The sequence below is a fragment of the Phenylobacterium sp. SCN 70-31 genome (assembly GCF_001724605.1).
Lineage (GTDB): Bacteria > Pseudomonadota > Alphaproteobacteria > Caulobacterales > Caulobacteraceae > Phenylobacterium.
The window spans coordinates 1-50674 of the sequence record NZ_MEEX01000032.1 but is presented as its reverse complement, the minus strand read 5'-3'; the positions used below and the strand labels follow the sequence as shown (position 1 = coordinate 50674).

Genomic DNA, 50674 nt, shown 5'->3' with positions numbered 1-50674 from the left:
TGTCTCCGCGCGCCGGCCTCTTGCAACCCCCGCCGAGCACGGCTCAGATCAACCCAGGACTCTCGTTACGACTGGATGAGAAACGGGGGTCACGTCACCACCGACAGCCGGCGGGTGGCTTTCCAGCCGATCGAGACCTCGGATTCGAACAGCACGCGTAGGCCGAAGTCCGGCCAGGTCTGAGAACCCTGGAGGCGCTTCAGGCGCTCGTCCGGGGCGAGGCCCGGTTCATCAAGGGCCGGCAGGTTCACGCGAAGGTCGTGGTCGCAGGACCCAGCCCCGGCTGAACATCCAGCCGTTCGCTCGGCTGGAAGCGCCAGGACAGGCCCTCTGTAGCACGGTTCGGCCCGCCCGATGTGTCGAACCTGGCGAGCACGTGCGCCCGGCAACGTCCCGGGAATTTGAGTTCGTCCAGCGCCGTTGTGTAGGTTCCGAGGACGGTCTTTGCGCCATCCTCGAAATTGCGCCACGAGATGTCGTCGTCGATGTCGTCCGCTTAGACGCCCGCGAAGACTGCGCCGGTCGCGGCGAGAGTCGAGGCGGACCGCGCGCATCGAAAGCGCCGTCGAGGTTGAAACCGGTCGTCCGCCGCTTCCGATTTCATCCGTGAGGCTTAGCGCACCGCTCCGCTGTCGCCCAGCAGGCATGGCGCGGTCCGCAGGATGATCGAGAGGTCCAGCCAGAACGAGCGGCGCTCCACGTACTCCAGGTCCAGCGCGACGCGGCGGCGTACGTCGGCGGCGGTGTCGACAGGGCCGCGGGACCCGTTGACTGCGGCCCAGCCGGTAAGGCCCGGCTTGATGCGATGGCGGTGGGCGTAGGTCTCCACAAGCTTGCTGGCTTCGGCGCCCCCGCTCAACATTCCGATGGCGTGCGGGCGGGGACCGACGACCGACATTTCGCCGGTGACGATGTTGAAGAGTTGCGGGAGCTCGTCGAGGCTGGTCCTGCGGATGAAGCGGCCCACGCGGGTGACACGGTCGTCGTCAGCCGTCACCTGTCGCGCGGCGCGATGGTCGCTGGCCTCCGTGCGCATGGAGCGGAACTTCCAGACCGTGATCTCTTCGTTCATGAGTCCATGGCGCTTCTGTCTGAAGAAGACCGGCCCCGGGCTGTCCAGCTTGATGGCGAAGGCCACGGCCGCCATCACGGGGGCGAGGGCCACGAGCGCGCCCAGGCTGAGCGCGAGGTCCAGGATCCGCTTCGCGAGCAGATAGCCCGAGCGTTCGGTGGCGCCGGAGACGTGCATCAGGTCGAAGTCGGCGATGCGGCCCATGGCGCGCGACTGCGCGTCTTCGTCGTCCTCGTCGAGAAGCAGGGAGATGGGATTGGGGACCGGCGCCAGGCGCTCCAGCAACTGGGCGATCCGGGGCCCCGCCCGCGGCGGCACGGTGATCACGATTCGGTCTACGAAGGGCAGGATGCGGTGATCGATGAGGTCGGCGGTCTTCCCCAATACGGGAACGCCATGGACATCGGGCCCGACCCGGTCGCGGCGGTCGTCGAAGACACCCAGGATATTGACGTCGCGGGTGCGCAGCGCGCGCCGGATCAGCCGCTGCGCCGCCGGCGTGCCGCCGACTACGACGAGGTTGGGGGTCAGCAGACCCCGGGCCCGCAGCCGGCCAAGTACAGCGCCCCACGCCATGTGCGTGAACATCAGTGCGGCGGCGGCGGCCGCCGCCCAGGTCGCGCAGGCGATGGCTGGAAAGGTGGGGTCGAGCAGTCCGCAGACGGCCCCGGCGCCCCCGCCCGCGGCGCCTGCGGCGATAAGGAGGCGGCCGAAGCGGCGGCGTAGCCGCTCCCGCATGTTCATCGAGTAAGCCCCGGTGGCGACCAGCAGGACCAGAGCCAGCATCGGCGCGCCCAGCCACATCACGGGCGGCAGCGACATGGCGGCGCCGGCGATCCACGAGGCCAGGATCAGCGCCAGAGCGTCTCCCGCCTGAAACAGGCGCGCGAGGCCGGAACCGGAGATGCGGGAACGTACAGGCTGGAGGCGTTCGGGGCGGAACGGGCCGCGACGTGCGGCTCCTGTGGCTTCCGTGTCGGGACGTGCGCGATGTGCGCCGCTGTCGTCCGCCATTCTGGCTTCCCCTCGATCCTTGTCGGCGGGAACCCTAGCGGCTGGCCCTGAGCGATCCGTTAAGGCGGCGGATCAGTAGGCGTTGGCGTCACCGAAGATGAGGGGAATGGTCCGCCAGACGATCTTGACGTCCAGTCCGAAGGACCAAGTGTCTATGTACTCGTTGTCGGATTCCACCCGATCGAGGATGGCCTGGAACTCCTTCACCTCACCGCGGAAGCCGCAGATCGCGGCATAGCCCGTCAAGCCCGGGCGGGCGCGGAAGCGGCGAGCATAGCCCGGCACCTGCTCGGTCCACAGTTCATCATGCGCCACCGCGTGGGGGCGGGGGCCGATGAGGGACATCTCGCCGCGGAGCACGTTGAGGAGCTGGGGCAGTTCGTCGATCGAGTACTTGCGGAGAATGGCGCCCAGGGCGGTGACGCGGGAGTCGTTCTGGGTGGCTTGCCGGACGACCGCGCCGTCCTCTTCGACCCGCATGGTGCGGAACTTGAATACGGTGAAGATGACGCCGTTCAGGCCCGTGCGCCGCTGGCGGAACAGCGCAGGACCCGGGCTCTCCAGGCGCACGAGAAGCGCCACCGTCAGCAGGAGCGGGAGGAAGAAGAGCAGGGCTCCGGCCGAAAGCACGATGTCGAAGGCCCGCTTGCGTCGGCTGGTGGCCACGGGCATCGCGACGGGCGCCTCCGTCGCTGGAGGGCGAGGCGCGCCACGCGGCGTCCACTCGGCCGCTTCGGCGAAGGTGCGCAACTCCGCCAGGCTATTCATAGCATCGCCGCCGGTCCGGCCGGCCGCCGGGGACTTGCTGGAGGAAGGCCTCCATGGCTTCGGCGCTCCAGAGCCTGACGAGCACCTGGGGGCCACGTTCGCTGAACTCTGTCCGGAACTGGGCCGGGCCATCCGCGTCGGCGGCGTTGGCGCCGACGAAGCCGTAGAATGCCCTGCGGATCCTGTCCGCGTCGTCTTCGATGCCAAACCGCGTTTCAATTCCGGACATGTTCCCCGATCGCCCCGTGGACCATGCCCCTTCCGGAGCAAGAGCCGCGCCAGGGTCCCGTCCCATTGGCGGCGTGGTCTGGACTATATTCGGGTCGGCCACGCATCCGGTTGCAGCCGTGCTTAACAAAAAGTCACCGCCGGCCCGCGGGCCGGGTCAGTAGGCGTGGGGATCTCGGAATATCACCAGGGCCGTTTTGGCGAGGATCGCGATGTCGAGGCCCAGCGACCACGCGTCGATGTACAGGTTGTCGGCGTCGATCCGATCCTGCATGCCACGAAGATCGTGGATCTCGCCCCGCAGCCCGTTCACCTGAGCGAGGCCGGTCAGGCCAGGCTTGGCCCGGAAACGGTCCGGATAGGCTCCGATGCGGGCGCCGTAGTAGTCGTCATGGGCCAGGGCGTGGGGCCGGGGCCCGACCAGGGACATGTCGCCCTGCAATACATTCAGAAACTGGGGCAGTTCGTCCAAGCTGAGCTTACGAAGGACCGCGCCGACGGCGGTGATGCGCTGGTCTCCCCGCGTCGCCTGGCGAACGTCGGCGCAGTCTTCGGTGACCGTCATGGTGCGGAACTTGTAGATCGTGAAGATTCGTCCCCGATGGCCCGTGCGCCGCTGGCGGAAGATCACGGGCCCGCGCGACTCAGCGCGGATGGCCAGGGCGATCGTGAGGAGCAGGGGGAGAAAGATGAAGAGCGCGGACGCCGCGCCGAGGATATCGATGAACCGCTTGCCCGGGCTGGTCGCTACGGAAAGGATGCTTGCGGCAGGTTGCTGCGGCGCAGACGGGCTGGGCGCGTCGATCGTCCTGGCGGTGACGTCCGTCATGGCGCCCTCGAGATCACTTCAACCACGCTCGAGCCTACTCGATCTGTTTACCGCAAATGTTAGCCAACTTCCGACACGCGCTGTTTACGCTCGTCGGTGAGAGTGTGACACAGCCCACGAAATGGGCGGCGCCGGAGTAGAAACATGCCGTCCGACGTACCGGTCGAACTGATCGCCCCCAGGACCGTCACAGAACAGCTGTCGCCGCGCCGCCTGCCTGTCGGTATCGGCCTCACGGTCGGCGCCTGCGCCTCGGTGGCCCTTTGGACCGTAATCGCCTTCGGGGTTCGCGCGCTCTTCGCTTGACGGGCGGCCTGCCGCCCAGCGTCCGACGAAACAGCCAAACTCCGAAATTCAGGCGCCTTCTACGCGTCCTGTAGGCTTTGGGTCAATCTGACACACCTGTCGGGGGAGTCCGAGGACAACTCCGCATGTCTCGTTCCTGACCGCTGGCCAGGTCCCCGGTCGGGGAATCCGGAATTCCCCTGCGGGTGTCCTCGCGCTAGGGGAGGGCGTCCTTGCCGCAGCCGGCTCCGGGAGCGCCCGATCTCGACCTCGCCGATCCTTCCCGTGATCCTCTGCGGCGGCGCCGGCGAGCGGCTATGGCCGGCGTCCCGGTCCGGTCGATCGAAGCCGTTCCTGTCGCCGACCGGCGGGCGCTCGCTGTTCTGCGCCGCGCTTGACCGGGCGCGCGCCGTGGCGAGCGGCGAGGTGCTGATCGTCGGCGGCGCATCCGACCGAGCGTGGATCGCACGTGAGATCGAGGCGGCGGGGCTCGTAGCCACCGTGATGCTCGAGTCCTCGCCCCGCGGCACCGCGCCCGCGATCGCCGCAGCAGCGGTCTGGGCGCGCCGAGAGCGTGGCGACGTCGTCCTTGCGGTCATGCCCGCCGACCACGACGTTCCCGACGCCCAGGCGTTTGGCCGGGTCGTTTGCGCCGCCGCCGTCGCCGCACAGACGACGGCCGTGGTGACCCTGGGCGTGCGCGCCGCCCGCCCGTCGGAATCCATGGGCTACATCGTACCCGGAGCGGGCCGGGACGGCGTCTATAGAATCGCGGGCTTTGTCGAGAAGCCCGACGCCAGTCGGGCGGCCCGGCTGATCGGCGACGGGGCTCTGTGGAACGCCGGCGTCTTCGTCGCCCGCGCCGACAGCCTGCTGGACGAGTTTGATCGCTGGGCGCCCGCCGTCGCCGTCGCCGCGAGGGCGGGCGTGGAAGCCGCGACGGTGTCGGGGGCGAACGTGACCCTGGGCGCTTCGTTCGCCGCAGCGCCGTCGGTCGCCTTCGATCGCGCTGTCATGGAGAAGACGGCTCACGGGGTCGTCGTGCCGGTGGACTTCGCGTGGTCGGACGTCGGCGCCTGGGACGCTGTCCTGGCGGCTTCGCCGCGGGACGCCGCCGGCTCGAGCGTCATCGGCGATGTCCATGTCCGGAATGTCCGGGACGTCCTCGTCCGAGCGGCTCCGGGCCTGCGGGTGGCCGTGACCGGAGTCGAGCGGGTGGCCGTGATCGCGGAGGCCGATGCGGTGCTGGTGTGCGGCCTGGACTCCGCGCAGTCGGTGCGTGAGTTCGCCGGCGTCCGCCCGCTGGCGAAGTTCGCGGACCTGGCGTCCGGTGCGGCGGCTCTGGACTCCTGGCTTTCCACGGCGGCCTTGCCGCTCTGGTCGACCGTAGGGGTTGACGAGGGCTCGGGGCTGTTTCGGGAAGCCCTGACCTGGAAGGGCGAACCCGAGGATCCGCGCTGCCGCACCCGCGTGCAGGCCCGCCAGGCCTTCGTCTTCGCCGCGGCGGCCCAGGACCGTCGTCCGGGGCCTTGGGACGCCGTGGCGCGCCGGGCGTTCGAGGCCTTCCGCGCACGCGCCGCGGGTCCGGACGGTCTGTTCGCCACCGTCCTGTCGCCGGGCGGTCGGATCACCGACCCGGAGGCGCGCCTCTATGAGCACGCGTTCGTCCTGCTCGCGCTGGCGGCGCTTGGGGACGACGTCCAGGCGCGACGGGTGTGCGGCGCGCTGGATCGCTTCCGTCATCCCGCAGGCGGCTTCCGGGAGGCGGGAGCCGCGCCCTTCCAGGCCAACGCACACATGCACCTGTTGGAGGCGGCCCTCGCCTGGGAGGCGGTCGATCCGTCGCCTGTGTGGCGGCGTCTGGCGGACGAGATCGTGACGTTGGCGCTGGGACGTTTCGTGGCCAACGATACAGGAGCTCTGCTCGAATTCTTCGACGCCGATTGGTCGCCGCTGTCGGGCGATGCGGCTGTGGTCGAACCCGGGCATCAGTTCGAGTGGGCATGGCTGCTGGCCGACTGGGGCCGGCGGCGAGGCGACGCGCGCGGCGAGGCGACTGCGGCGCGGCTCTACGAGGTGGGGAATCGAGGCGTTGACGCTGGGCGCGGGGTCGCCGTGAACGCTCTGACTCCGGGACTGGACGTGCGAGACCCTGCGGCCCGCCTCTGGCCTCAGACAGAACGACTGAAGGCGGCCCTGAGCCTGGGCTTCGTCGCCGACGCCCTCGAGGCGGCGAACGCTGTCGCCGAGTTCCTCGACACCCCGGTCCGCGGGGTCTGGCGCGAGCGCATGTATGCGGACGGCGCATTCGTGGAGGAACCGTCGCCGGCGACGTCGCTCTATCACCTCTATCTGGCGATCCGGGAACTGCGGCGGTTTGCGCCGGAAGCGTGCTAGACCGCGGTCATGGTGCTGAACCCCTTCACGCAGACACCGGCGCGGATCGCGGTCATCGGCCTGGGCTATGTGGGGCTGCCGCTGGCGGTCGCGTTCGCGGCCGAGCACGAGGTCGTGGGCTTCGACATCGGAACGGAACGGATCGCCGAACTCAAGGCCGGGCGTGATCGGACGCTGGAGGTGGAGTCCGCCGCCCTGGTGGCGGCCGAACGCCTGACTTTCAGCGGCGATCCTGCGGATCTCGCTGGGTGCAACGTGTTCGTGGTCACGGTGCCGACTCCGATCGACGCTTACAAGCGGCCCGACCTTTCGGCGTTGCTGGCCGCCAGCCGCGCCGTGGGCGCTGCGATCCGGCCGGGCGGCGTGGTGATCTACGAATCCACCGTCTATCCCGGCGCCACCGAGGAGGACTGCGTGCCAGTGGTGGCCGAGGTGTCGGGCCTGGCGTTCAATCGCGACTTCTTCGCCGGCTACAGCCCTGAGCGCGCCAATCCGGGTGATCCGCACCACCGGCTGGCTGACATCGTCAAGGTCACGGCGGGCTCCACGCCGCAAGCCGCGGATTTCGTCGACGCGCTATACGCCTCGGTTGTCCGGGCGGGCACCCATCGCGCCAGTTCGATCCGTGTGGCCGAGGCGGCCAAGGTGATCGAGAACACCCAGCGCGACCTGAATATCGCCCTGATCAACGAATTCGCCCTGATCTTCCGTCGTCTGGGCGTGGACACCGCCGAGGTGCTGGCTGCGGCGGCGACCAAGTGGAATTTCCTGAACTTTCGTCCCGGCCTGGTCGGTGGCCACTGCATCGGGGTGGACCCCTACTACCTGACCCACAAGGCCGAGGCGGTCGGCTATCGACCCGAGGTGATCCTGGCCGGCCGCCGCATCAACGACGGCATGGGCGGGCATGTGGCGCGCGAGCTGGTGAAGGAGATGATCCGTCGTGGCGTCCTGGTGCGAGGCGCCCGGGTGCTGGTGATGGGTCTGGCCTTCAAGGAGAACACGCCGGATCTGCGCAACACCCGCGTCATCGACATCGTACGCGAGCTGGAGGACTACGGCGCCGTCGTCGATGTCTGGGATCCCTGGATCGCCGCCGACGAGGCCGTCGCCGAGTACGGTCTCAGCCTGGTCGAAGCTCCAGCGACCGGTGTCTACGACGGCGTGGTCCTGGCGGTCGCCCACCGCGAGTTCTTGGCGCTCGGCGCGGAAGCGATCCGTGCGTTCGGGCGGGAGTCGGCGGTGGTCTTCGACATCAAGTCGGCGCTTCCGAGGGCGGCGGCGGACCTGCGGCTTTAGCCGGGCGCCGCGCCGCTGACGGCGCCCATCTCTTGGGCAGTTGTCCAAAAGCGTGGCCGGAGCCGGGGAGTCCTCTGGCCGGGCCCGATCGAGGCGGTCAGCTTGGCCTTGCCCTTCGGGGCGTTTCCTCCCTGAACTCGCCGCGCCCGCTGGGCGCGGCCTTTTCGTTTCAGGCCGTCCGTTCGGCTATCGGGAATGAAACCGCCAAATGAAAAGGGCGGCTCCCGCAGGAGCCGCCCCGTAGCGTGCGAAGGCGCGCCTCAGAAGGTGTAGTTGATCTTCGCGTAGTAGAAGCCGCCTTGCCAGTCGACGATCATGTCCGACCGGTAGATGCGGCCGTTGGTGGCCGACTCGCCGATCTTGTCGCGGTCGGGATAGTTGTCGAACAGGTTGCGTACGCCCAGCGTGATGCGCGCCTTCTCGGTGACATCCCAGCTGCCCTCAAGGTCGATGAAGATCTCGGGGTTCCATTTCTGGATGACCGGGTTCGTCACGCTGAACATGTTCTTGTACGGCCCATAGACGCTGGCGCGCGCGACACCGGTGAACGGCCCGAACTTGTGGAAGGCGGTCATCGATCCGCGCCAGCGGGGTTCGGAGTGCTTGAAGTCGTAGGCGTACTCGCCGTCGAAGAACCGCCGGGTCACACCGCTGGGGTCGACGATCACCTTCACCTTGTCGACTACGGGCATGTTCCAGTTGAACGCCGTGCTGACCGTCGTCGTGTGGCCGTTCTCCCAGTTGTGGGCATAGGTCGCGACCACGTCCACGCCCTGGATCTGCGCATCGAAGGCGTTCTGGAAGAAGTTCACCTGGCCGATCGTGTTGGCCCCGGGGACGTTGGCGGCGATGAGGGCCGCCTGGAGGGCGGGGGTCACGGTGATCGGCGTCACCGCGTAGAACATGTCGTCGATCTCGATGTAGTAGGCGTCGACCGAGAGCGTCATGCTAGGCAGCGGCGTGGCGGTGATCCCCACCGAAAAGTTCTTGGATTCCTCAGGCTTGAGCGGCTGGGCACCCAGGAACTGGGCGACCGGGTTGGTCGCCGGGAAGAGGCCCTGGGCGACGGGCTGGCCGTTGTTCACCACCGTCGAGACGATGGTGGTGAAGTTCTGCCCCGTCGTCGGCGCCCGGAAGCCCGTGCCGACGGATCCCCGCACGGCGAAGATATCGTTGATCTCGAAGCGGCCGGCCACCTTGTAGTCGACGGTGGAGCCGAAGTCCGAAAAGTCCTCGATCCGCAGCGCGGCCTGGACGAACAACCGATCCGAGAGGTCGGTGCTGGCCTCGACATAGGCCGCCTTCGAATTGCGGGTCAGCCGCCCGGCGTACAGCGGCGGGAACCCCGGCGCGCCGTTCGATCCCACGCCCAGCACGGCGTAGACCGGGTTGGTGAAGGTGCGGCCGTCGATCACCTGGGTCATCGAGTTGCAGATGATGCCCTGGTTCTGGGGGGCGGTGGGCCGCAGGGTGCGGACCGCGACGTTCGCTTCGTCGGTGCAGAAGTCGTACGGGTCCTGCTGAGCGTAGGGGCCGGCGATATAGGCCGCCACGTCTCCGGCCTGGATCTCGTAGCCCTCCCTCCGATACTCGAGGCCGAATGCGATCGCGATCGGTTCTGGTGTGAAGCCCGCGAACTCGTAGGTGAAGTCGGCGTTCAGGGCGAGTTCGTCCGACCGCAGCGTACCCTGGTTGAACTCGGTCGGCGTGGCCTCGCCCAGCGAGAAGTTGACCGTATGCTCCAGGTCGTAGCGCAGCTTGTCCACGCCCCAGCGGCCGCTGAGGTCGAAGCCGATCGGGCCATACTCGCCCTTGTAGCCGCCGACGATGGAATAGTCGGTGACCGTGCCGAGATACTCGGGCGTGAAGCCCAGCGGGAAGATCTGGTTGGCGGAGAAGAGGCGACCGTCCCGCATGCGGATGTAATCGTCGAGGTTGTTGGTCGACGCGCCGACGTCGACGGGGTTGCGGTAGTTGAAGTCTTCCTTCTGGTGGCTGCGGCCGTAGTTGCCGAAGGCGTAAAGTTCGCCCACGCCCAACTCGTAGCCGGAGTTGATGAAGACCCGCGTGTACTCGCCTTCGGGTTGGCCCCACTTCTGCGGGATGCGGTTGTAGAGGCCGGCGTAGTTCACGCGCTGGGCGTAGGCGGCGGTGAAGGCGCTTCCCGGCGCGGTGGTCTCGGTGGGGAACAGCGGGACGCAGAACCCGGCGCTCTGGTTCGGGATGTTGCGGTTGCAGAAGGTCTGGACCCGCGCGGTCGGCTGTTCGGTGGCGTACTCGAACGCAGCATGAACGAAGCCGTTTTCGCCCAGGGCGAAGCCCTTGTCGCCAGAGATGATGATCGCCTCACCGTCGCGCTCGTAATACTGGCCGGCCTGGATCGACAGGCCGCCGCCCGAGGCGGAGTCTTTCAGGATGAAGTTGATCACGCCGGCGATGGCGTCCGATCCATACTGGGCGCCGGCGCCGTCGCGCAGGACTTCCACGGACTTGAGCGCCGAGGCTGGAATCTGTGCGGCGTCCTGGGCCTGGACGCCGCTGCCGCCGGTCACCACGAGGGCCGAACGGTGCCGGCGTTTGGAGTTCACCAGGAGCAGTGTCTTGTCCGACGGCAGGCCGCGAAGCGAGGCGGGTCGGATGAAGGTGGCGCCATCGGAGATCGGCTGACGGGTCAGGGTGTACGACGGGATCAGCGTCTTCAGCAGGTCCTGGGTGTCGGTCACCGAGATCGACTGGATGTCTTCCGCCGAGAACGCATCGACCGGCACGGGAGATTCCAGCACCGTCCGGGGCTTGCTGCGCGATCCCGTGACGATGAGTTCCTGGACGGTCTCGGACTGGGCCGCCGCAGGTGTGGCGAGAGCCATGGCGCCGACGGCGACGCCCGCCAGCCAGAAGCTGCGGCCGGCTCGCCAGCCGGCGGGATGGATGACGCTTTGCTCGGCGCCCGTAGATACGGTCTTCATTGCAGGACCCCCTCTTTGAATGTTGGGCCCTTCTCCGCGCTCCCCCGCCCGCCTCGGTCACTCCGCCAAGTCTTCGACAGCGACATCTCCTGCCGCCTCCCCGTCGAACGCCTCGTCGAACGCCGATTGATCAGGCGAGGAACGCATCACGGGGTGATGGGTGCAAGAAGTCAAAGCGTGCGACTTGGTCATATGCCTCAAACCCGCGCGAAATATTGTGTTTCGGATCGAAAAATCGGCAGATTTTCCAAAATTGACTTCAGTGATTATTTCTGTAGGCGGATTTTTGAAGTATTTGATATTTTGACATCTTCGTCACTTGTTAGATTCCGTGACATCTGGCGCCCGATATCTGGGCGACGATCGGACCGAGGGCGTTCGGATGGTCGCAATCCCTTGCCAGCCGACGCTGGTCCGGGGGGATTTCGGAGGGCCGCCGATGCAGGCGGCGCCTGAACTGCTCCGGAGTCCGTCATGGGTCTGAGCCGCCGCCGATTCCTCCAACGCCTGGGCGCCGTGGGTGGCTATGGGGCGGCCTATTCGGCCATGACCACGCTGGGCCTGATGGCGGCTACATCGGCCGGGGCTGCGCCCCGACTGCCGGCAAATCTGGGATCGGGCCGCACGGTGCTTGTCCTGGGCGGCGGCGTCGCCGGGCTGGTCGCGGCCTACGAACTGGAGCGCGCCGGGTTCTCGGTGACCCTGCTGGAGGCGCGCGAACGGCTCGGCGGGCGGAACTGGACGCTTCGCGGTGGCGACAAGGTCGAGATGGTGGGGACGCCCGACCAGACCGTCGGATTCCAGGACGGCGTCTACCTGAACGCGGGTCCGGCCCGTATACCGAGCCACCACGAGGGGCTCCTCGCCTACTGCCGCAAGCTGGACGTGCCGCTCGAGGTGGAGGTCAACTCCAGCCGCAGTGCGTACTTCTGGGCGGCCGGCTCGAACGGCGGCAAGCCCATCCAGATGCGCCAGGGCGTCAACGACACCCGAGGCTACCTGTCGGAACTCCTGGCCAAGGCGTTGAACAAGGGTGCGCTGGATCAGGAGCTTTCGGCCGACGACAAGGCGCGCCTGATGCCGTTCCTGCGGGCCTACGGCGACCTGGACGAGAGCATGGCGTTCAAGGGCACCGAGCGCTCGGGCTTCTCAGAGCTTCCGGGCGCCGCCTCGCAGTTCGGATCGCCCCGGACGCCCGTCCCCTTCAGCGAACTCCTGGCGAACGAACAACTGCGCTCGACGCTGTTCGAGGACATGCTCTACATGCAGGCCACCATGTTCCAGCCGGTCGGCGGCATGGATCGCATCGTGGCGGGCTTCGAGCGGGGGATCCGCAGCCCGACGATCCGAAACGCCGAGGTGACCCGGATCCGGCAGACCGCCACGGGGGCGGCGGTCACGTGGCGCGACCGCCGGACGGGCGTCGAGAGCCTGGCTCAGGCCGAGTTCCTGATCGTGACCTTGCCGCTGAACATCCTGGCGAAGATCGACACCAACTTCGCCGCGCCCGTGAAGGCGGCGATCGCCAACGTACCTTACGACTATTCCAACAAGATCGGCTTCGAGTCGCCCCGCTTCTGGGAGCGCGAACAGATCTACGGCGGCATCTCGTTCGTGGGCGGTGAGACCTCGCTCGTCTGGTATCCTTCGAACAACCTGCATAGCGAGCGGGGGATGCTGCTCGCCTGCTACGGATCGGGGCCCGGCGCACGGGTGTTCGCCGACCGGCCGCTCGGCGAACAGATGGAGATCGCCCGCAGCGTCGTGGGCCGGCTGCATCCCGGCCAGGAAGGCCTGCTGGAGAAGGGCGTGGTCGTGAACTGGAGCAAGATCCCGTTCAACTTCGGTCCCTGGCCGGCCTACGGCGGGCAGGGCGGTCAGGAAGGCCACCTTGACCACCCGTCCTATCGGCTCCTCAATGAGCCTCAAGGCCGGATTTATTTCTCGGGCGCGCACCTCAGCCAGATGCCGGGCTGGCAGGAGGGCGCTGTGCTTTCGGCCCATCGCACGATCGGCTTCATCGCCGAGCGGGCCTCTCAAACCACGGCGTCGACAGGACGCCGGTCCGCCCCCGCCGCATGAATCCCGTTGCGGCGGCCTGAACCTCACGGAGCATCAATGCGCAGTCCTGTTCTTCCCGCCCTGGTCCTGACGCTGGCGGGCGCGCTGACAGCGGCCGGAGCCGCCCAGGCGCAGAACGTCCACGTCAACCCCTCCAACGGCTTCATATCGCGGGCGGTGAAGGTGCCGGCGGGATCCGACATGCTGTATGTCAGCGGCATCACCCCGCAGGCCGTTCCTGGCGCCCCGGCCGAGAGGCCCTTCGGCGATACGAAGACCCAGGTCCAGAGCGTCCTCAAGCAGATCGGGGAGATCATGGCCGGGCAAGGCTACACGTTCGAAGACGTGGTGATGATGCGGATCGTCCTTGTCGGCGATCCGGCCAAAGGCGGCGGCATGGACTTCGCCGGCATGATGGAAGCCTACAACGAGGTCTATGGTCCCCTGAAGAACAAGCCCGCCCGCATCACGTCGCAGGTGGCGGCGCTGGTCCGGCCCGGGATGTTCGCCGAGATCGAGGTCCAGGCCGCCAAACCGGCGAAGTAGGGTCCTAGCGGAGCGCCGCCACCTGGGCGTCGCGGTCGCGGTGGAGGGCGTCGACCGCGGGCGCGTTCAGCTTCACCAGGGCCGTATCCATGGCGTCGGCGTAACAGGCGCTTCGGCGCACCGCGACCTGGACGTCGCGCACGCTGCCGCGTTCGGCGCCGCAGGCCTGGGCGGCGGCGATGTCCAGCCGGCGCAGCATCACCGCGGCGTCCTGCGAGTCGGAGAGGTTCAGGCCGCCCGTGCGGACGGCGACCGACGTACCGGCGAGGGCCGGCGTAGCCATGAGGGCGGCGACGGCCGCGATGGCGAACAGCTTCATGGGGGACTCCTTCCTGGGCGGCCGGTCGTGATCGCCAGCCTTCGGACCGTAAGGTAGTGCGCGAAAAGGGGGCGGGAAAGCCGCCTATGCGCTTGTTTCACGGGCGCGTGACGAAAAGAAGGTCCGGTTCGCCGAAAAAGGCTTTGAGCCCTTGTGGCGCAAAGGGTTGCGGACGCGCCGTCCTGCCGGCTCAGCGCCAGGAGAGCTGGTTCTTCGGGAGCCGGCCGGACGGGTCGTGGACCTCGACCCGGTGCGGCGGTCGCGGTCCCCAGCGCCACAGGACGAGGTTGGGATCGGCCGGCCCGGCGCCGCGCGCGAAGCTGGGGACCAGAAGCCCTGCCGTCCCGCCGTCGGCCAGGCGGCGGATCGCGGCGTGGGATCTCGGCTCGCGGCCTTCGGCCAGGTCGAGCGCCCAGGGGCAGGCCAGGGCCGCCGGATCGACGCCCGCGGCGGCGCAGGCGGCGTCGTCTCGGAGGTCGACGATGTCCTCGCAGTCCACCGCATAGCTGCACAGGAGGAGGGGCTCCAGGCGGTGGGCGAAGCCGGCCGAGGCCTCGCGGACCGCGCCCATGGGCGTCAGCGACAGGTAGAGCGCGGACTGGCCCCGGCGGTTGAAGCGGCCGCCGCGCAGGGCCGCACCCTCGCCCGACAGGGGCGACCAGGACCAGCGGGGGTCGTGGGCGCGATAGGCCTCGCCGGCGAACCTCACCGAAGAGGCCTCAGGCGTAGCCGCCGCTCGCCACGTGATCCAGGTAGTCGCGGACGGCCCCCGCTTGCCCGGCCTTCACGAGGGCCTCGGCCGTCCGGTCGCCGAACGCAGGGATGGGCTCTGCGCGATACCAGGCCATGGCCTGGGCCGGGCCGCCTGCCCAGGCTTCGACCCGGCGCAGAATCTCCAGCATCTCGCGCAGGCGGCCCTGGGTCTTGGGCGCGTTGCGGCGCTCCACCTTCTGCAGCGTTTCGCGGGCGAGGCCGGCGGTCTCGGCGATCTGGGCCTGGGTCATGCCGAAGAGAGCCGTGACGCCATCGAGGTCCATGGCGCCCGGGCCGTGCAGGACGCCGGCCGCGGAGGGCGCTGCGGCCACCGAGGGCTTGCCGGCGCGAGCTCCGGTCCGAACTGTGGCTGAACGCGCCATGCGCCGGCTCCTTTGCCTAAATATAGGGACAATATGGGCGACATGCCGGCGCCCCGCAAGCGCGTTCAGACTCCGTAGTAGTCCCGGTACCAGTCCACGAAACGGCCGACTCCGACTTCGACGGAGGTGGAGGGCGCGTAGTCCAGGACGGCGCGGGTCTCGCCGGTGTCGGCCTCTGTGGCCGAGACGTCGCCGGCCTGCATCGGCATGAAGTTGATCTCGGCCTTGCGGCCCAGCTTCGCCTCCAGCACCTCGATGTAGCGCATCAGCTCGACGCGTCGTCCGGCCCCGAGATTCAGGATGCGCCAGGGGGCGGCGCTGGTGGCCGGGTCGGGATGGGTGGCGTCCCACCGCGGGTCCGGGGCCGGCGGCCGGTCCAGGGCGGCGACCAGGCCGTCGACGATGTCGTCGACATAGGTGAAGTCGCGTTGCATCCGACCCTCGCCGTAGACGTCGATCGGGCGGCCGTTGAGGATGGCGTCGGTGAACTTGAACAGCGCCATGTCGGGCCGGCCCCACGGGCCGTAGACGGTGAAGAACCGGAAGCCCGTGGCCGGAACGCCGAACAGGTGGGCGTAGGCGTGGGCCATGGCCTCGTTGGCGAGCTTGCTGGCCGAATAGAGCGTAATCGGATGGGTGGCGGCGTCGTGGACGCCGAACGGCAGGTTCGCGTGGTTGCCGTAGACGGAGCTGGTGGAGGCGTAGATCAGGTGCCGGGGCGGATGCGCGCGGCAGCCCTCGAGGATGTTCAGGAAGCCCACGACGTTGGAGTCCACATAGGTCTCGGGGCTCTCAAGGCTGTAGCGGACGCCGGCCTGGGCGGCGAGGTTCACCACATGGCTTGGCCGGGCGGAGTCGAAGACCGCCGGCATCCGTTCGCGGTCGGCCAGATCGACCGTCTCGTGGCGATAGGTCCCATAGCCCTGGAGGATCGCCAGACGGGAGGCCTTGAGCCTGGGGTCGTAGTAGGCGTTGAGACTGTCGAGGCCGACCACCGTCTCGCCGCGCTCCAGCAGGCGGCGGCTGAGATGGAAGCCGATGAAGCCGGCCGAGCCGGTGACCAGGATCGTCAAGAGATGGCCTTTCGCACCCGCGGGGAGGTCCGCGAAGCGTGCCTAGAGGCGGCCGCGTTGCAAGGACCTTAAAGGATCAGCGCGCGGCGAAGCGCCGTTCGCGCAGCCGGGCGATCCGCGCGCTCTCGGCTGCGGCGGCGGCGGTGCGAGCTTCGATCACGTCCCGGGCCCGAATCTGGGCCATGACGGGGAACAATCCCTGGAGCGCCGCGGTGACCACGCCCATGCGCCCTTCACGCCAGCCGCCGCGCATCAGGTAAGCGGACAGGAACGTCGCCGCGCCCTTGGCCACAGCGACGATCGCGGCGGGTTGTCCCGCGCGGTCGGCCAGATCCTCTGCGGCGAGGGAGGTCCGCCGATCCAGCCGCGCCAGGAGTCCGCTCAAGTCAGCGCCCAGCATCCGCCGGACGGCTCCCTTCAGTGCGCCGCCCGACCTGCCTTCGAGCGTCGCCGGGGCGTCGAGCCGGGCCGGCGTCCACGTTTTGAGCCCTCGGCGGTAGAGACGTGTCTCGCGTCGGGCGCTGAGCGGACCGGCCCAGCCGTCGCGGATCAGCGTGTCGCCCAGGTAGTTGTCGATCGGCAGGTCGTAGTGGTCGCCATCGGGGCGCATCTGGAGCACGGCGCGGATCTCCCACGCCAGGTGCGCGTCGATCAGCTCGTCAGGCTCGACCTCGAGAACCCAGTCCCCCGTGCAGGCCTCGGCGCCGGCGGCCTTGCGCTGGCTTTCGAGCGGGAAGATACCGTCCAGGACGATGCAGCCGTTGCGGCGGGCGATCTCCTGGGATCGGTCGGTGCAGCGATCGGCGACGACCACCACCTCATCGCAGAACGACAGCTTGCGCAGGCATTCCGCCAGCATGGCGTCCTGGTTCTGCACGCATACGAGCGCCGATAGCCTGATCACCCGGACCCCCGTCCCGATCCCGTCGATTCGTAAGACGCCGCGCGTCTGGAACGCCCCCCAGCGTCGCCGTGGGAATCGTCAGAATGTCGCAGCCAGCCTCACGCCTAAGGTCCTCGGACGCTGCGGGGTAACCTGGCGCACGTCGCCGAAGCTGAAGGGGTTGCCGTAGGCGAAGGTGTCGCCCTCGGCGTCGAAGGGATTGACGACGAAGGCCATGACCCGCCAGTCGCCGGATGCGAGCTCGGCGGAGATGCGGGCGCGGAGATAGGCCTGGCTCTCGGACGGGAGGGTGGCGTCGAAGCTGAGCGCGGATCGTCCCACATAGCTGGCCTGACCCACCACGCGTAAGGTGAGGTCGCCCGTCAGCGGTCGTTCGTAGAGGGCCAGGGCGCCGGCGGAGAGGTTCGGCACGCCGGGAAGGTCGTCCCTGATCCGAGCGGCTAAATCGAAGTTGGGGTTGCGGATCCGCGAGTCGGAGAGATTGGCGTTGACCTGCAAGGAGAACCCGGACGCCCAGTCGTAGGAGATCTCGGCCTCGACCCCGGCGATCTGCGCATCCCCGACGTTGGCCGTGTAGGACAGGCCCGATGTCCGATACTGGTCGGTCTGGACGTTGCTCCAGTCGTCGTAATAGGCGGCGGCGCGCACGGCCAGGCGCCCGTCGAGCCGGCGGACCTTCGCTCCCACCTCGAAGTTGCGCAGGCGATCCTGGGCGAAGGTGGCGCGCTGCTGACGGATGGGGAAGAAGCCGCTGGAGTTGAACCCGCCGGGCCGATAGCCCTCCGAGACGAGGCCGTAGACGAGGTCGCCGTTCTGGAACTCGCGCTGGATGGCGAGCTTGGGGGAGAATCCCTTGAAGGTCCGGCGCTGGTCGAACGAGCGGGGGCCCATGAACCCCTTGGGGTCGATGTCGGCCGTCGTATGGACACGGTTCTCGAAGACGCGGCCGCCCAGCGTCGCGGTCCATCCCTCTCCGAACTCGTAGGACGCCTCGCCATAGACGGCGAACTCGGTCAGACGGTCCTTGCGCACCTCGGTGTAGCGGATAGAGATCCCGCCGGGAGACAGCAGGCTGAGCTGGGACGGACTGCGCTCCACCGAGCGTGCGCCATAGACGCCGAAGAGCCAGCCCGTCGCCGATCCTTCGCGCGAGCGCAGGACGAGATCCTGAACCAGCATGTTCGAACGTGTGCTCTCGACATAGGCCCCCAGGTCCGTGGTGGGGGTCGTGAAGATCTCTTCCAGGCGCTCTGTGGCGTCGTACTGGCTGGAGAAGACATGGTGCACGTAGTTGAACGACGAGGTTAGGCCGCCCCAGCCGAATTCGCCGTGCAGGTTGGCGCCGCCGTAGGAGAAGTCGTTGTTGTGCGCCTCGCGGATCTGGTTTGCGCGCCGAGGCGCCGAGCTGCTCTCGCCGATGCGGGCGATCGCGTATTGGGTGTCGTTCGAGCGCAGATGCTGTGTGGCGGCCAGGGCGTCGAGCCGCCAGCCGTCGGCGAGCACCATCCTGAGCGCGAGCCGCCCACCGTCGCGCCGGGTCTTGTCGACGTTCGCCAGGCCCAGGTTCACGTCGTCGAGATAGCCCCCCTGTATCTCCTTGTAGGCCACCAGCCGCAGACCGACGCGGTCCCTGATGATCGGCAGGTTGAGAAAGCCGTCCACCTCCCGGCTGGCGTCGCCGCCTTCCGTGAGCGCGGTGGCGGCCGAAGCGCCGGCGAAGACGCCGGAAAGGTCGGGCTTGGCGGTCACGATCCGGTAGATGCCCGCCAGGGCGCCCGAGCCGTAGAGCGCGCCCTGAGGTCCCCGCACGACCTCCACGCGCTCGATATCGACCAGGCGAAGATCGGGATCGGGCGCATTGAAGTTCACAGGCGCGTCGTCGAGGTAGGTGCCCACCGTCGAGCGGGTCCGGCCCGTGAAGGCGCCGTCCGAAAGCCCTCGGATGAGCAGTTTGTCGCGCCCAGGGCCGAGGTTGGTGGTCAGGACCCCGGCCAGCTGGCCGACGGACTGCCCCACGTCGACGCTTCGCGTGCTTTCGACCTGCTGGCGCGAGATGGTGCTGACGCCCGCCGCTAGGCGATCCGCGGCCGCGGTCCTCTTGGTCGCGGTGACGACGACCTCGGACACCAGCGCAGGCGGGCGTTGCGGTTCCGGGCGCGACGCCTGCGAAGGGGGAGGGGGGGCGGGCAGAATCCGCACCGTCTGTCCGTCGATCACCTGCCAGCGGCATGGCGCGTCCCGCAGCAGCAGACGCAGGGCTTCATCCAGCGTATGGCGGCCCGTCAGCGAGGCCCGTCCGTCGGGGCCGCAATGAGTGGTGCCCAGCACCGAGACGTTGGCCTGGAGTCCCAGGTCGACGAGGGCGTCGGCGTAGGCGCGGGGCGGTATGGAGAAGCGATAGCGCGCGTCGGCGGCCTCAGCGCGCCCCGCCACGCAAGCGAGGGCCACGCCGCCCAGCACCGTTCGTAAAGGCAGGCTGCGCCTGTCTATGGTTCCACGCCCTCGTCAGCGGGCCGGCGCCCCATCGCGCCGCAGGATCAAGCCCGCGTCGGAACGTACCGCGCTTATGGGAACCAGCAAGGCCAGGCGACGAATGACCGCCGCCTGATCGTCGATGACCAGGACGCCCGAGATGGGTATGGCGGCCAGGGTGGGGTCCTCGATCCGGATCGGTGTGGCGAACTGTTGATTGAGATCGGCGACCACGTCGCGCAGAGGCTGTTCGCGATAGACGAGGCGGCCTGAGCGCCAGGCCAGAACCTCGGCAGGCTCGGCCGCCGCGACCTGCGTCTCCGCCAGGCCTTCGCGGTGATCCAGGCGCTGCCCGGGGTGGAGGCGGTAGGCGCGTCCTGCGGCGCCTTCGCTGGGGCGCACCTCGACCGCCCCTCGCGCCACCGTGACGCTGAGGCGTCCGTCCAGGCGGCGGACGTCGAACTGGGTGCCTACGACCTGGACGGTGCGGTCGCCCGCAGCGATCACGAAGGGCCGGCCGGGTTCATGCGCCACGTCGAACACGGCCTGACCGTGATCCAGCGCCACCCGCCGGCCGTCCTGGGCGAGGGCGACCGACAGCGACGTGCCGCCGTTCATTTCGACGGTGGAGCCATCCGCCAGTTCGAGCGTGCGCCGTTCGCCCTTTGCGGTGACGTAGGTCTGGGTCTGGGGAGCAGACAGCTGCGGCGCGACCACGACGGCCAGAGCCGCGGCGGCCGCCAGGGCGCCGAAACCGGCGATCACGCGGCGGTCGAACGTCCGGGGATGCCGTTCACGACGGTTCGCGAGCGCCAGGCCGACGGGGTCGGCCGCCGCCGCATAGGCCTGGGAGACGGACAGGGCGTCGTCGAAGGCCCGGGCGTTTTCAGAGGCCGCCGACAGCCAGGCGTCGAACACCGCAGCCTCGGCGTCGCCGAGATCGCCGGCTTCGAGCCGTACGACCCACGCCGCGGCGTCTTCCCGCCGCGCGTCATCGTCGTATCGCCGAGCGTTGATCATGAGCCCCTTCGGTGCTGCGGTAAGCAGCCCTTCAAGGGCATAGACGGCGCCGACCCCAAGCTCCCCCCAGGTGTGCGATGCAATTTATGGTAGATCATCGCCCCAACTTTGCGGTGAGCGACTTCAAGGCGGCCGAGACGTGCTTCTCCACGGATTTGACCGACAGGCCCATCACGCGCGCCGTCTCGGCATGGCTCCGGCCTTCCAGCTTGTGGAGGCGGAACGCGCGCCGCTGCTGCGGGGGCAGGTCGGCCGCCGCCTCTATGAGCTGGCGGAGGCGCTGGCGCGAGGCCGCCACCTCGTCGGCGGGCGCGGCGTCGACGACATCCTCGCGGCCGAGACTGGCGTGGGCCACGATCCGCCAGGCGCTGTCGCGGGCCGCAGCGCGGGCCTCGCCGCGTGCGCGGTCCAGCATCACGTTGGTGGCGATGCGATAGATCAGGGCGACCGGATTCTCGGCGGTCACGTCGGGGTCGCGGGAAGCGAGCTTCAGGTACAGTTCCTGGACCAGATCTTCGGCCAGCGAGGGCGACCCCGTTCGGGCGGAGTAGAAGCGCAGGAGGTTGCCCCGGCGCTCGAGGAAGATTTCCAGCAGAGGGTCGGTCGGGCGTTGCGGACCCGGTTCGGCGCGCGCGCTCATGCCCGGCGCCGGAGCGCGGGGGCGGGCGGGGCGGCGCAGGTCTCCGGGCGGATCATTCGCGCGGCGGTCTCCCAGAACGGCCGGACCAGAGATGCCGTATTCCAGCCGCTCCGCCAACTTTCGTCTCGCAGCTTCATTGCGGCTGAGATTGGGGGGCAAGCCGCCGCGGCGGCGTCCTGGCATGCGACGTCATGGAGTTTGCGGCGCCGGGGGGCGGCCGCTTTCGGGGGTGACGTCAGGGGCGTGCGGGTCGCGGGGGAGTGGCCTGCACGCCCATCCTCCGGACCGGCAGATTCGCTTTCGAGGCGAATCCCCGTCCCGATTCCGCCGCATGACGTCTCTAATGCAGCCCTATCCACAGGCGATCCGCAGGATGAGCGGGACACTTGAGCCGGCTTATGCTGGCCCGCGGTATGCAGGCGAGCTTTCAGTCTCTATGAGATTGCTCGCGGGGAGAGAGTGCGGGGGCTTGTCCCACTGTGCCAAATTGGGGTTCGAGGAGTCGTTGTCTATGAACCAGAAGACCGTATCGGGACTCGCGCCCGCGCCGACGAAACACGCCAAACTCGTCCAGTGGGTGCGTGACATCGCCGAGCTGACGCAGCCGGACCGGGTCGTCTGGTGCGATGGATCCGACGAGGAGTGGACCCGGCTGACCGATGAACTGGTCGCGTCCGGCACCTTGAAGCGCCTGAACCCCGAGAAGCGCCCGAACTCGTTCTACGCCGCCTCCGATCCCCGCGACGTGGCCCGTGTGGAAAGCCGCACGTTCATCTGCTCCGAAAACCCCGAGGACGCCGGCCCGACCAACAACTGGCTCGACCCGGCCGAGATGCGGGCCGACCTGAAGGATCTGTTCGCCGGCGTCATGCGTGGCCGCACCATGTATGTCGTGCCGTTCTGCATGGGCCCGCTGGGCTCGCGGATCAGTCAGATCGGCGTCGAGATCACCGACAGCGCCTATGTGGCCGTGTCGATGCGCGTCATGACCCGCATGGGGAAGGGCGCCCTGGAGATGCTGGGCGACGACGGTTTCTTCGTCCCCTGCGTCCACACCGTCGGCATGCCGCTTGCGGACGGGGCGCAGGACGTGCCGTGGCCGTGCAACGAGATCAAGTACATCGTCCATTTCCCGGAGAGCCGTGAGATCTGGTCGTACGGCTCGGGCTATGGCGGCAACGCCCTGCTCGGGAAGAAGTGCCTCGCGCTGCGGATCGCTTCGGTCATGGCCCGCGACGAGGGCTGGTTCGCCGAGCACATGCTCATCCTAAAGCTCACTTCGCCCGAAGGTGTGGTGAAGTACATCGCCGCGGCGTTCCCCAGCGCGTGCGGCAAGACCAACATGGCGATGTTGCAGCCCACGCTCGCCGGCTGGAAGGCCGAGACGATCGGCGACGACATCTGCTGGATGCGGTTCGGCGACGATGGCCAACTCTACGCGATCAACCCCGAGGCGGGATTCTTCGGCGTGGCGCCCGGCACCGGGATCGAGACGAACCGAAACGCGATCGACACCCTGTGGGGCAATTCCGTCTTCACCAATGTCGCCCTGACGGATGACGGCGACGTCTGGTGGGAGGGCCTGACGCCCGAGGCGCCGGCGCACCTGATCGACTGGAAAGGCCGCGACTGGACGCCGGAGAGCGCCGAGCCCGCCGCCCATCCGAACGCCCGCTTCACCGTACCGGCTGCGCAGTGCCCGGTGGCCGCGCCCGAATGGGAGGATCCGGCCGGCGTGCCGATCTCGGCCATCCTGTTCGGCGGCCGCCGCGCGTCGGCGGTGCCGTTGGTGACCGAGGCCCGTGACTGGCGCCACGGCGTCTTCATGGCCTCGAACGTGGCCTCGGAAGGCACCGCTGCGGCCGAGAACGCCATCGGCGAACTGCGTCGCGATCCGTTCGCGATGCTGCCCTTCTGCGGCTACAACATGGGCGACTACTTCGGCCACTGGCTGAAGATGGGCGACACGGCTCCGGATCCGGAGAAGCTGCCCAGGATCTTCTTCGTTAACTGGTTCCGGAAGGATGAGCGGGGCAAGTTCGTCTGGCCGGGCTTCGGCGACAACAGCCGCGTGCTGAAGTGGATCGTAGAGCGCCTGGACGGCAAGGCCGACGCGGTGGAGACGCCGATCGGCCGGGTGCCGGCGCGCGCCAGCCTGGACGTGTCGGGTCTGACTCTGACCGATGCGCAGCTCGACCTGCTGCTGACGGTGGACCCGGTCATCTGGGCCAAGGAAGCCGCCCTGATCCCCGAGTTCTACGAACGTTTCGGCGAGCAGACGCCGAAAGCGCTGTGGGACGAGTACGAAGCCCTTGTCGCCCGGCTGCAATCGGCTGGCGCGCCTGCTCAGGTGGTGGCGGCCGAATAGGCGCGGCGAGGCGGACGGTCGCGACGTCTACGCGTCCGTCACAGGGACGGCGGCGCCATGTGCGCGCGAGGCCGACCCGCCGGGGCGTGCGCCGGGCTTTGCCGGGCGTTTTGGAACCGCGCGGCGCGCGGCTGTTTTCCGGGTTCGGATCGACGGCGGACGCGCGTGAAAGGCTTCAGCCCCCCGAGATGACCCGCAGGTTCGGTGCGCCGGCGGGCTTTTCGCCGCGGACCTGAGCCACGAGATCGAACAGGGCCCGGCGCACGTCGTCGGCGTCGCCGCCACGGGCGATGGCGGCGAGTTCCTCAAGGTGCCCGGGTGTCACGCGCAGCGCCGAACCGGACACCACCTCCATGACCTTCGGCGCGGCCGGCAGCGAGGTCTCGGTCTCGTCGAGAAGCGCCTCGGTCAGCTTCTCGCCGGGGCGCAGGCCCGTGATCTCGATCTCGACGTCGCGGCGGCCGGAAAGCGCGATCATCTGACGGGCGAGATCCAGGATGTTCACGGGTTCGCCCATCTCCAGCAGGAACAGGCGCGAGTCCTGACGGTCGTCTTCATGGCAGGCGGCGGTGGCGTGCAGCACGAGCTGGGCCGCCTCCGGGATGGTCATGAAGAAACGCGACATGTCGGGATGGGTGACCGTGACCGGCCCCCCCCGTTCGATCTGGGACTTGAAGATCGGCACCACCGAGCCAGACGAGCCCAGTACGTTGCCGAAGCGCACAGCCGAGAAGCGGGTGCGGCTGTTGTTGGTGGTCTGCTGGGCCTGGATCACCGCCTCGGCCAGGCGCTTGGTGGCGCCCATCACGTTGGTGGGGTCGACGGCCTTGTCGGTGGAGATCAGCACCATCTGGCCGGCGCCGCAGGCCTTGGCGGCTTCGGTGACGTTCCACGTCCCGACGACGTTTGTCAGCAGCCCCTCGGCAGGGTGGCGCTCGACCATCGAGACATGCTTCAGGGCTGCGGCGTGGAAGACGAGGTCCGGCGCTTCGCGCTGGAACACTTCGACGGCGCGTGGCGCGTTGCGGACGTCGCAGAGCACGGCTTTCGTCGCAATGTGCGGGAAGGTCTCGCGCATCTCGCGCTCGATCTCGAACAGGGCGGTCTCGGAGAAATCGAGCAGGGTGAGGTGGGCGCAACCGAAGCTGGCCACCTGGCGGCAGAGCTCGGCGCCGATCGATCCGCCGGCGCCCGTGACCAGGACGCGCCGGGCGGCCAGGAGGCGGCCCACTGCGCGGCGGTCCAGCTCGATGGGGTCCCGCGCGAGCAGTTCCTCGATGTTGATATCGCGCATCGGCACCAGCGTGAGGCCGTCATGCTGGGCGAGTTCGACGATGGAGGGCAGGCGTAGCAGCCGGATACCGTCGGCTTTCAGTCGGCCGAGCTGCTCGGCCGTCAGCCCCCTGAGCTTTCCGGGCTCCTCGAGGAACAGGATGGCGCGAGGATAGCGGTTCCAGCGGCGCAGGTCGGCCAGGGCCTCGTCCAGATTGTCGATCGCCTCGAGGATGCAGACGCCTCGGACGTTGGCGCCTACGTCGCGCCGGTCGGTGCCGATGATGCCGACGGGCGTATAGCTGCGGTCGTGGCTGCGGGCCATGTCGCGCAGGTAGGTGTCGGCCAGCGAGGGGGGGCCGATGAGCAGCAGGGACGGCGTCTGGGCGAGGCGGTCGCCGATGGCCTTGAGAGGCGAAAGAGTCTCCAGCGCGTGTTCGTGGATCGCCCGGCGGAGGATGCGGACCCCCATGGCGATCACCATCTGGAAGACCGGAGCCATGACCAGGGTGGAGCGCGGCAGACCCTCGGCGCGGTCCAGAACGAACACCGCCAGCAGGAAGACGCCAACCGTCAGCAGCGCGCAGCGCGCCAGCACGAGGGCGTCGGGAATCGACACATAGCGCCACGGCGACAACTCACGCCGAAAGAGAGCGCCGAACACCCCGGCGATGGCGGCGTAGAGGCCGGCGAGTTGGAAGACGCCCAGGGCGCCCTCCTGACCAAACCCCAGTTCGGGCTGGGTCGGCGCCACGAAGAATGCGATGCCGAAAGCGACGGCCGCGAGAAAGGCGTCGAACACGACGGTCTGTGCCCGGACGGCCATTCGCTCCATGCGCCGAACTCCGCTCTCGTGTCGATTCGTCACCATAGGCCGAGGTACGGTCGTCGCCAGTGAAAGTTGCCCGGGCGGTGAAAAACCCCCATCTCGCGTCGGAAATGGGGCCCGGCTCCGCTGTGAGCGCCGCGATACTTAGGAAGACGCGCTTCGGCCGCAAACGAAAAGCCGCCGCGGCGAACCGCGGCGGCTTCCTCAGATCCTATCGGCGATCGCGCGTCACCAGGACAGCGCGATGCTGGCCACGACGCGGCCGTCGCCGTAGCCGGCGGGGTCGTTGGCCTTGGACACATTTGTGTCGTGGTAGCGGACGTCGAAGCTGACGTTGTCGGTCAGGGCGTAGCCCAGGCCCACGTTCCAGGTGGTGTAATCGAGGCCGCCGTCCTGCTCCTGGCGGCCCAGGGCGGCGCTGACCGAGAACTTGGTCTCGGGAATGTCCATCGAGGCGTTGGCTTCGTAGTAGATCGCATCGTCCGCCGCGCCGAAGAAGTTCGGCGAGTAGGCGATGGTCGCACCCAGGGTCACCGGCCCGAACGGCGCCGAAGCCGAGGCGCTGAATTCCCAGAAGTCGTAGTTCGACGCGCCCTTGTCGATGTAGCCGTAGTAGATGACGCCGAAGTCGAACGAGACGTTGCCCAGGGTGGGCGTGATGCCGGCGTACAGATCGAACTCGGCGTCGGTGCTGTCGAGGAAGTCCACGTTCGAGGCCCAGGCCCCGGCGTAGAAGATCCCGGCGGTGACGTCGACGCCGCCCGAGATCTGCGGATCCTGGTCGGTCTGGCTGAAGCCGCGGTAGACGTAGTCGGTCGCAGCCCCCAGATTGAAGGAGAACGACGGGGAGCCGTCGTCCTGCGCCTGGGCGGCGCCAGCAAAGCAGAGCGTGGCGGCAGCGGCCGCCAGCGCGATCTTGAGCGTTCTCATTGAGTATCCCCTCTCATGTCCGCCCGGTCGCAACCGGCGGGCGAGGCCATCGTCGGCGCCCGGCGCTTCAGATCAACGCGAGGGGAGTGTTGCGCGCGGATGCGGCAAGTCCTGACCAATCGAAAGGCGCCCTGTGCGTCGGGCGCCTTCCGATTGTGCAGCTTGGTGGGGCCGGCGGGCCTCAGCGCTGCGTGAGCGCCGCGAATCCCAGGTGCGACCCGGCGTCGACCAGCAGGGTCTCGCCCGTGACGTGGCGCGAAGCGGGCGCCGCAAGGAATACGGCCGCGGCGGCGATGTCTTCGGGTGTCGAGGCCGCCTTCAATGGCGTTGCGGCCGCCGCGTTGGCGCGGACCTTCTCCGCGGCCTGCTCGCCCAGGCCCTTCCCGAACCAGGGGGTATCGATGAACCCGGGGCAGATCGCGTTGACCCGGATCCGGGGGGCGAGCGCGCGGGCCAGGGAAAGGGTCATGGTGTTGAGCGCGCCCTTGGACGCCGCATAAGGCACGGACGAGCCGATGCCGACCACGCCGGCGATCGATGCGGTGTTGACCACCGCGCCCGGGCGCGGGGCGGCCTCCAGCAGCGACCGGCAGGCGCGGACCATCTGGTAGGCCCCCACGACGTTCACGGCGTAGAGGTCGAGGAAGTCCTGGCCGGAGACGGCCTCCATGTCGGCGTGGTTGGCGAACTTTGTCGTGCCGGCGTTGTTGAACAGGGCGTCGATACGACCGAAGGGCTCGGCCGCGGCGGCGATCCGCCGGCAGTCGGCGTCGTCGGCGACATCGCCCTGAACCAGGACGGCCTCGGCGCCGTGGGCGCGGATCTGCGCGGCCGTCTCCTCGGCGTCGGCCAGGTTGCGCGCATAGTTCACGATGACGGCCTTCGCCCCGCGAGAGGCCGTTTCGACGGCTATGGCGCGGCCGAGGCCGGTCGACGCTCCCGTGACCAGCACCACGTAGTCCTGAAAATCACCCTGGGCCATACGGGACGTCTCCTAACTTGTTCCACTGTCGTTGTTCGGGTCCCTACTAGCGTCTAAACGCCACCGCATGGAAGAGACCCACCTGACCCAGCTCGGGCGCGACGTGCGGGGCTTCGACAGTCCCGAGACCGCCATCCTGGAGCGCGTGCCCAATCCGCATCCGGACACGACCTATCTGGTCCGGTTCACGGCGCCGGAGTTCACCTCTCTGTGCCCGGTCACGGGCCAGCCGGATTTCGCACACCTCGTGATCGACTACGCGCCCCACGCCTGGCTCGTGGAATCGAAGTCGCTCAAGCTCTACCTGGGCGCGTTCCGGAACCACGGCGCCTTCCATGAGGACTGCACTGTGGCCATCGGCCGTCGTCTGGTCGCCGAGCTGGAGCCGGCCTGGTTGCGGATCGGAGGGTATTGGTATCCGCGCGGCGGCATCCCCATCGATGTGTTCTGGCAGACCGGCCTTCCGCCGCAAGGTCTATGGCTTCCAGATCAGGGCGTCTCCCCGTATCGCGGGCGGGGATGAAGTTGTTTTCGATGGAAAAATTTCTTAACCGAATATTTCGGTAGGCCAGAAATACTACTCTGGAAAGAGATTTGTTCGAGATTATGTAGGTTGTGTCCGAATATTATCGGACTGATTATCTGAACCTGAAACATCGACATGCGCCTCGAGCGTGCCGAGGTGGCCGGAATTGGGGCCCAGAACGAAGTTCGGGCTTTTCAAGAGCTTTCGAGAAGCTTATAGCAAAACCTGCCCAACTCTCCTCGGGCGTGTCACCTCAGGCCGGGCGACGCGAAGCGTCGCTCGGCCGTCGTGTTTCTGACGCCGTGTTTCTGACGCGACGATTCCCCAGCCGTTTTGTCTCTCAAGCCGGCGAGCGTCGAGGACTACAGAGCGTTCAGGGCGTCCAGCGCGTAACCAGTGTGGCGGCAAGGGGGCGTTCGCGTTCCAGCGGCGCTTCCCTGGCGGCGCCGATCATGACGAAGCCTGCGATCCGTTCCCCCTCGGCGAGGCCCAACACGGACACGGCCTCGGCGTCGTAGCTGTACCAGTCGGTGATCCAGTTGGCGCCGAAGCCCATGGCGAGCGCCGCCTGCAGCAGGTGGGCGCAGACTGCGCCGGCGGAGAGGACCTGCTCCCACTCCGGGATCGCGCCAGGTTTGGGCGACGAGATCACCGCCACCGCGAGCGGGGGCGCCTTCAGCTTGCCGAGCTTGGCCGCCAGGACGGCGTCTCCGCGCGCCTGGGCTATGGCCTCGAGGCGCGCTGCGAAGGCGTCCTTGGCGTCCCCCTCCAGGACGACAAAACGCCAGGGGGCGAGCTTGCCGTGGTCGGGGACGCGCGCGGCGATGCGCAACAGGTCGGACAGTTGCGCCGCGGTGGGCCCGGGCTCCGCCAGGGTAAGGGCCGGCGCCGAACGGCGCAGGGCCAGGAAGTCCAGGACGTCGGGACGGGGCGCGATCGCGAGGCTCGCGCCGAACTCGGGGGCGGGGGGAACGGGGGAGGTCACCCTCGGGATTTAGGGGGCGCAGACCGCGAAGCCAACCGCAACTTGCCGTCAACCTTCGCCTAACGATGCAAGGGCAAGGTCCAGCTCCCTTGCAGGAAGGTCGAAGGGGGAGTTCAAGGATGCGCAAGCCCGCTTGGCTCCGGTCACATGGCGCGCCCTGGGTGCGGGGCGCGGCGACACCCGTCTTCGAGAATCCCTGGATCGCGGTGACGACGTATGCGGCGACGGCTCCGACCGGCGCGGCGGCAACCTATGGCCTCGTGGGTTTCAAGAATCTGGCGGTCGCGATCCTGCCCGTGTTCGAGGACGGAACGACGGTCCTGGTGGGACAGCATCGCTTTCCCGCCGGCGACTACAGCTGGGAGATTCCGGAGGGCGGCGGACCGCTGGACCGCGATCCGCTCGAAAGCGCGCGGCGGGAACTCGCGGAGGAGACCGGGCTCCAGGCGACCGAGTGGCGCGAGATCCTGCGGGTGCAACTTTCGAATTCGGTGACCGACGAACGCGCCGTGGGGTATCTGGCGACCGGGCTGCTGGCGGCGGCGGATGGGGCGCGGCCGGACGACACCGAGGCGCTGGAGCAGGTCCGCGTCCCGTTCCGCGAAGCACTGGCGGCGGCGGTCGACGGCCATCTGCAGGACGCGCTGACAGTGGCGATGCTGTTGAAGGCTTTCTATATGGCGCAACAAGGGCTTCTGGCGCCGGCGGTGTCGCGCGCCATGCTAGCCTGACGGCGAGGGGCCCCTGTGGGCCGGGAGGACGCCATGAGTCAGCGCCTGGAGGTCGTGAACCCCAAGGCGCCGCCGCCGGTCTGGGCGGCGTTGCGCAACGAGGCCTACGCGGCGGCCAAGAGCGAGGCGGCGCTGGCCAGCCTTCTGGCCGCCGTCATCCTGAACCATGACAGTCTGGGGGACGCCCTCAGCTATCAGTTGGCGCGCAAGCTGGGCGACCAGGAACTGCGCGCGATGAGCCTGCGCGATACGATCGAAGAAGCCTATGAAGCCGCCCCGTCGATCGTGGAGACCGCCGAACTGGACCTGAAGGCGGTGTTCGAGCGCGACCCCGCGTGCCGGGGCTATGTCCAGCCGTTCCTGTTCTTCAAGGGCTTCCTGGCATTGCAGACGCAGCGGGTGGCCCATTGGCTGTGGAGCGAGGGGCGCGAGACCCTGGCTTTCTATCTCCAGAGCCGGACCAGCGAGCTGTTCCAGGTGGACATCCACCCCGCGACGCAGATCGGCCGCGGCGTCTTCGTCGACCACGGCACCGGCATCGTCATCGGCGAGACCGCGGTGATCGGCGACGACGTCTCGATGCTCCAGGGCGTGACTCTCGGGGGTACGGGGGCCGAGCGGGGGGATCGTCACCCCAAGGTGGGCAACGGGGTGCTGCTGGGCGCGGGCGCCAAGGTGCTGGGCAACATCCGCATCGGGGACTACGCCAAGATCGCATCCGGCTCGGTGGTGCTGAAGGACGTGCCGGCCGGCTGCACGGCGGCGGGCGTGCCCGCCCGCCTCGTCAACTGCCCGACCTGCGACGAGCCGGCCAAGAGCATGGACCACACGCTGGCCGAGGCCGTGTACGATTACGTCATCTGAGGTTTCGCCGCCGCCGGGCTTTCTGTAGGTTCGCGCCGGAATCGGCACCCAGGAGCGCACGCGTGGACGAAAAGACCATCCGCAGGATCGAGGGCCACCTGCGCGGCACCTTCGCCAACGCCCGGATCACCCTTGTGCCCCGGCCCAAGCAGAAGGATTCCGCCGAGGTCTATGTCGGCGAGGAGTTCATCGGCGTGGTGTTCGAGGACGAGGACGAGGATGGCTCGTTCATGTTCGAGATGGCGATCCTGGCCGAGGATCTTCCGTAGGTCGGACTATCGGACGCGGGTGACCTTCAGCGTTCCCGCCGGAACGGGCCCCAGCGGCGGCTGCGGTCGGCGGGAGTCGAGCCAGTCTCCCCACAGAGCGCGCGGCAGCAGTGCGACCTGGCGGTCGTGATAGGCCCCGACGTCGGGGCCGGGCGCACAGGTCAACAATGTGAAGCGGCTTTCGCGGACCAGACCTGCGACACAGAGGAAGCCGCCATCCGCGGCCTCGAACAGCCACTTGGACTTGGGTCCTTTCGGGCGGTCGCTGTCTTTCGTGAACTCGTAGAAGCCGGTCAAGGGGACCAGGCATCGCCCTGACGGGAAGCGCCGACCCTCCAAGCGGAAGTTGATGACCGGTCCGCGCGGGCCCGGAAAGCCCCAGGGCATGTCGGCGAGACGCGCGCCGCCGCCGTCACGGCCGGCCAGCACGAAGGCCTTGTCGGTCGGTCGGATCGAGGCGCGGGGCTCGAGGTTCGGCGCGCCGCCTTCCCAGTCGACATCGATGCGGAGGCGGTTGAAGGCGTCGAGAATCTCGTCCAGCGCGGCCTGAAAGCGGAACTCGTTGCACATTGTCAGGCTCCGGCGCCGGGGTACGTCCGAACCTGACGTACCGCATAGGTAGTGTGGGACCTCTCCAATCCCGCAAGCAATCCGACGGGGGCTCCCCGATGGATAGGTGCAGATCGGGATTGGAACAAAACAAGAACTTAAGATCGTGGGGGGTGCGTGTGAAGAAGCCAGCAGATCCGACGCTGAAAGCGCAACGGGCGGCGCGGGATCGGTTGATCCGGCGTGAACGGCAGGAGCGGGCCCGCGCCGAGGCGGCGGAAGTCGCCGCCGGCGTGGCGGAGACCGTGTCGCTCAGCCGGGCGCGAGGGGCGGCGGTGACGGGGCCGGCGGATCGGGCGCGCGCGGGGCCGCACCGGCGGCAGACCGGGCTGGAGACGCTGGCGGCGCGGGGGCGGATCACCTCCGAGGCGATGGTGGCCGGGGTGCGCTATGGCGACGCCTATCGGCGGGTGAAGCATGAGGCGCGCCTGCCTTCCAGCCTCGCGCCCCGGCTCGGGGGCGCCTTCACGGAGCCGGACGGGCGAAGCGTGATGGCCCAGGCCGAGCGGACCGCGGCGGCGCGCCTCCGGCTGGCGGGTTGGCGGGAGATCCTGTCGCGGCATCCGGACCTCGTGACGGCCTGCGATCTCATCTGCGGCGAAGAGATGACGCCACGCGAAGCGGCGGGCGCGGATCGCGAGGCCGTGCGGCTGGAGACCTTGGTCCGGGTAGCCCTGGACCTGTTGGCGGCCGAACCGTGAAAAGATTTTGCACGCCACCGCGGGAACAAGCGCGGCCGTCCTGCATTTCAGGATCAGGACGCCACTGGTCATCCCCCCCGACACGGGTGGCGTCCAAAGGCCCTCGGCGTTCCGCGCCGAGGGCTTTTCCCTATGCGGGATCACGGCGGCGCTGACGAGGGCCCGCCCCAAGCCTCATTTCTTTTCCAGCGCCCGCCGGGTGCTGGCTTCGACCGCGGAGCGGGGGATGAGGCGGATCGTGGAGGTCGCCTTGGCGAGGACATTGCCGTCGAGGTCGATGAGGCGGCCTTCGGCGAAACACGTGGAGCGCCCCGCCCGCTCGATCCAGCCTTCGGCCAGGACGCGGCCCGGACGGGCGGGGGCGAAATAGCTCACCTTCAGTTCCAGGGACATGGGTGTGACGTCCGGCGACTGGGAGATGGAGGCGTGCGCCATCGCGGCGTCGATCCAGCCGCAGACGAAGCCGCCCTGAGCCACGCCGCCCGAGTGGCACATATGAGGGCCGACCTCGTACTCGATGACAGCGCGCCCGGACTCGAGGCTGACGACCCGGACCTGGCCCAGCGCGGAGGCGAGGCTCGGGACGGTGGAGGCGGACATCTGCGGGCTTCCTCGATATCGTTCTTGTCCTCACCGACCTGCCGGAGCGACGGTGCGAGGGTCAAGGGGCATGCGGCGATCCCGCGGTCCTGTCTTCCGCACGGGGCCCGAGTGGAGTCGCATCACGCTAGAGAAGTGCGGTCATCTGCGCTAAAATCGGAATCATGCTTCACGTTCTTTTTCTTCTCAGTGGGATGGACGACCGATGAACCTCGACCTGAGCCCGGACGACGAACGTTTCCGTCAGGAGGTCCGGAGCTATTTCGAGACCGGATATCCGCAGGACATCCTGGCCAAGGTCCGCAACGGCCAGCGTTTGACCAAGGCGGATCTGCGGGCCTCCGAACAGGCGCTGAGCGCCAAGGGCTGGCTGGCTCCGGGATGGCCCGAGGCCTACGGCGGCCCGGGTTGGACGGTCACGCAGCGGTTCATCTTCGACGAGGAGCTGGAGCGGGTGGGCGCGCCCAACGTCTCGCCGATGGGGCTGTTGTATGTAGCGCCCGTGATCATGGCGTTCGGCACGCAGGCGCAGAAGGATCGGTGGCTGCCCGATATCCTGGCCTCCAGGGTGTTCTGGGCTCAGGGCTATTCCGAGCCTGGCGCCGGATCCGACCTCGCCAGCCTGCGGACGGCGGCGGTGCTGGACGGAGACCACTATGTCGTGAACGGCGAGAAGACGTGGACCAGCCTGGGCCATCATGCCGAGTGGATCTTCTGCCTGGTGCGGACGCAGACGACGGAGCGCAAACAGGAAGGGATCACCTTCCTCTGCATCGATATGGCGACGCCGGGTGTCCAGGTGACGCCGATCATCTCGATCGACGGCGGACATTCCCTGAACAGGGTGAGCCTTCAGGATGTGCGCGTGCCGGTGGAGAACCGGATCGGCGAGGAGGGGCGCGGGTGGACCTATGCGCGTCACCTGCTGAGCCACGAGCGCACCTCCTACGCCCACGTGGCGGCCAAGCGCCGGCAGATGGAAAGCCTGAAGGCGGCGTCGGCCGCCGCCCCATGGGGCGACCTTCTGGAATCGCAAGGGGGTCTTCGGCGACGGTTCGCCGAGGTGGAGATCGGGCTGACGGCGCTGGAGATGACGACCTATCGGGCGCTAGCGCCGCTGAGCAGCGGGCAGGCTCCCGGCGACGAAGCGTCGATCCTCAAGATTCACGCGACCGAGACGGCGCAGGCGATCACGGAGCTGTTCGTCAATCTGGCCGGCGACTATGGCGAACCTTACTTCGAGAATCGGTTCCGCGAAGACTGGCGAGCGGGGCTGGAGGATATCCCGGCGTTCGCCGCGCCCGGGGTGGCGGAATACTTCCAGACCCGCGCCCAGACGATCTATGGGGGGACAAACGAGATCCAGCGCAACATCATCGCACGGCAACTCGGGCTTTGAGCCGGGGCGATCAGGCGTCCATCAGGACGACATCCCATTGATACCGGGACGGCGCCTCGAGCCGAGCAACGGAACGAGGCCCGTCCGCACCCAGATTCCCGTAGAGCGGATCGACGGTGTTCTGGGCCGCGTCGTCCGAGAAATACATCTGCGCCGTCAGCCGATGGGCGTGGCCGCGGACGTCGAAGTGGATATGTGGCGTTCGGCGACCGATCGGGCTGTCGTAGGCGGCGGGTTTGACGGTGGTGATGCGCCACCCGCCGTCGGAGCCGGTCACCAGCCTGGCGAACCCCTGGAAGTTGGGATCGAGCGGAGACTTGGCGACGTCGTTCGGGTGGTCGTAGCGGCCGGCGGCGTTCGCCTGCCAAAGCTCGATCACCGCGTTCCGAATCGGCCGGCCCCTGGAATCCAGTATGCGGCCCGATACCTGGATCACCGACCCAGCCGCCTTCTGGCTACGTCCCTTGAGCCAGACCAGATCTGCGTCGTGATCGGCGGGGTGAGTGAGTGGGTAAAACGGCCCCACCGGCGATTCCGGCGTGAGTGGCGGATCAGTTTGGGCCAGAGTTTGGACCAGAGCCGGACTTGCCGAGAGACCCGTACCGGTCGCCAGCAATCCTGCGCCGAACAGGCGGCGCGACAAGAAGCGATCGTTCGGACGCATCGATAGTTTCCTCCCCCCCGAGAGATTTGACGGTACCACGTTCGGCGACCTGTGTGAGGCGATCCGGGCTCTGCGCCCCGGTCGTTTCGATGAAGCGGCCGGCGGTCGAATGTTCCCATTATGTTCTTGACGAGCGCCCGCAGCCGCTGTAAGGTGCGGACAACCTCGACAAATGCGTCCCGACACCCGCTGAAGGCCTGACCTTCCGGACGTTCGACGGTCATCCTTTCTTTTCGGCGTTGCGCCATCGACCTTGCGCGATCCGAGGCGGCGCAAGGGCCGTCCTCTGCGCATGTTCCGTCCGGGATCTTCGCGCAGCGGGCAAAGTCACCCCTGAAATCTCACGCAAAACGCCGCTGAACCCGGCGAAGGAGGCTCGCATGAGCAAAGCACCTGCCCGGCCTGTCCGCTTCTCGCGTACTCTGGCCGAGACCATTTGCCAGCGGCTGGCGCAGGGCGAACGATGGTCGGACATGTCGCGGGAAGACGACATGCCGGCCTATGTGACCTTCTACGCCTGGCTGGAGACGAAACCCGGCTTTGCGGCCCAGGTGGCCGCCGCGCGGCGCATGGCGGCGGATTACTGCGCGGATCAGGCGCTTAGGGTGGCGGAAAGCTCGACCAAGGACACCGCAACCGCGGATCGTCTGCGGGTGGACACGCTTCTGAAGAGGGCCGCCCAGGCCGCGGCCGCGGACCGGGGAGAGCGCGCCGGCGGGGACGCCCAGCCCGACGCGCGGCGGGTCGAGATCGTCTTCTATGCGCGCCATTTCGAGCGTTACACCGACGCCGATGGCCGTCAGGCGGTGCGCGAGGTGGCTCCACTGTCCAGGCCGGATATCCGCGAGGACGATACGGAAGCGGCGGCCCGGCAGGCGGCCGGCAAAGCGCCGCGCAAAGGCCGGGTGAACTAGTGCCGCGGAAGAAGAAGGCCGCGGTGGAAGAGGTTCCAGCCTCCAATCTCCTCGAACTGGGCCTGCCGCGAGCCTGGATGCCACGCCCTCACCAGGAGCCTCTGTGGCAGGCCCTGCTGGGCGGCGCCCGGCGGGCGGACGTGGTGGCGCACCGGCGCTGGGGCAAGGACGAGGTGGCGCTGCATTGGGCCGCCTGGCGATGCCACGCGCGTGTGGGAAGCTACTGGCATCTCTTTCCCGACGCGGCCCAGGGACGCCGGGCGCTGTGGGACGCGGTGAATCCGCACACGGGGCGCCGTCGCATCCACGAGGCGTTTCCCGACATCATGGGGCCGGAGTTCGTGGACGGGGAGATGAAGGTCCGTCTGCGCAACGGGTCGATCTGGCAGATCGCCGGGGGCGACCACTACAACGGCCTCGTGGGCGCCTCGGTGGCTGGCGTGACGTTCTCGGAGTGGGCGCTGATGGACCCGGCGGCCTGGACCTACATCCGCCCCATGCTTCTGGAGAACGACGGGTGGGCGCTGTTCCTCTGGACTCCGCGGGGACGGAACCATGCGACGCGGTCGTTCGAGGTGCGGGCCAGACGGCCCGACTGGTTCTGCCAGAAATCGCCCGCCACCGAGACCGAGGTATTCACACCCGAGCAACTCGAGAACGAGCGGTCCGAACTTGTCGCAGAGCTGGGTTCGAAGGAGGCGGGCGAGGCTCGGTTCGCGTCTGAGTACCTCGTCGATTTCGAGGCCGCGGAGCCGGGAACCTACTACGCCAGCCTGCTGGGCGAGGCCGAGCGCGGCGGCCGGATCGCGCGCGTGCCCATGGATCCGTCGCTGCCGGTGGACACGGCCTGGGACCTTGGCATCGACGACTACACGGCGATCTGGTTCTTCCAGCAGGCCGGGCGCGAGATCCGGGTTTTGGACTATTTCGAAACCAGCGGCGAGGGCCTGCCGTCCATCGTGCGTCAGGCGATCGCCGGGCGTGACATGCTGTGGGGAACCCATCACCTGCCGCACGATGTGATGGTGCGGGAGTTGGCGACCGGCCGGTCGCGCTACGAGACCCTGCGTTCGCTCGGCCTTGCGCGGATCGAAGTGGGGGCCGCCGCCGATCCCGAGGAGCGCGTGAACGCCGCGCGGCTGATGATTCCGATCTGCTGGTTCGATGCGGAGCGATGCAGCCTGGGTCTCGAACGGCTCCGGCGCTACCGAAAGCGGTTCAACCGGGCCACGCGCAGCTATGCCGGCCCCTTGCACGACGAAGCCAGCCATGCGGCCGACGCCTTCGGAGCCTATGCGCTCAACCGGCAGGCGGCGCCCGTTGGGTCCAGGCCGCGGCGGGATACGAGTCGCCCGCTCGCGGGCCCGCTGTCGTGGATGGCCTGAGGTCGGGCGGCTCGGGTGATCTGGTTTCCTTGGGCGGGACGCCTGGCCCGGCCGATCCGGCAGACGTTAACGACTTGGGTTGAGGGGGCGTTAAGGCTGGGATGGATACGGTGAGTTATCAGGCGCTTACCGCCCTTCGCGGCAGCGCCGGGATGTTACCGATGCCGTCGTTCGTACATGAGATCCTGCATGTCATCGCATCGCGGCCCCTGACCAGCCTGCTGGCCCTGATCGCGGCGGTTCTCTACGTCCGGCTGATGACGTCGGACCCTCGGCCCCATTGATCCGGCTCGGCCTGAAACCTTGACCGCACAACGGCGTTCCAGCCTCAGAGGCAACGGAGGGTTCGCCATGAACGGCGTGGGACTTATCGGCGCGATCCTGATCGGCATCCTGGCCGGTTGGATCGCGGAGAAGATCATGAAGCGCAATCACGGCCTGCTGACCAATCTGGTCGTCGGCGTGGTCGGCGCGTTCCTCGGCAGCTTCGTCGCGACAACCCTGGGCATAGGTGTGGGTGCGGGCGTGATCCCCAGCCTGATCACCGCCACTTTGGGCGCGATCCTCCTGCTGTTCATCGTGGGCCTGATCCGCGGTCGTCGTGCCTAGAGCCCGCGTGGCCTGACCCTCAGTCAGGCGGTTGCGGCCAACCCGGGTTCCGGCTCCGCGATCAGGCGGGCGATCTCGGTGACCAGGGCGGTGACGGACAGAGGCTTGGCCACCATCCCGTCCATGCCCGCGGCCAGATATTCGGCGCGCTGGTGGAGCATGGCGTTGGCCGTCAGCGCTACGATCGGGGTGCGGCCTGCGGACCCCTTCAGGCCCCGGATGGCTCGCGTCGCTTCCAGTCCGCACATATGCGGCATCTGGATGTCCATGAGGATCAGGTCGATCCCGCCGCGACCGGCCGCCTCGACCCCGGCGACGCCGTCCTCGGCCTCGCTGACGGTGGCGCCCAGGCGGGTGAGCAGGGTGCGGGCGACGAGACGGTTGGTGGCGTTGTCCTCCACCACGAGGACGTGGACTCCCTCCAGAAGTTCCGCCTGGGGCTCGGGAGCGGCGACAGGTTGCGCCGCTGGAGCTTCAAAGGCGATCCAGAACGTCGAACCCAGGCCCTCCTCCGACACGAATCCGATGTCGCCACCCATCATGCGCATCAGCGCCTGGGTGATCGACAGGCCTAGTCCGGCTCCCCCGAAGCGGCGCGCGGTGTCGCTCTCGCCTTGATGGAAACGTTCAAAGAGGCGGCTCTGCGCCTCGGGCGCGATGCCGATGCCGGTGTCTTCGACCTCCAGGCGGACCTGGCGGCGGTGGGGCGCGCTTTCACGGACAGTCAAGCGGGCGGTCACGTGGCCGGTGGCCGTGAACTTCACGGCGTTGCCGAGCAGGTTGAACATGGCCTGACGAAGGCGGACGGGATCCGTCTCGATCCATAGGTCGAAGCCGTCGATGTCGTACGACAGCGCCAACCCCTTCGCGCGGGCCTGAGCCTCGAGAAGGCCAATGACGGACTCCAGCGCGTCGCCGGCGTCCAGAGGTTCCGGCGCGAGGTCGAGTTGCCCGGCTTCGATCTTGGAGAAGTCGAGCACGTCGTTGAGAAGCTGCGACAGCATGCGGCCACAGTCTTCGGCGCGGCGCAGCAACTCACGCCCTTCGGGAGAGATGGGTTCGCCTTCCAGGGCCTGGAGCGCGCCGAGGACGCCGTTCATGGGCGTGCGGATCTCGTGGCTGACGTTGGCCAGAAACTCGGCCTTGGCCCGGGCGCCGGCCTCGGCCTCGGTCTTGGCCTCCCTCAGGGCGGCCTCGGCGTCCATCTGGGCGGTGACGTCCCGGCTGACGTCGATGGTGGCGACGGGCTCGCCGTTCTCCAGGATCACGCGACCGCGCGACTGAAGCCAGATCCAGCGCCCATCCTTGTGACGCACCCGTACGGCCAGCGTCTCGGAGGCGTCGGGATTCTCAAGCAGTCGCTGCAGCGCCTCGGCGAAGATCGAGAGATCCGTGTCGGGATGCAGGTAATCCCAACGCGAGGTTCCGATCAGTTCGCCGGGCGAATAGCCCAGGACGTCTGCGGCGGCGGGGGAGACGTACTGATACCGGCCGTCCAGACCGGTGCGGGCGATGACATCGGTGATGTTGGCTTCGAGGATCTCGTACTTCTCCAGGCTCTCGTCGATCCGTCGCTGGGCTTCCTGGGCCGATGGCGTCTCCAGGGCGCGCCCCGCGGCGAAGAGGCCGCCCAGGGCGATCACGAACCAGACCGGCCCGATCTCCAGCAGCGAGCGCTCGGTCGCGATCAGCAGCACGATCAGGGCGGCGACGGCCGGCGCGACGCCTGTCAGGTAGAAGACGATCGGAACGTTGTGGAACAGCATGACGCCGACAGCGGCAATGGTGAGGACCGTCGCCGCCGCGGTGGCCATCGCTACGGGTTCGCCGGTCGACCAGAAGAGCGCGGCCAACAGGAGCCACCAGAGATTGTTGAGAGCGTAGGGGATCGCAAACGCCGCGCGGCGGTGGGCGATGCGTCGACGAGACGTTCCGCGATGCAAGGCCGCCGGCGCCGAGGCGCGCCAGAGCCAGACTTCGATGGCGAGGGACACCAGCGCCCACCCGAGACCGACGTACCACGGAAGGCTGAGCGAGGCGGCGATTGCAGCGCCCGCCACCAGGATCAGCTTGATCGGGAAGACATGATGGATGGGCTGGCGCGCTTCGTCGAGGCGGGCCGCGAGGGTGGGACCGCGTCGACGACCATCCGGGCGGCGCGCGGCTGGCGCGCGGTCGGGACGTTCCGGAACGATGCGTTGCGACAACGGACGCCTCGGGTTCTGCGACGCCCCATGGGCGCGGCGCCAGTTAAGCGTCTCGCAGTGAACAACCGGTAACGGCGGTATGTGACAGATCGTCCTGGGCGCCCGAGTGACTTGCCAGCCAGAAATGTTCTTGTTTTGTTCTTGACGTGCGCCCGCGAAAGATGTAGGGTTCGATCAACGTCGAGATTTGCGCCCGGGGCGGCCCGCGAGGCTTGCGCAGAGTGCGCCGCCGCAGGCGGCTGACGTTTCATAGAAGGGCGTTTTCGCAAGAGTTCGACGACCGCGGCTCCCGGGCCGCGAACCCGCCGGGGCGGTCCCGAGCGGGCCTTAACGTATGAGGCCAAGCCTTTGTCCGACGACACCATTCTCGAGGAAGCGCGCGAGGCGTTCCGACTGGCGGCCGACGCCGAGGCGGAGAACCGGCGTGAGGCGCTGGACGACCTGCGTTTCGCGCGCCTGGGCGAGCAGTGGACGCCCGAGGTCCTCCAGCAGCGCGCCCGGGAGGGGCGTCCCATCCTGACCATCAACAGGCTGCCGGCCTTCATACGCCAGGTGGTGAACGACGCCCGGCTCAACAAACCGGCGATAGCCGTCCACCCCGTGGACGACGCCGCCGATCCCGAAACGGCCGAGGTGTTCAACGGCCTGATCCGGCACATCGAGCAGAGTTCGGACGCGACGGTGGCGTACGATACGGCCCTGGACTTCGCCGTGACGAGCGGCGTGGGCTATTTCCGGATCAACACCCGCTATGCGGCCGACGACGGCTTCGACCAGGAGCTGGCCGTCGAGCGGGTGGCGAACCCGTTCTCGGTGTACGGCGACCCGGAGTCGACGGCCGCCGACAGCGCGGACTGGGACACCGCCTTCGTGGTCGAGAGCCTGCCGCGCACGGCCTTCGCGGCGCGCTGGGCCGGCGCCCAAGCGACGGACTGGGGAGACGGCGAGGCTTGGGCCCTGGGTCGGAACGGCCGTCCGGAGGCGGGCGAGCGCGTGCGGGTGGCCGAATACTGGCGCCGCGAGCGGGTAAGCCGCACGATCCTGGCGCTGTCGGATGGCCGGGCCATCGAGGAGGCGGCCTACGCGGCGCAGAAGGCGATGTTCGACGCCCTGGGCGTCACGGTGGTGGGACGGCCGCGGCAGGCGGCGAGCCACAAGGTGACACAGCGGATCGTTTCAGGCGCGGAGGTGCTGGAGACGGTGGACTGGGCGGGGCGATTCATCCCGATCGTTCCGGTCTATGGCGAAGAGCTGATGGTGGACGGCCGGCGACGGCTGCGAAGCCTGGTGCGCGACGCCAAGGACCCGCAGCGGATGTTCAACTACTGGCGCACGGCGTCCACCGAGCTGGTGGCGCTGGCGCCGAAGGCGCCCTTCATCGGCCGCAAGGGTGCGTTCGACAGCGACGCCGAGAAATGGGCCTCGGCCAACACGCGCAGCCACGCCTTCCTGGAGTACGACGGGCCCGAGCCGCCGATCAGACTGCCCTTCTCCGGTACGCCGGTGGGGGCGCTGCAGGAGGCGCTGAACGCCTCGGACGACATGAAGTCCATCATGGGCCTGTACGACGCCAGTCTGGGCGCGCGGTCGAACGAGACCAGCGGCCGGGCGATCATGGCGCGGCAGCGGGAAGGGGATGTCTCGACCTTCCACTACATCGACAACCTGAACCGCGCGATCCGGCACGCGGGCCGAATCCTCATCGACCTGATCCCCAAGGTGTACGCGACGGCTCGAGTGGTGCGGGTGCTGGGACCGGACGGCGCCGCGCGGGGCGTCCCCCTTACGGGTGGCGGAAAGGGGGATGGCGGGGCGGCGCTGAAGGCCGTGGGCCGCATCTACGACCTGGGGGTCGGCCGGTATGACCTGACTGTACGCGCCGGGCCCAGCTTCACCAGCCGTCGGGAGGAGGCGGCGAACCAGATGATCGAGCTGATCCGGGCTTATCCGGCGGCGGCCCCGCTGATCGGGGACCTGCTGGCGCGCAACCTGGACTGGCCGGGCGCCGACGAGATCGCTCAGCGGCTGGCGGCCATGCTGCCGCCACAGGCCCGCGAGGGACAGGCGGAGACCGGCGGCGCGTCACCCGAAGTCGAGGCGGCGAAGGCGCAGTTGGCCGGGCTGGCTCAGGCGCTGGCCGCGGCGCGGGCCGAGGTCGTGGCCCTGAAGCAGGATCGGGCGCACGAGGCGCGGAAGCTGGAGATCGAGGCCTTCGAGGCCGAGACCAACCGGCTGAAGGCGCTGCAGCGGTAGCCTGCGGGACGACTTGCTCGGGTTGGATGTTCCTCATATGTTCGGAGGTGTGAAGATGTGGCCAAGGTCTTCGGATCGCACAGGCGCGAGGGCGCGCGACGGGCTGCCGCCGACGATAGGCATGCATGCGGCCGCATCCGGACAGGACGTCTATGCCCAGCGACTGGGAGCGCCCAGCCGGTTCGACGTCAGCAACGGCGTGCCGACGAAGGGCGGCGGGCGGCTGTCGCCGGAAGACTGCGAGTTCCTCTTCATCGGCGGCGCCGGCGTGGGTGGAGACTATCTGAAAGGCTTCCGCCGCGCGTTCGAGGCGGCAGGCATCCAGAACGTCCGTGTGCCTGGAGAGTCCGATCCGGTGTCGAAAGGACGGCTGGCCGTCGATGCACTTTCGATTCCGATGATGAACGACCTCAACTTCGCCAAGTCGCTGGTCGGCATGCCGCAGGCGCAGGCGGCCGCGAGGCGGTCGCGGTCTCTGGGGGATGAACAGTTCAATCTGGGCGGCTATTCCTATGGGGCGGCCGCGGCGGCGGCGCAGGCCTATGCGGTGGCCCAGGAGGGGGGCAAGGTGGACAATCTGGTCCTGGTGGGCGCGCCCATCAACGCCGACCTCTATGGGGCGGTCCGGAAGCACCCCAACATCCGGAACGTGATCAACGTCGATCTCGACCAGCACGGCGATCCGATCCGCGCGGGCATGTCAGATTTCGAACTCGTCGCCGCCCTTCCGAAGGTCGCCGATCAGTTTTTACAGGACGGACACGACGGCCACTTCTACTACAGTGGCGTAGGCCCTGAGCATGACCGGCGTCGCAAGGGCCTGGCCGACAGGCTGGTGGAGCGCGGGGTTCGATGATCGTGCGGGGCATTGCTGCGGTTCTGTATGCCGTCAGCATCCTCTGGTTCTGCATATACTTCTACTGGATTCGGTCGGCCGTCTTCGAGATGGGCGGGACGGTTGGAGATTTCGTGTGTTTCGCCAACCCATTCTTCTTCATATTTTTTTGCTGGTACGCGGTCGTCTTCGGGCTGGCTTCTCTGGTGATGCGCCCGAACCTGGTGAGAGGACTGGTGTTCGTGGGGTTCATCCTGCTTGAGCCGATCCTCTACGGCGGTTGTGCTCTTGTGACAGGCGAGCCTCGCCCGCTCATGCCCTACATGTAGGACAAGACGCGCGACAGGTAGCTTGCTCCACCGTGCCTGGCGGGCAGGGGAGGACGGTCCGGCCGCGTCCTTTGCAACACAACCCACATCCGCTCCGGCGCCGCCGGAGCCCTTACGCCCAAGGAGTCCCATGGCCTACCAAGACCCCCTCACGGCGGGCGATGCGCCCGCGCGCCCGGATGACGACCTCGAACTCGTCGACGTGGCTCCCGACACGTTCGAACTGGAGTTGGACGGCGAGGTCCACACGCTGCCCGCAGGCTTCAGGGGCGCGTTCCTGCGCCAGGCCGACTACACGCGCAAGACGCAGGAGCTGGCCGACGGCCGCCGCGCTCTGGAGACGGAGCGAGAAGCCTTCCTCCGCGAGATGGCGCGGGGACGAAGCGAAAGCCGCGACCGGCGACAACTCGCGGCCTTGGACGATCAACTCGCCGCCTTCGAGGCGGTCGACTGGGAGACCTACGTCGCGGAGGACGCACAGGGCGCACAGGTCCTGTGGGCGCGGTTCGAAGCGCTGTCGGCGGCGCGCGACGACCTGGCGGAGGCGGTTGCGCGGACCGAAGAGCGGGAGACCCTCGAGGCCGCCCGCGAGGCGGCGGAGGCCATGGCCGAGACCGGTGCGCGGTTGCGCGAGGAGATCGACGGCTGGTCGCCCGAAGTGGCGGCCAAGCTCGTGGAGTACGGTGCGGCGTTCGGCGTCACGCTCGAAGAGCTGGCCCGGATGGCCGACCCGCGGCTCTGGAAGCTGCTCCACAAGGCGTGGCGGGCCGACGAGTCTGCGCGCGGCGAGGCCGGGGCCCAGGCCCGAAGCCTCCAGCCGGCCGTGATGCTGAGCGGCGGCGCAGGCGGCGGGGCCGGCGTCCGCGACGAGTTGGCCACCCGCGAGTGGATGCGCCGGCGCAACGCTCAGGCGGCGAAGGGCGGCTGAGATGGCCAGGTTCATTCATGGGGTGGCGCGACTGGAAGAGGAGGTCCCATTCCAGGGTGGCGTGAGCGGCGAGATCTCACAGCTTTCGGATCTCGATGCTCTGCGCCGCGCTGCTCGCCGCGCCGAGCTGAGCAAGGCCGATGCGATCCTCGGCCCCGTCGAGGGGTTCGCCGCCTATGTCGGCCAGAACGGCATACGCGCCGAGCAAGTGCGGCGCGCCTACCAGGGGCCAGTTCGTAGGTTGGCCGGCGACGCCAGCGATCAGCGAACCTCGCTCAAGGTGGACGCCCGCCGCGCGACGCCGGCTCCCCAGCGCGTCTGGCTGAACCATGTGCGACCGGACGTCGGCAAAGGCGAGGGTAGCGTGGGCGGAGCTGCGCGCACCAACCCGGTGGCCGACGCACAAGCGCGCCAACTCGGCAGGCTAGGGCGGGCTTCGCTCGTGAGCTCGCTCGCTCTGGGCGGCGTCGAAATCGCCGCGGCCAAGGACAAGGCGAGAGCCGCGTCCGGGGTCGCAGGAGGCCTCGGCGGCGGTGGGGCCGCAGGACGGAGCGCCGGCCTCGGCCTTCACGATCGGATACGCGGTCGTGCTCCGGCGCGCCCCGCTGCGAGTTCGGCGCCGGCGCGTTAGGGCTCGTGGGAGCGACGTGGCGCCTGATAGACGACGGTCCGGTTTTCGACGAACGCCGGCTTGACCACGCGATGCGGCCAGTTCGTGTCGAATCCCGGCAGAATCTGGAGCCAGTCCTGCAGCAACTTCCAATCCGGATGATCCTCGCTGAAGGTCACGATCGACATCGATGCGGGATCGCCGAACCTGATGTCGCAGCGGATGTCGTCGAGGGTGATCAGATCCACCTTGTAAATCTCGACCTTGAGGACTTCGCGCCGGTCGATCTGCCAGAGTTGGCGTCCTTTGACCCAAAGGCTGATGGTTTCTCCAGACGTCTGAAGTCGGGGCTCGGGTCGGCGAAACATCCGGCCGCTCCTGGTCGTCTCGCGACAGACGTGAGTCCGTTCGAGTTCCTAATTTGTTCCAATTGCTAAGCCAGGTTCTGCCCGCGCGCAAGTGGCTGGAAGTTGGCGGAGGACACGTCGAGCTACTGGCGGTCGATCGACCTGGCGCCGACCTGTCGAGACAGGATGTTCGGGCTCCCTGTTTGTTCAATGGCCGACCGACCACTGATGCGGTGGCGCGAGGACACATGGCGGCCGGCGAGGATGAGCCTGCCTTGAGCAAACCGGCCGGCCGACGTCGCCGCGCCGCATGACCTGAGTTTCGGGGCCGCCCCGGCGCCACGCCGGATAAAGCGCAACCCGGTTCGCGGGGACGCTCGCTTGCGTCCCTTTCCTTGACCTGACGCCGCGGCCCCCGGGCGCCGGCGGATCGAGCACGCGCCGGCCCCTGGAAGAGGGGGCGCCTCGATCCCCCTGCGGCGATCCACCCATCACAGAGGACATCGAGACGATGCCGAACACCCTATTGACCGCCACCGCGGTGACGCGGGAGGCGCTTCGCGTGCTGCACCAGAAGCTCAACTTCGTGGGCACGATCACGCGCGACTACGACGACCGCTTCGCCCAGGACGGCGCGAAGATCGGAGACACCCTGAAGATCCGCCTGCCCAACCAGTATACGGTGCGGACAGGTTCGGTGCTGGACGCCAAGGACACGGTGGAAAGCTCCGTGGATCTTAAGGTCCAGACCCAGAAGGGCGTGGACCTCAACTTCACCTCCGCCGACCTGACGCTGAGCCTGGACGACTTCTCGGAGCGCGTGCTGGAGCCGGCGATGAGCGTGCTGGCCGCCAACATCGAGGCGGACGCCATGAGCATGTACCAGGACGTCTACAACCAAGTGAGCAACCATGCCCTGCCGGCGACGTTCGCCGGCGTCTTGAGCGCGCGGAAGATGCTGGTCGACAACCTGGCGCCGCTCACCAGCCGGACCTGCAATCTCAACACCCAGGACAATGTGGATCTGGTGGATGCCCTGAAGGGCCTGTTCAACGACAAGTCCACCATCGCGCGCCAGAACCGCGAAGGCTTCATGGGACGGACCGCCGGGTTCGACTTCATGGAGAACACCCTGTGGCCCAGCCACACGGTGGGCTCGAAGGGCGGATCGCCGCTGGTCAACGGCGCCGGTCAGACCGGGTCGACCCTGGTGACGGATGGCTGGTCGAACAGCTCGAACGTACTGAAACGCGGTGACATCTTCACCATCGCCGATGTCTTCCGCGTGCACCCCGAAACCAAGCAGTCGACGGGTCAGCCTCAAACCTTCGTGGTCACCGATGTCGGCGGCGTGACCTCCAACGGTTCAGGCCAGGCCACGATCACCATCAGCCCGCCCATCGTCGGACCTGCCGGTTCGCCGGCGAACCAGACGGTGAGCGCCCTGCCGGGCGACAACAAGTCCATTACGGTGCTTGGCACGGGCGGATTGGCGCACGGGATCAGCCTCGCCTACCAGAAGGACGCCTTCGCCTTCGCAACGGCCGACCTGATGATGCCGCGTGGCGTGGACTGGGCGTCGCGCGAGGTCTTCGACGGCGTGTCGATGCGGATCGTGCGCCAGTACGACATCAACAACGACAAGTTCCCCTGCCGTCTGGACGTCCTGTACGGCTTCAAGACGCTGCGTCCCCAACTGGCCTGCCGACTGGCCAATCGCTGACGTCGAGACTCCGTCGACACGGAGCGGCGGCGGGCTGCGCGCCCGCCGTCGTTTCCCACTCCCTTGCCCCTTCGATCCCCTGGAGGCGGCCGCGCCGCGGCCGGCGTCCCGCCATGAGGCCCGCCATGAAACCGTTCACTCCTGCCGACGACGCGACGGCGTCGATCGCCGCCACCACCTTGACCGCGAACGCGGCGATCAAGCAGCAACCCACCGGCGCGCACCAGATCCGGCTCTATAACGCCGGCGCCTCCACCGTCTTCTGGGCTCTCGGCCCATCGGGCGTGACCGCCGCGCTCACGGACATTCCGCTGCCCGCCGGGGCCATCGAGGTGATCACGCTGGCCAACGGCGTGGCCAACCCCGCGACGCATGTCGCGGCCATCACGGCTTCGGGGTCGGCGACGCTCTATGTGTCGACCGGCCTGGGTCTCTGATCCCCATGACGCTGCATCTGGGCCAACGCGGGCCGGGGCATCAGTCCCGGGTCGCATCGGGCGTCGCCGATCCCGGCGGCCCCGAGAACGCAGAGGCGGCGGCGCTGTTCGCGCGTTTCGAAGCCGATCCGGGGCCCGCGCGACGGACATTGATCGACGCCTGCATCGGAGCCCTGAAAACAGGCGGTGTATGGGCCAAGCTGGACGCCTTCTACATGCTGGCGGCGCACGACGCCCAGGCTGCGCGGCTCAACTGGGTCCAGGACGCCTTCAACCTCCAGCCGGGAGGCGCGGGGACGCTGACGTTCACCCCGGACGTGGGCTGCGAGAATGGCGGCACGGCGGCCTATCTGGACACCGGCTTCAACGACCTGACCGGGTCGGCGCTCTGGACACAGGACGCCATGGGGGCCGGTGGCTATGTCAATGCGTGGGCCGGCGCCGCCAACTACTTCCTGGGTGTCTTTGGCGCGGGCAATCTGCGGATCGGCGCGTCCGCAACCAACATAAACACCCGTATCCATTCCGCGGGCTCGTTCAATCCCGCGTCTCCGGACGCGCTTCCCGGCCATGTGATGGTCGTGCGCAGCGGAGCCGCCAGCAGCCGGGTCCTTCGAAACGGAACGCAGGTGGGCGCTGTCTCGACCGCCGCGAGCACGGCGGGCGCGGATGCGAACGTGGTCGGGCTGAGATCCGGAACGGCGCACAGCGCCGACCGCCTGGCGTGCCTGCATCTGGGCGGTGAGCTCTCGAACACCGAAGTCGCCGACCTGTACGCGGCGATCCTGACCTACCTCACGGCGCTGGGCGCCCAATGACCCGCTGAGCGGGCGCTCGCCCGCCAGCCTGAACACCAGGACAAATCATGGCGATCACCACCTACGCCGAGCTGAAGGCGGCGGCGGCGAACTGGCTTGTGCGCGGCGATCTGACCGCACGCATCCCCGAATTCGTGACGCTGGCCGAAGCGCGGCTCAATCGTGTGCTAAGGCACCGGCTGGCCGAGGTCGAGGCGCCGCTGCCGGCGACCGCGGGCGCGCGCCGGCTGTCGTTGCCGCAGGGGTTCACGGAACCGCTGCGCCTCTGGCTGGAACGACCTGACGGGCGGCTGGAACTGCCGTTCGTCGAGGCCAGCCTGCTGCCGTTGACGGCGGCGCGCGGCGAACCTGCCGCCTGGTCGATCGACGGTGACGCCGTGGCGTTCGACCGACCCTGTGACGAAGCCTACGGGTTCGTCCTGAGGATGCTGCGCGGGTTTTCGCTGTCGGACGCCGCACCGACCAACGCCCTGCTGTCCGAAGCGCCCGACGTCTATCTGTTCGCCACCGTGGCCGAGGCGGGACCGTTTCTGCGCGACGCGGAACTGACGGGCGCTTACGAAGTCCGGTTGGAGCGGGCGGTCGCCGAACTGGACGCCAAGCACGCCCGCAGCCGGAAGCTCTCCGCCCTGCGCGTCGATCCCGGCCTGATGGTTCTGGACGCCGGACGATGACGATTCCGACCGTTTTACCGGTGGGACCCGATGCGCCCGAAGCGCTGCGCCCGCTCCTGCGTTCGCTGGCCGACGCGATAGCGTCGCTCGCGTCTCCCGGCGGCCCGACGCGGCTCTTCGCCGTCCAGGCGGGCGCTTTGCCGCCTGCCTCCACCCACCCATACGCCCTGGTGCTGGTGACCGACCTCCAGACCCTGGCCCATTCCGACGGAACCGACTGGATCCGACAAGATACGGGAGCCCCGATCCTCTGATGCCTTCCTCCTGGTCCTCATCGCTTCGCTTCGAGTTGCAGTTCACGGGCGAGAACATCAACCTGTGGGGCGAGAAGCTGAACGCCGCGCTCGTTCACGCCGACTACGCCATCGCCGGCTGGCTCACCAAGGCGCTGTCCGGCCACACGACGCTCACGACCGCCAACGCCGGCGCCGATGAGGCTCGCGCGGCGATGATCCGGTTCACAGGCGGCGAGGGGCCATTCACCGTAACCATTCCGCCGGTGAGCAAGGCCTATCTGATCTGGAACGCCTGCGCCGGTCCAGTCACCCTTGCGACGGGGGCCCCCGGAACGGTGACGCTCGACTCCGGGGACATCGCCTGGGTCGCCACCGACGGCGGGGCGGTGAAGACGCCAGGATACGGCGGTCTGTCGATCAAGGACTATGTGGCTGCCGCGGGGTTCTCGCAGGTGGAACTGCCCGCGCAACTCGCAAACGACGGCAAGTATCTCAAAACCGACGGCGCGAATGCGACCTGGCAGGCGCCGGTCGCCGCCGACCTCGCGGACTACGCCTCCGCGATCCAAGGTCTTCAGGTCGCCCTGGCGGTCGCGCTGTAGCGCAGCGACCCGGCGCGTTTCGCCCATATCGACAAGCGTTTGCCCGAACGCGATTTCATTTCTGAAGCCGGCGTTCCCCTGCGGAGACGCCCCAGGAGCCTGAGCCATGGCCGTGACCCCCAACTCCATCGTGACCCCCCAGACGCCGAAGTCGGCCAGCGTGGGACTCACCACTGCGAACACCACCTTCACCACCGCGCCGACCAACACCGCGCTGCTGGTGACGGCCGGGCCGAACGGCGCCCGTGTGACGCGTCTGTGGGCCGTCCCGCTCGAGCAGATCAACGCGGCCAACAACATCCAACTCTACCGCAGCCAAGACGGCGGCACGACCAAGTTCCTGGCGGATTCGAAGCTGATGGGGACCATCAACCCCGGCGCCGCCGTCGCGAACGCGCCGACGGACTTCGGCTACTCGGACGACAACCCGCTGATCCTGACGGCGAACGAGCGGATCTATATGGCCGAGGGACAGACCGAAGCCGTGAACGTCATCGCCGAATGGGCGGACTACTGATGAGCGCTCCGCGACAGAAGCTTCGGGGTCTCGTGGGGCAGGGGATGGACGGGCGGAGGCCGACAAAAGTCGCGTACAGCCGAACCTTCCCTCCAAGGGTGACATCCTACTTGTGGGCAGTGCCGCAGAATGGAATCTATGAGATAGCAGCCTGGGGCTGTGGGTCGGTCACCAGCGCGGGCACTACTGGCACAGGTGCCTTCGCATTTAGGCGCTTAGCGCTAAATGTGGGCCAATGGCTGACCATTACAGTTGGGCTCAACGGGCAGCTCATCAATCCAGCCGGTGGTTCAACCGGCGTCGCGCCGAATACCACCATCTCCTTTCCTGACGGGACAAACATGGTCGCAGGTGCTTGTTCGGCTGGTGGGGTTCCAGGCATCGCTACTGGCGGTGACGTGACCCCCTGAAACTCAGCCAGGAATAGCTAGAGTCCGCCCGACCAAAGGACGGACGAATGAAGCGATCAAGGTTCACGGAAGAGCAGATCAT

At 68.2% G+C, this 50674-nt stretch carries 51 protein-coding genes; 28 read left to right on the top strand and 23 right to left on the bottom strand.

Translation table 11 applies throughout. The features are described from left to right. Positions 1 to 89: 89 nt before the first annotated feature. From ABS78_RS19820 to ABS78_RS19800, 5 genes are all read right to left on the bottom strand, one after another. Entirely contained in the window at positions 90 to 251 is a 162-nt protein-coding gene (locus tag ABS78_RS19820) for a hypothetical protein (protein WP_293383515.1), read from the bottom strand. Positions 252 to 613: 362 nt separating this feature from the next. Then, positions 614 to 2086, bottom strand: a complete 1473-nt coding sequence (locus tag ABS78_RS19815; RefSeq protein ID WP_293383512.1) for an exopolysaccharide biosynthesis polyprenyl glycosylphosphotransferase — start codon at positions 2084 to 2086, stop codon at positions 614 to 616. Between the two features lie 72 nt (positions 2087 to 2158). Further along, positions 2159 to 2854: a sugar transferase gene (locus ABS78_RS19810; RefSeq protein ID WP_293383509.1), complete on the bottom strand. Its 696-nt coding sequence runs from the start codon at positions 2852 to 2854 to the stop codon at positions 2159 to 2161. After that, positions 2847 to 3083, bottom strand: a complete 237-nt coding sequence (locus tag ABS78_RS19805) for a hypothetical protein (RefSeq protein ID WP_293383506.1) — start codon at positions 3081 to 3083, stop codon at positions 2847 to 2849. Before ABS78_RS19805 ends, ABS78_RS19810 begins: the two co-directional genes overlap by 8 nt. 156 nt (positions 3084 to 3239) lie before the next feature. Continuing rightward, positions 3240 to 3911 (bottom strand): sugar transferase, encoded by a 672-nt coding sequence (locus tag ABS78_RS19800; protein ID WP_293383503.1) that lies wholly within the window; start codon positions 3909 to 3911, stop codon positions 3240 to 3242. A gap of 144 nt (positions 3912 to 4055) precedes the next feature. Here ABS78_RS19800 and ABS78_RS19795 point away from each other — a divergent pair, with 144 nt between their 5' ends. The 3 genes from ABS78_RS19795 (at position 4056) to ABS78_RS19785 (ending at position 7892) form a co-directional block, all read left to right on the top strand. Further along, positions 4056 to 4217, top strand: a complete 162-nt coding sequence (locus ABS78_RS19795) for a hypothetical protein (protein WP_293383500.1) — start codon at positions 4056 to 4058, stop codon at positions 4215 to 4217. Positions 4218 to 4481: 264 nt separating this feature from the next. Beyond that, complete coding sequence (locus ABS78_RS19790; protein WP_293383497.1) at positions 4482 to 6593, top strand: AGE family epimerase/isomerase; 2112 nt, start codon at positions 4482 to 4484, stop codon at positions 6591 to 6593. A gap of 9 nt (positions 6594 to 6602) precedes the next feature. Continuing rightward, on the top strand, positions 6603 to 7892 hold the full coding sequence (locus tag ABS78_RS19785) for a nucleotide sugar dehydrogenase (RefSeq protein WP_293383494.1): 1290 nt from the start codon (positions 6603 to 6605) through the stop codon (positions 7890 to 7892). Positions 7893 to 8152: 260 nt separating this feature from the next. Here the strand turns inward: ABS78_RS19785 and ABS78_RS19780 are convergent, their stop codons facing one another. Beyond that, the gene (locus ABS78_RS19780; protein WP_293383491.1) at positions 8153 to 10858 is read right to left on the bottom strand and encodes a TonB-dependent receptor; all 2706 of its coding nucleotides are present in this window, start codon (positions 10856 to 10858) and stop codon (positions 8153 to 8155) included. Between the two features lie 474 nt (positions 10859 to 11332). On the opposite strand from ABS78_RS19780, the gene ABS78_RS19775 reads away from it, so the two are divergent. Together ABS78_RS19775 and ABS78_RS19770 are read left to right on the top strand one after the other, a co-directional pair. Beyond that, complete coding sequence (locus ABS78_RS19775) at positions 11333 to 12940, top strand: FAD-dependent oxidoreductase (protein WP_293383488.1); 1608 nt, start codon at positions 11333 to 11335, stop codon at positions 12938 to 12940. Positions 12941 to 12976: 36 nt separating this feature from the next. Next, positions 12977 to 13465: a Rid family hydrolase gene (locus ABS78_RS19770; protein ID WP_293383485.1), complete on the top strand. Its 489-nt coding sequence runs from the start codon at positions 12977 to 12979 to the stop codon at positions 13463 to 13465. A 4-nt stretch (positions 13466 to 13469) separates the two neighbouring features. On the opposite strand, the gene ABS78_RS19765 is transcribed toward ABS78_RS19770, so the two are convergent. The 8 genes from ABS78_RS19765 to ABS78_RS19730 form a co-directional block, all read right to left on the bottom strand. After that, a complete protein-coding gene (locus ABS78_RS19765) occupies positions 13470 to 13784 on the bottom strand; it encodes a UrcA family protein (RefSeq protein WP_293383482.1) in 315 nt (104 codons plus the stop codon). 190 nt (positions 13785 to 13974) lie between these two features. Next, complete coding sequence (locus ABS78_RS19760) at positions 13975 to 14493, bottom strand: RES domain-containing protein (protein WP_293383479.1); 519 nt, start codon at positions 14491 to 14493, stop codon at positions 13975 to 13977. 10 nt (positions 14494 to 14503) lie between these two features. After that, positions 14504 to 14920: an antitoxin Xre/MbcA/ParS toxin-binding domain-containing protein gene (locus ABS78_RS19755; protein WP_293383476.1), complete on the bottom strand. Its 417-nt coding sequence runs from the start codon at positions 14918 to 14920 to the stop codon at positions 14504 to 14506. Positions 14921 to 14985: 65 nt separating this feature from the next. Continuing rightward, a complete protein-coding gene (locus ABS78_RS19750) occupies positions 14986 to 15993 on the bottom strand; it encodes an NAD-dependent epimerase (protein ID WP_293383474.1) in 1008 nt (335 codons plus the stop codon). Positions 15994 to 16069: 76 nt separating this feature from the next. Continuing rightward, complete coding sequence (locus ABS78_RS19745; protein WP_293383471.1) at positions 16070 to 16897, bottom strand: glycosyltransferase family 2 protein; 828 nt, start codon at positions 16895 to 16897, stop codon at positions 16070 to 16072. 78 nt (positions 16898 to 16975) lie between these two features. Beyond that, positions 16976 to 19345, bottom strand: a complete 2370-nt coding sequence (locus ABS78_RS19740; protein WP_293383468.1) for a TonB-dependent receptor — start codon at positions 19343 to 19345, stop codon at positions 16976 to 16978. A 57-nt stretch (positions 19346 to 19402) separates the two neighbouring features. Continuing rightward, positions 19403 to 20389 (bottom strand): FecR domain-containing protein, encoded by a 987-nt coding sequence (locus ABS78_RS19735; protein ID WP_293383465.1) that lies wholly within the window; start codon positions 20387 to 20389, stop codon positions 19403 to 19405. Between the two features lie 94 nt (positions 20390 to 20483). After that, positions 20484 to 21029 (bottom strand): RNA polymerase sigma factor, encoded by a 546-nt coding sequence (locus tag ABS78_RS19730; protein WP_293383462.1) that lies wholly within the window; start codon positions 21027 to 21029, stop codon positions 20484 to 20486. 511 nt (positions 21030 to 21540) lie between these two features. Between ABS78_RS19730 and ABS78_RS19725 the strand changes: the two genes are divergently transcribed. Then, positions 21541 to 23397 (top strand): phosphoenolpyruvate carboxykinase (GTP), encoded by a 1857-nt coding sequence (locus tag ABS78_RS19725; protein WP_293383459.1) that lies wholly within the window; start codon positions 21541 to 21543, stop codon positions 23395 to 23397. 175 nt (positions 23398 to 23572) lie between these two features. Here ABS78_RS19725 and ABS78_RS19720 read toward each other — a convergent pair whose 3' ends face one another. The 3 genes from ABS78_RS19720 to ABS78_RS19710 all read right to left on the bottom strand — a co-directional run bounded on the left by ABS78_RS19720 (position 23573) and on the right by ABS78_RS19710 (position 27410). Next, positions 23573 to 25495, bottom strand: coding sequence for a nucleoside-diphosphate sugar epimerase/dehydratase (locus ABS78_RS19720; RefSeq protein ID WP_293383456.1), 1923 nt, complete (start codon positions 25493 to 25495; stop codon positions 23573 to 23575). Positions 25496 to 25726: 231 nt separating this feature from the next. Beyond that, entirely contained in the window at positions 25727 to 26428 is a 702-nt protein-coding gene (locus ABS78_RS19715) for a TorF family putative porin (RefSeq protein ID WP_293383453.1), read from the bottom strand. A 181-nt stretch (positions 26429 to 26609) separates the two neighbouring features. Continuing rightward, positions 26610 to 27410 carry an SDR family NAD(P)-dependent oxidoreductase gene (locus ABS78_RS19710; RefSeq protein ID WP_293383451.1) on the bottom strand — a complete coding sequence of 267 codons (801 nt, stop codon included), beginning with the start codon at positions 27408 to 27410 and terminating at the stop codon, positions 26610 to 26612. 67 nt (positions 27411 to 27477) lie between these two features. Between ABS78_RS19710 and queF the strand changes: the two genes are divergently transcribed. Next, entirely contained in the window at positions 27478 to 27933 is a 456-nt protein-coding gene (queF, locus tag ABS78_RS19705; protein WP_293383448.1) for a preQ(1) synthase, read from the top strand. Between the two features lie 376 nt (positions 27934 to 28309). On the opposite strand, the gene ABS78_RS19700 is transcribed toward queF, so the two are convergent. Continuing rightward, positions 28310 to 28921: a nitroreductase gene (locus ABS78_RS19700; protein WP_293383445.1), complete on the bottom strand. Its 612-nt coding sequence runs from the start codon at positions 28919 to 28921 to the stop codon at positions 28310 to 28312. Between the two features lie 119 nt (positions 28922 to 29040). Between ABS78_RS19700 and ABS78_RS19695 the strand changes: the two genes are divergently transcribed. From ABS78_RS19695 to ABS78_RS19685, 3 genes are all read left to right on the top strand, one after another. After that, on the top strand, positions 29041 to 29652 hold the full coding sequence (locus ABS78_RS19695; RefSeq protein ID WP_293383442.1) for an NUDIX hydrolase: 612 nt from the start codon (positions 29041 to 29043) through the stop codon (positions 29650 to 29652). A gap of 33 nt (positions 29653 to 29685) precedes the next feature. Beyond that, the gene (gene cysE, locus ABS78_RS19690) at positions 29686 to 30516 is read left to right on the top strand and encodes a serine O-acetyltransferase (RefSeq protein WP_293383439.1); all 831 of its coding nucleotides are present in this window, start codon (positions 29686 to 29688) and stop codon (positions 30514 to 30516) included. Between the two features lie 62 nt (positions 30517 to 30578). After that, positions 30579 to 30785 carry a DUF3126 family protein gene (locus ABS78_RS19685; protein WP_293383437.1) on the top strand — a complete coding sequence of 69 codons (207 nt, stop codon included), beginning with the start codon at positions 30579 to 30581 and terminating at the stop codon, positions 30783 to 30785. Between the two features lie 6 nt (positions 30786 to 30791). Here the strand turns inward: ABS78_RS19685 and ABS78_RS19680 are convergent, their stop codons facing one another. Then, complete coding sequence (locus ABS78_RS19680) at positions 30792 to 31355, bottom strand: SOS response-associated peptidase family protein (RefSeq protein ID WP_293383434.1); 564 nt, start codon at positions 31353 to 31355, stop codon at positions 30792 to 30794. Between the two features lie 158 nt (positions 31356 to 31513). Here ABS78_RS19680 and ABS78_RS19675 point away from each other — a divergent pair, with 158 nt between their 5' ends. Next, positions 31514 to 32095, top strand: a complete 582-nt coding sequence (locus ABS78_RS19675) for a hypothetical protein (RefSeq protein WP_293383431.1) — start codon at positions 31514 to 31516, stop codon at positions 32093 to 32095. 174 nt (positions 32096 to 32269) lie between these two features. Here ABS78_RS19675 and ABS78_RS19670 read toward each other — a convergent pair whose 3' ends face one another. Then, positions 32270 to 32695: a PaaI family thioesterase gene (locus ABS78_RS19670; protein ID WP_293383428.1), complete on the bottom strand. Its 426-nt coding sequence runs from the start codon at positions 32693 to 32695 to the stop codon at positions 32270 to 32272. A 205-nt stretch (positions 32696 to 32900) separates the two neighbouring features. Between ABS78_RS19670 and ABS78_RS19665 the strand changes: the two genes are divergently transcribed. Then, a complete protein-coding gene (locus ABS78_RS19665; protein WP_293383426.1) occupies positions 32901 to 34094 on the top strand; it encodes an acyl-CoA dehydrogenase family protein in 1194 nt (397 codons plus the stop codon). A 10-nt stretch (positions 34095 to 34104) separates the two neighbouring features. Here the strand turns inward: ABS78_RS19665 and ABS78_RS19660 are convergent, their stop codons facing one another. Then, positions 34105 to 34758, bottom strand: coding sequence for a protocatechuate 3,4-dioxygenase (locus ABS78_RS19660; RefSeq protein WP_293383423.1), 654 nt, complete (start codon positions 34756 to 34758; stop codon positions 34105 to 34107). A 380-nt stretch (positions 34759 to 35138) separates the two neighbouring features. Here ABS78_RS19660 and ABS78_RS19655 point away from each other — a divergent pair, with 380 nt between their 5' ends. From ABS78_RS19655 to ABS78_RS19640, 4 genes are all read left to right on the top strand, one after another. Further along, positions 35139 to 35672: a hypothetical protein gene (locus ABS78_RS19655; protein ID WP_293383420.1), complete on the top strand. Its 534-nt coding sequence runs from the start codon at positions 35139 to 35141 to the stop codon at positions 35670 to 35672. Positions 35673 to 35695: 23 nt separating this feature from the next. Continuing rightward, positions 35696 to 37057: a hypothetical protein gene (locus ABS78_RS19650; protein ID WP_293383417.1), complete on the top strand. Its 1362-nt coding sequence runs from the start codon at positions 35696 to 35698 to the stop codon at positions 37055 to 37057. 161 nt (positions 37058 to 37218) lie between these two features. Further along, positions 37219 to 37341 (top strand): hypothetical protein, encoded by a 123-nt coding sequence (locus ABS78_RS19645; RefSeq protein ID WP_293383414.1) that lies wholly within the window; start codon positions 37219 to 37221, stop codon positions 37339 to 37341. Positions 37342 to 37408: 67 nt separating this feature from the next. Continuing rightward, on the top strand, positions 37409 to 37666 hold the full coding sequence (locus tag ABS78_RS19640; protein ID WP_293383410.1) for a GlsB/YeaQ/YmgE family stress response membrane protein: 258 nt from the start codon (positions 37409 to 37411) through the stop codon (positions 37664 to 37666). Between the two features lie 23 nt (positions 37667 to 37689). Here ABS78_RS19640 and ABS78_RS19635 read toward each other — a convergent pair whose 3' ends face one another. Next, positions 37690 to 39873: a hybrid sensor histidine kinase/response regulator gene (locus tag ABS78_RS19635; protein WP_293383407.1), complete on the bottom strand. Its 2184-nt coding sequence runs from the start codon at positions 39871 to 39873 to the stop codon at positions 37690 to 37692. Positions 39874 to 40221: 348 nt separating this feature from the next. Here ABS78_RS19635 and ABS78_RS19630 point away from each other — a divergent pair, with 348 nt between their 5' ends. The 5 genes from ABS78_RS19630 (at position 40222) to ABS78_RS19610 (ending at position 44849) form a co-directional block, all read left to right on the top strand. Next, complete coding sequence (locus ABS78_RS19630; RefSeq protein ID WP_293383404.1) at positions 40222 to 42126, top strand: portal protein; 1905 nt, start codon at positions 40222 to 40224, stop codon at positions 42124 to 42126. Positions 42127 to 42247: 121 nt separating this feature from the next. Next, positions 42248 to 42982 (top strand): hypothetical protein, encoded by a 735-nt coding sequence (locus ABS78_RS19625; RefSeq protein ID WP_293383401.1) that lies wholly within the window; start codon positions 42248 to 42250, stop codon positions 42980 to 42982. Continuing rightward, a complete protein-coding gene (locus ABS78_RS19620) occupies positions 42979 to 43290 on the top strand; it encodes a hypothetical protein (RefSeq protein WP_293383398.1) in 312 nt (103 codons plus the stop codon). Before ABS78_RS19625 ends, ABS78_RS19620 begins: the two co-directional genes overlap by 4 nt. 130 nt (positions 43291 to 43420) lie before the next feature. Continuing rightward, entirely contained in the window at positions 43421 to 44218 is a 798-nt protein-coding gene (locus tag ABS78_RS19615) for a hypothetical protein (RefSeq protein ID WP_293383395.1), read from the top strand. A 1-nt stretch (position 44219) separates the two neighbouring features. Continuing rightward, positions 44220 to 44849 (top strand): hypothetical protein, encoded by a 630-nt coding sequence (locus ABS78_RS19610; protein ID WP_293383392.1) that lies wholly within the window; start codon positions 44220 to 44222, stop codon positions 44847 to 44849. Here the strand turns inward: ABS78_RS19610 and ABS78_RS19605 are convergent. Continuing rightward, positions 44846 to 45196: a hypothetical protein gene (locus tag ABS78_RS19605; RefSeq protein WP_293383389.1), complete on the bottom strand. Its 351-nt coding sequence runs from the start codon at positions 45194 to 45196 to the stop codon at positions 44846 to 44848. The genes ABS78_RS19610 and ABS78_RS19605 overlap by 4 nt on opposite strands. Positions 45197 to 45686: 490 nt before the next feature. On the opposite strand from ABS78_RS19605, the gene ABS78_RS19600 reads away from it, so the two are divergent. The 7 genes from ABS78_RS19600 to ABS78_RS19570 all read left to right on the top strand — a co-directional run bounded on the left by ABS78_RS19600 (position 45687) and on the right by ABS78_RS19570 (position 50182). After that, positions 45687 to 46898: a P22 phage major capsid protein family protein gene (locus ABS78_RS19600; protein ID WP_293383386.1), complete on the top strand. Its 1212-nt coding sequence runs from the start codon at positions 45687 to 45689 to the stop codon at positions 46896 to 46898. Positions 46899 to 47023: 125 nt separating this feature from the next. Next, entirely contained in the window at positions 47024 to 47335 is a 312-nt protein-coding gene (locus ABS78_RS19595) for a hypothetical protein (protein ID WP_293383383.1), read from the top strand. A gap of 5 nt (positions 47336 to 47340) precedes the next feature. Then, positions 47341 to 48153 (top strand): hypothetical protein, encoded by an 813-nt coding sequence (locus ABS78_RS19590; RefSeq protein WP_293383380.1) that lies wholly within the window; start codon positions 47341 to 47343, stop codon positions 48151 to 48153. Between the two features lie 47 nt (positions 48154 to 48200). Further along, the gene (locus tag ABS78_RS19585) at positions 48201 to 48827 is read left to right on the top strand and encodes a hypothetical protein (protein WP_293383377.1); all 627 of its coding nucleotides are present in this window, start codon (positions 48201 to 48203) and stop codon (positions 48825 to 48827) included. Then, a complete protein-coding gene (locus ABS78_RS19580) occupies positions 48824 to 49081 on the top strand; it encodes a hypothetical protein (protein WP_293383374.1) in 258 nt (85 codons plus the stop codon). The genes ABS78_RS19585 and ABS78_RS19580 overlap by 4 nt, the downstream gene beginning before the upstream one ends. Beyond that, positions 49081 to 49665 (top strand): hypothetical protein, encoded by a 585-nt coding sequence (locus ABS78_RS19575; RefSeq protein ID WP_293383371.1) that lies wholly within the window; start codon positions 49081 to 49083, stop codon positions 49663 to 49665. The genes ABS78_RS19580 and ABS78_RS19575 overlap by 1 nt, the downstream gene beginning before the upstream one ends. Positions 49666 to 49771: 106 nt before the next feature. After that, positions 49772 to 50182 carry a hypothetical protein gene (locus ABS78_RS19570; protein ID WP_293383368.1) on the top strand — a complete coding sequence of 137 codons (411 nt, stop codon included), beginning with the start codon at positions 49772 to 49774 and terminating at the stop codon, positions 50180 to 50182. Positions 50183 to 50674 lie beyond the last annotated feature (492 nt).

Coding starts and splice junctions, on each gene's coding strand:
- ABS78_RS19815 (WP_293383512.1), bottom strand. CDS start 2,086: ATGGCGGACGACAGCGGCGCACATCGCGCACGTCCCGACACGGAAGCC.
- ABS78_RS19810 (WP_293383509.1), bottom strand. CDS start 2,854: ATGAATAGCCTGGCGGAGTTGCGCACCTTCGCCGAAGCGGCCGAGTGG.
- ABS78_RS19805 (WP_293383506.1), bottom strand. CDS start 3,083: ATGTCCGGAATTGAAACGCGGTTTGGCATCGAAGACGACGCGGACAGG.
- ABS78_RS19800 (WP_293383503.1), bottom strand. CDS start 3,911: ATGACGGACGTCACCGCCAGGACGATCGACGCGCCCAGCCCGTCTGCG.
- ABS78_RS19795 (WP_293383500.1), top strand. CDS start 4,056: ATGCCGTCCGACGTACCGGTCGAACTGATCGCCCCCAGGACCGTCACA.
- ABS78_RS19785 (WP_293383494.1), top strand. CDS start 6,603: ATGGTGCTGAACCCCTTCACGCAGACACCGGCGCGGATCGCGGTCATC.
- ABS78_RS19780 (WP_293383491.1), bottom strand. CDS start 10,858: ATGAAGACCGTATCTACGGGCGCCGAGCAAAGCGTCATCCATCCCGCC.
- ABS78_RS19775 (WP_293383488.1), top strand. CDS start 11,333: ATGGGTCTGAGCCGCCGCCGATTCCTCCAACGCCTGGGCGCCGTGGGT.
- ABS78_RS19770 (WP_293383485.1), top strand. CDS start 12,977: ATGCGCAGTCCTGTTCTTCCCGCCCTGGTCCTGACGCTGGCGGGCGCG.
- ABS78_RS19765 (WP_293383482.1), bottom strand. CDS start 13,784: ATGAAGCTGTTCGCCATCGCGGCCGTCGCCGCCCTCATGGCTACGCCG.
- ABS78_RS19755 (WP_293383476.1), bottom strand. CDS start 14,920: ATGGCGCGTTCAGCCACAGTTCGGACCGGAGCTCGCGCCGGCAAGCCC.
- ABS78_RS19735 (WP_293383465.1), bottom strand. CDS start 20,389: ATGATCAACGCTCGGCGATACGACGATGACGCGCGGCGGGAAGACGCC.
- ABS78_RS19730 (WP_293383462.1), bottom strand. CDS start 21,029: ATGAGCGCGCGCGCCGAACCGGGTCCGCAACGCCCGACCGACCCTCTG.
- ABS78_RS19725 (WP_293383459.1), top strand. CDS start 21,541: ATGAACCAGAAGACCGTATCGGGACTCGCGCCCGCGCCGACGAAACAC.
- ABS78_RS19720 (WP_293383456.1), bottom strand. CDS start 25,495: ATGGCCGTCCGGGCACAGACCGTCGTGTTCGACGCCTTTCTCGCGGCC.
- ABS78_RS19715 (WP_293383453.1), bottom strand. CDS start 26,428: ATGAGAACGCTCAAGATCGCGCTGGCGGCCGCTGCCGCCACGCTCTGC.
- ABS78_RS19710 (WP_293383451.1), bottom strand. CDS start 27,410: ATGGCCCAGGGTGATTTTCAGGACTACGTGGTGCTGGTCACGGGAGCG.
- queF (WP_293383448.1), top strand. CDS start 27,478: ATGGAAGAGACCCACCTGACCCAGCTCGGGCGCGACGTGCGGGGCTTC.
- ABS78_RS19695 (WP_293383442.1), top strand. CDS start 29,041: ATGCGCAAGCCCGCTTGGCTCCGGTCACATGGCGCGCCCTGGGTGCGG.
- cysE (WP_293383439.1), top strand. CDS start 29,686: ATGAGTCAGCGCCTGGAGGTCGTGAACCCCAAGGCGCCGCCGCCGGTC.
- ABS78_RS19680 (WP_293383434.1), bottom strand. CDS start 31,355: ATGTGCAACGAGTTCCGCTTTCAGGCCGCGCTGGACGAGATTCTCGAC.
- ABS78_RS19670 (WP_293383428.1), bottom strand. CDS start 32,695: ATGTCCGCCTCCACCGTCCCGAGCCTCGCCTCCGCGCTGGGCCAGGTC.
- ABS78_RS19665 (WP_293383426.1), top strand. CDS start 32,901: ATGAACCTCGACCTGAGCCCGGACGACGAACGTTTCCGTCAGGAGGTC.
- ABS78_RS19660 (WP_293383423.1), bottom strand. CDS start 34,758: ATGCGTCCGAACGATCGCTTCTTGTCGCGCCGCCTGTTCGGCGCAGGA.
- ABS78_RS19655 (WP_293383420.1), top strand. CDS start 35,139: ATGAGCAAAGCACCTGCCCGGCCTGTCCGCTTCTCGCGTACTCTGGCC.
- ABS78_RS19645 (WP_293383414.1), top strand. CDS start 37,219: ATGCCGTCGTTCGTACATGAGATCCTGCATGTCATCGCATCGCGGCCC.
- ABS78_RS19640 (WP_293383410.1), top strand. CDS start 37,409: ATGAACGGCGTGGGACTTATCGGCGCGATCCTGATCGGCATCCTGGCC.
- ABS78_RS19625 (WP_293383401.1), top strand. CDS start 42,248: ATGCATGCGGCCGCATCCGGACAGGACGTCTATGCCCAGCGACTGGGA.
- ABS78_RS19620 (WP_293383398.1), top strand. CDS start 42,979: ATGATCGTGCGGGGCATTGCTGCGGTTCTGTATGCCGTCAGCATCCTC.
- ABS78_RS19615 (WP_293383395.1), top strand. CDS start 43,421: ATGGCCTACCAAGACCCCCTCACGGCGGGCGATGCGCCCGCGCGCCCG.
- ABS78_RS19610 (WP_293383392.1), top strand. CDS start 44,220: ATGGCCAGGTTCATTCATGGGGTGGCGCGACTGGAAGAGGAGGTCCCA.
- ABS78_RS19605 (WP_293383389.1), bottom strand. CDS start 45,196: ATGTTTCGCCGACCCGAGCCCCGACTTCAGACGTCTGGAGAAACCATC.
- ABS78_RS19600 (WP_293383386.1), top strand. CDS start 45,687: ATGCCGAACACCCTATTGACCGCCACCGCGGTGACGCGGGAGGCGCTT.
- ABS78_RS19595 (WP_293383383.1), top strand. CDS start 47,024: ATGAAACCGTTCACTCCTGCCGACGACGCGACGGCGTCGATCGCCGCC.
- ABS78_RS19590 (WP_293383380.1), top strand. CDS start 47,341: ATGACGCTGCATCTGGGCCAACGCGGGCCGGGGCATCAGTCCCGGGTC.
- ABS78_RS19585 (WP_293383377.1), top strand. CDS start 48,201: ATGGCGATCACCACCTACGCCGAGCTGAAGGCGGCGGCGGCGAACTGG.
- ABS78_RS19580 (WP_293383374.1), top strand. CDS start 48,824: ATGACGATTCCGACCGTTTTACCGGTGGGACCCGATGCGCCCGAAGCG.
- ABS78_RS19575 (WP_293383371.1), top strand. CDS start 49,081: ATGCCTTCCTCCTGGTCCTCATCGCTTCGCTTCGAGTTGCAGTTCACG.
- ABS78_RS19570 (WP_293383368.1), top strand. CDS start 49,772: ATGGCCGTGACCCCCAACTCCATCGTGACCCCCCAGACGCCGAAGTCG.